Source organism: Acinetobacter amyesii (assembly GCF_002018365.1).
In the GTDB taxonomy this organism is placed as follows: domain Bacteria; phylum Pseudomonadota; class Gammaproteobacteria; order Pseudomonadales; family Moraxellaceae; genus Acinetobacter; species Acinetobacter amyesii.
Window position 1 is genome coordinate 1 of sequence record NZ_MVKX01000007.1, and the last position, 57,671, is coordinate 57,671.

General features: G+C 39.3%; 51 protein-coding genes and 1 pseudogene (1 of these 52 running past the window's edge). 31 read left to right on the plus strand and 21 right to left on the minus strand.

Annotated elements, in window-relative coordinates; genetic code table 11:
• The first annotated feature begins 38 nt into the window (after window positions 1–38).
• Genes B1202_RS11155 through B1202_RS11165 form a run of 3 tightly spaced genes read left to right on the plus strand, consistent with a single transcriptional unit; the run spans window position 39 to window position 5,746 of the window.
• Window positions 39–1,361, plus strand: a complete 1,323-nt coding sequence (locus tag B1202_RS11155; RefSeq protein ID WP_078190677.1) for a TolC family protein — start codon at window positions 39–41, stop codon at window positions 1,359–1,361.
• A gap of 13 nt (window positions 1,362–1,374) precedes the next feature.
• On the plus strand, window positions 1,375–2,601 hold the full coding sequence (locus B1202_RS11160; protein ID WP_078190678.1) for an efflux RND transporter periplasmic adaptor subunit: 1,227 nt from the start codon (window positions 1,375–1,377) through the stop codon (window positions 2,599–2,601).
• Entirely contained in the window at window positions 2,591–5,746 is a 3,156-nt protein-coding gene (locus B1202_RS11165) for an efflux RND transporter permease subunit (RefSeq protein WP_078190679.1), read from the plus strand. Before B1202_RS11160 ends, B1202_RS11165 begins: the two co-directional genes overlap by 11 nt.
• Before the next feature lie 104 nt (window positions 5,747–5,850).
• Here B1202_RS11165 and B1202_RS11170 read toward each other — a convergent pair whose 3' ends face one another.
• From B1202_RS11170 to B1202_RS11185, 4 genes are all read right to left on the minus strand, one after another.
• Window positions 5,851–6,549 carry a DUF1826 domain-containing protein gene (locus B1202_RS11170; protein WP_078190680.1) on the minus strand — a complete coding sequence of 233 codons (699 nt, stop codon included), beginning with the start codon at window positions 6,547–6,549 and terminating at the stop codon, window positions 5,851–5,853.
• A 128-nt stretch (window positions 6,550–6,677) separates the two neighbouring features.
• The gene (locus B1202_RS11175) at window positions 6,678–6,914 is read right to left on the minus strand and encodes a VF530 family DNA-binding protein (protein ID WP_078190681.1); all 237 of its coding nucleotides are present in this window, start codon (window positions 6,912–6,914) and stop codon (window positions 6,678–6,680) included.
• Between the two features lie 318 nt (window positions 6,915–7,232).
• Entirely contained in the window at window positions 7,233–8,123 is an 891-nt protein-coding gene (locus B1202_RS11180; RefSeq protein WP_078190682.1) for a bile acid:sodium symporter family protein, read from the minus strand.
• 39 nt (window positions 8,124–8,162) lie between these two features.
• Window positions 8,163–9,008, minus strand: a complete 846-nt coding sequence (locus tag B1202_RS11185; RefSeq protein WP_171262644.1) for an SDR family NAD(P)-dependent oxidoreductase — start codon at window positions 9,006–9,008, stop codon at window positions 8,163–8,165.
• A 190-nt stretch (window positions 9,009–9,198) separates the two neighbouring features.
• Between B1202_RS11185 and B1202_RS11190 the strand changes: the two genes are divergently transcribed.
• Window positions 9,199–10,239, plus strand: a complete 1,041-nt coding sequence (locus B1202_RS11190) for an AraC family transcriptional regulator (protein WP_078190684.1) — start codon at window positions 9,199–9,201, stop codon at window positions 10,237–10,239.
• Window positions 10,240–10,349: 110 nt separating this feature from the next.
• Here B1202_RS11190 and B1202_RS11195 read toward each other — a convergent pair whose 3' ends face one another.
• The 5 genes from B1202_RS11195 to B1202_RS11215 form a co-directional block, all read right to left on the minus strand.
• Complete coding sequence (locus B1202_RS11195) at window positions 10,350–11,555, minus strand: OmpP1/FadL family transporter (protein WP_078190685.1); 1,206 nt, start codon at window positions 11,553–11,555, stop codon at window positions 10,350–10,352.
• A 345-nt stretch (window positions 11,556–11,900) separates the two neighbouring features.
• Complete coding sequence (locus B1202_RS11200; RefSeq protein ID WP_078190686.1) at window positions 11,901–12,617, minus strand: MBL fold metallo-hydrolase; 717 nt, start codon at window positions 12,615–12,617, stop codon at window positions 11,901–11,903.
• Window positions 12,618–12,710: 93 nt separating this feature from the next.
• Complete coding sequence (locus B1202_RS11205; RefSeq protein WP_078190687.1) at window positions 12,711–13,679, minus strand: quinone oxidoreductase family protein; 969 nt, start codon at window positions 13,677–13,679, stop codon at window positions 12,711–12,713.
• An 11-nt stretch (window positions 13,680–13,690) separates the two neighbouring features.
• A complete protein-coding gene (locus B1202_RS11210) occupies window positions 13,691–14,212 on the minus strand; it encodes a VOC family protein (protein WP_078190688.1) in 522 nt (173 codons plus the stop codon).
• 94 nt (window positions 14,213–14,306) lie between these two features.
• Entirely contained in the window at window positions 14,307–14,627 is a 321-nt protein-coding gene (locus B1202_RS11215; RefSeq protein ID WP_078190689.1) for an SCP2 sterol-binding domain-containing protein, read from the minus strand.
• A gap of 172 nt (window positions 14,628–14,799) precedes the next feature.
• Between B1202_RS11215 and B1202_RS11220 the strand changes: the two genes are divergently transcribed.
• A complete protein-coding gene (locus B1202_RS11220; protein ID WP_078190690.1) occupies window positions 14,800–15,843 on the plus strand; it encodes an AraC family transcriptional regulator in 1,044 nt (347 codons plus the stop codon).
• 63 nt (window positions 15,844–15,906) lie between these two features.
• Here the strand turns inward: B1202_RS11220 and B1202_RS11225 are convergent, their stop codons facing one another.
• Together B1202_RS11225 and B1202_RS11230 are read right to left on the minus strand one after the other, a co-directional pair.
• The gene (locus tag B1202_RS11225; RefSeq protein WP_213033258.1) at window positions 15,907–16,980 is read right to left on the minus strand and encodes a hypothetical protein; all 1,074 of its coding nucleotides are present in this window, start codon (window positions 16,978–16,980) and stop codon (window positions 15,907–15,909) included.
• 12 nt (window positions 16,981–16,992) lie between these two features.
• A complete protein-coding gene (locus B1202_RS11230) occupies window positions 16,993–17,514 on the minus strand; it encodes an ester cyclase (RefSeq protein WP_078190692.1) in 522 nt (173 codons plus the stop codon).
• A gap of 437 nt (window positions 17,515–17,951) precedes the next feature.
• Between B1202_RS11230 and B1202_RS11235 the strand changes: the two genes are divergently transcribed.
• The 19 genes and pseudogenes from B1202_RS11235 to B1202_RS11325 all read left to right on the plus strand — a co-directional run bounded on the left by B1202_RS11235 (window position 17,952) and on the right by B1202_RS11325 (window position 41,680).
• On the plus strand, window positions 17,952–18,692 hold the full coding sequence (locus tag B1202_RS11235) for a GntR family transcriptional regulator (RefSeq protein ID WP_078190693.1): 741 nt from the start codon (window positions 17,952–17,954) through the stop codon (window positions 18,690–18,692).
• 19 nt (window positions 18,693–18,711) lie between these two features.
• Window positions 18,712–20,448: a fumarate reductase/succinate dehydrogenase flavoprotein subunit gene (locus B1202_RS11240; protein ID WP_078190694.1), complete on the plus strand. Its 1,737-nt coding sequence runs from the start codon at window positions 18,712–18,714 to the stop codon at window positions 20,446–20,448.
• 33 nt (window positions 20,449–20,481) lie between these two features.
• Window positions 20,482–20,727: a 4Fe-4S dicluster domain-containing protein gene (locus B1202_RS11245; RefSeq protein ID WP_078190695.1), complete on the plus strand. Its 246-nt coding sequence runs from the start codon at window positions 20,482–20,484 to the stop codon at window positions 20,725–20,727.
• A gap of 13 nt (window positions 20,728–20,740) precedes the next feature.
• A complete protein-coding gene (locus B1202_RS11250; protein ID WP_078190696.1) occupies window positions 20,741–22,204 on the plus strand; it encodes an ABC transporter substrate-binding protein in 1,464 nt (487 codons plus the stop codon).
• A gap of 47 nt (window positions 22,205–22,251) precedes the next feature.
• On the plus strand, window positions 22,252–23,100 hold the full coding sequence (locus B1202_RS11255) for an ABC transporter permease (protein WP_078190697.1): 849 nt from the start codon (window positions 22,252–22,254) through the stop codon (window positions 23,098–23,100).
• Complete coding sequence (locus B1202_RS11260; RefSeq protein WP_078190698.1) at window positions 23,100–23,951, plus strand: ABC transporter ATP-binding protein; 852 nt, start codon at window positions 23,100–23,102, stop codon at window positions 23,949–23,951. The genes B1202_RS11255 and B1202_RS11260 overlap by 1 nt, the downstream gene beginning before the upstream one ends.
• 5 nt (window positions 23,952–23,956) lie before the next feature.
• A complete protein-coding gene (locus B1202_RS11265) occupies window positions 23,957–24,949 on the plus strand; it encodes a HEAT repeat domain-containing protein (RefSeq protein ID WP_078190699.1) in 993 nt (330 codons plus the stop codon).
• Between the two features lies 1 nt (window position 24,950).
• Window positions 24,951–25,232 carry a DUF971 domain-containing protein gene (locus tag B1202_RS11270; protein WP_078190861.1) on the plus strand — a complete coding sequence of 94 codons (282 nt, stop codon included), beginning with the start codon at window positions 24,951–24,953 and terminating at the stop codon, window positions 25,230–25,232.
• A 704-nt stretch (window positions 25,233–25,936) separates the two neighbouring features.
• Window positions 25,937–27,658, plus strand: a complete 1,722-nt coding sequence (locus B1202_RS11275; RefSeq protein WP_078190700.1) for an electron transfer flavoprotein-ubiquinone oxidoreductase — start codon at window positions 25,937–25,939, stop codon at window positions 27,656–27,658.
• A gap of 275 nt (window positions 27,659–27,933) precedes the next feature.
• Window positions 27,934–28,812 (plus strand): LysR substrate-binding domain-containing protein, encoded by an 879-nt coding sequence (locus tag B1202_RS11280; RefSeq protein ID WP_078190701.1) that lies wholly within the window; start codon window positions 27,934–27,936, stop codon window positions 28,810–28,812.
• Between the two features lie 17 nt (window positions 28,813–28,829).
• The gene (locus B1202_RS11285; RefSeq protein ID WP_078190702.1) at window positions 28,830–30,182 is read left to right on the plus strand and encodes an MmgE/PrpD family protein; all 1,353 of its coding nucleotides are present in this window, start codon (window positions 28,830–28,832) and stop codon (window positions 30,180–30,182) included.
• A gap of 240 nt (window positions 30,183–30,422) precedes the next feature.
• Window positions 30,423–31,571, plus strand: coding sequence for an acyl-CoA dehydrogenase family protein (locus tag B1202_RS11290; RefSeq protein WP_078190703.1), 1,149 nt, complete (start codon window positions 30,423–30,425; stop codon window positions 31,569–31,571).
• A gap of 56 nt (window positions 31,572–31,627) precedes the next feature.
• Window positions 31,628–32,869 (plus strand): annotated as a pseudogene (locus B1202_RS11295) (MFS transporter); the annotation flags it as partial.
• Between the two features lie 220 nt (window positions 32,870–33,089).
• Window positions 33,090–34,238: an acyl-CoA dehydrogenase family protein gene (locus B1202_RS11300; protein WP_078190705.1), complete on the plus strand. Its 1,149-nt coding sequence runs from the start codon at window positions 33,090–33,092 to the stop codon at window positions 34,236–34,238.
• Window positions 34,239–34,259: 21 nt separating this feature from the next.
• On the plus strand, window positions 34,260–36,359 hold the full coding sequence (locus B1202_RS11305; RefSeq protein ID WP_078190706.1) for an acetate--CoA ligase family protein: 2,100 nt from the start codon (window positions 34,260–34,262) through the stop codon (window positions 36,357–36,359).
• A gap of 3 nt (window positions 36,360–36,362) precedes the next feature.
• On the plus strand, window positions 36,363–38,411 hold the full coding sequence (locus B1202_RS11310; protein ID WP_078190707.1) for a 3-hydroxyacyl-CoA dehydrogenase NAD-binding domain-containing protein: 2,049 nt from the start codon (window positions 36,363–36,365) through the stop codon (window positions 38,409–38,411).
• Window positions 38,412–38,567: 156 nt separating this feature from the next.
• Window positions 38,568–39,017, plus strand: a complete 450-nt coding sequence (locus B1202_RS11315; protein WP_078190708.1) for an acyl-CoA thioesterase — start codon at window positions 38,568–38,570, stop codon at window positions 39,015–39,017.
• Between the two features lie 38 nt (window positions 39,018–39,055).
• Window positions 39,056–40,261: a 3-oxoadipyl-CoA thiolase gene (gene pcaF, locus B1202_RS11320; protein WP_078190709.1), complete on the plus strand. Its 1,206-nt coding sequence runs from the start codon at window positions 39,056–39,058 to the stop codon at window positions 40,259–40,261.
• Window positions 40,262–40,426: 165 nt separating this feature from the next.
• Entirely contained in the window at window positions 40,427–41,680 is a 1,254-nt protein-coding gene (locus tag B1202_RS11325) for a DcaP family trimeric outer membrane transporter (RefSeq protein WP_143221604.1), read from the plus strand.
• A 230-nt stretch (window positions 41,681–41,910) separates the two neighbouring features.
• Here the strand turns inward: B1202_RS11325 and B1202_RS11330 are convergent, their stop codons facing one another.
• Together B1202_RS11330 and B1202_RS11335 are read right to left on the minus strand one after the other, a co-directional pair.
• Window positions 41,911–42,354 carry a hypothetical protein gene (locus B1202_RS11330; RefSeq protein WP_078190710.1) on the minus strand — a complete coding sequence of 148 codons (444 nt, stop codon included), beginning with the start codon at window positions 42,352–42,354 and terminating at the stop codon, window positions 41,911–41,913.
• On the minus strand, window positions 42,354–42,548 hold the full coding sequence (locus B1202_RS11335) for a hypothetical protein (RefSeq protein WP_078190711.1): 195 nt from the start codon (window positions 42,546–42,548) through the stop codon (window positions 42,354–42,356). Before B1202_RS11335 ends, B1202_RS11330 begins: the two co-directional genes overlap by 1 nt.
• 114 nt (window positions 42,549–42,662) lie before the next feature.
• Between B1202_RS11335 and B1202_RS11340 the strand changes: the two genes are divergently transcribed.
• The 3 genes from B1202_RS11340 (at window position 42,663) to B1202_RS11345 (ending at window position 43,604) form a co-directional block, all read left to right on the plus strand.
• A complete protein-coding gene (locus B1202_RS11340; RefSeq protein WP_078190712.1) occupies window positions 42,663–42,914 on the plus strand; it encodes a hypothetical protein in 252 nt (83 codons plus the stop codon).
• A gap of 229 nt (window positions 42,915–43,143) precedes the next feature.
• Entirely contained in the window at window positions 43,144–43,290 is a 147-nt protein-coding gene (locus B1202_RS16385) for a hypothetical protein (RefSeq protein WP_228145160.1), read from the plus strand.
• A gap of 23 nt (window positions 43,291–43,313) precedes the next feature.
• Window positions 43,314–43,604 carry a hypothetical protein gene (locus tag B1202_RS11345; RefSeq protein WP_078190713.1) on the plus strand — a complete coding sequence of 97 codons (291 nt, stop codon included), beginning with the start codon at window positions 43,314–43,316 and terminating at the stop codon, window positions 43,602–43,604.
• 372 nt (window positions 43,605–43,976) lie between these two features.
• Here B1202_RS11345 and B1202_RS11350 read toward each other — a convergent pair whose 3' ends face one another.
• The 7 genes from B1202_RS11350 to B1202_RS11380 form a co-directional block, all read right to left on the minus strand.
• Window positions 43,977–45,314, minus strand: coding sequence for an MFS transporter (locus B1202_RS11350; RefSeq protein WP_078190714.1), 1,338 nt, complete (start codon window positions 45,312–45,314; stop codon window positions 43,977–43,979).
• 200 nt (window positions 45,315–45,514) lie between these two features.
• A complete protein-coding gene (locus B1202_RS11355) occupies window positions 45,515–46,540 on the minus strand; it encodes an enoyl-CoA hydratase/isomerase family protein (protein ID WP_078190715.1) in 1,026 nt (341 codons plus the stop codon).
• A gap of 23 nt (window positions 46,541–46,563) precedes the next feature.
• Window positions 46,564–47,337: an enoyl-CoA hydratase gene (locus B1202_RS11360; RefSeq protein WP_078190716.1), complete on the minus strand. Its 774-nt coding sequence runs from the start codon at window positions 47,335–47,337 to the stop codon at window positions 46,564–46,566.
• A gap of 81 nt (window positions 47,338–47,418) precedes the next feature.
• Window positions 47,419–48,546 carry an acyl-CoA dehydrogenase family protein gene (locus B1202_RS11365; RefSeq protein ID WP_078190717.1) on the minus strand — a complete coding sequence of 376 codons (1,128 nt, stop codon included), beginning with the start codon at window positions 48,544–48,546 and terminating at the stop codon, window positions 47,419–47,421.
• 120 nt (window positions 48,547–48,666) lie between these two features.
• Complete coding sequence (locus B1202_RS11370) at window positions 48,667–50,322, minus strand: AMP-binding protein (RefSeq protein WP_078190718.1); 1,656 nt, start codon at window positions 50,320–50,322, stop codon at window positions 48,667–48,669.
• Window positions 50,323–50,402: 80 nt separating this feature from the next.
• The gene (gene mmsB / locus B1202_RS11375) at window positions 50,403–51,302 is read right to left on the minus strand and encodes a 3-hydroxyisobutyrate dehydrogenase (protein WP_078190719.1); all 900 of its coding nucleotides are present in this window, start codon (window positions 51,300–51,302) and stop codon (window positions 50,403–50,405) included.
• Between the two features lie 15 nt (window positions 51,303–51,317).
• Window positions 51,318–52,835: a CoA-acylating methylmalonate-semialdehyde dehydrogenase gene (locus tag B1202_RS11380; RefSeq protein ID WP_078190720.1), complete on the minus strand. Its 1,518-nt coding sequence runs from the start codon at window positions 52,833–52,835 to the stop codon at window positions 51,318–51,320.
• A 163-nt stretch (window positions 52,836–52,998) separates the two neighbouring features.
• Between B1202_RS11380 and B1202_RS11385 the strand changes: the two genes are divergently transcribed.
• Both B1202_RS11385 and B1202_RS16465 read left to right on the plus strand, forming a co-directional pair.
• Window positions 52,999–53,880: a LysR family transcriptional regulator gene (locus tag B1202_RS11385; protein ID WP_078190721.1), complete on the plus strand. Its 882-nt coding sequence runs from the start codon at window positions 52,999–53,001 to the stop codon at window positions 53,878–53,880.
• A gap of 121 nt (window positions 53,881–54,001) precedes the next feature.
• On the plus strand, window positions 54,002–54,160 hold the full coding sequence (locus B1202_RS16465; protein ID WP_168379604.1) for a hypothetical protein: 159 nt from the start codon (window positions 54,002–54,004) through the stop codon (window positions 54,158–54,160).
• A 214-nt stretch (window positions 54,161–54,374) separates the two neighbouring features.
• Here the strand turns inward: B1202_RS16465 and B1202_RS11390 are convergent, their stop codons facing one another.
• Window positions 54,375–55,190 carry a hypothetical protein gene (locus B1202_RS11390; protein WP_078190722.1) on the minus strand — a complete coding sequence of 272 codons (816 nt, stop codon included), beginning with the start codon at window positions 55,188–55,190 and terminating at the stop codon, window positions 54,375–54,377.
• A 197-nt stretch (window positions 55,191–55,387) separates the two neighbouring features.
• Here B1202_RS11390 and B1202_RS11395 point away from each other — a divergent pair, with 197 nt between their 5' ends.
• Window positions 55,388–56,812 carry a PLP-dependent aminotransferase family protein gene (locus B1202_RS11395; protein ID WP_078190723.1) on the plus strand — a complete coding sequence of 475 codons (1,425 nt, stop codon included), beginning with the start codon at window positions 55,388–55,390 and terminating at the stop codon, window positions 56,810–56,812.
• A 120-nt stretch (window positions 56,813–56,932) separates the two neighbouring features.
• On the plus strand, window positions 56,933–57,671 hold the 5' portion of the coding sequence (locus tag B1202_RS11400) for an amidase (protein ID WP_078190724.1). Its footprint extends 698 nt past the window's final position; the window shows 739 of its 1,437 coding nt (coding positions 1–739); its start codon is at window positions 56,933–56,935; its stop codon lies beyond the right edge, outside the window.

A 57,671-nucleotide genomic window follows, 5' to 3' on the forward strand; every position in this document is an offset into this window, starting at 1 on the left:
TTCCCGCCACTTTTTTTAATAAATAAGTGGGAAAAATCATGTCTTTATATTTTACGGCGTTTATACGTCTAGGCTTAGCTGTCGGTATTTCGACGGCCTTACAAAGTACGTTTGCCGAAAATGTCAGTAGTTTTGAATCTGCATTTGCCAAAGTACAAAACTACCAAGCCCAAACTGATATTTGGCAACAACAACAGCAAATCTCAGATTTTAATGTGCGCCAAAGCAAGCTCTGGCAGAACCCAAGTCTATCGATTGAACAAAATGGTTTTGGTAACAATCAAGATCAAGAGCTCAGTATCGCAATCAGCCAACCACTGGATGTATTCGGTCAACGTAAAATCAATCAAGCACTCGCGAGTACCTCTGCACAGCAAATTCAGTTGCAACAGCAGATTTGGAATGCGCAAAGTCAACTGATTGTGAAGTTTGCATGGTCACAGCTAGCCATCGCTCAAAATGAGCAATCGATTTACGCTACACAGCTCAAACTCAGTAAATCTAATTTGGACAGTGCACAAAAACGTTATCAAGCAGGCAGTATCGCTTTGGTCGATGTGGAGCGCGCTCAAATTGAAGCTTTGGAAATACAACGTCTATACCAACAGGCGCTTTTAAAACAGCAAACTGCGGCGCGTCAGCTTTCTAACTTATGGGGTGAAACTACGTCGCAAATCGCGTTGAATAACAGCGTTACGCCTTGGCCTGAACAGAGCCAAAATTTAGTTGAGCGTAATTTATCGGAAGGTTGGCTACAGAAATTGTATGCCTTGAATATTCAGCAGGCAAATCAGCAAATTGAACATTTAAAAGCGCAAGCACGTCCAAACCCAACCCTAAATATGGGCATGTCACGTACCAAGTCTCCAACTGACACCAATGATACGGCTTTGGTACTTGGTGTGGATATTCCGCTGAATATTTTTAACCGCCAGCAATATGCCATTCCAATGGCGCAAAAACAGCAAATTTTATTAAATCATCAGCAACAGCGTGAGTTAAAACAGCAAGTTTTGGATATTGCCAACAGCATTCACCAGCTTAAAGGTCTGCGTACGCAGTTTGATGCCACAGGCAGTCAGATTGGCTTGGCTGAAAAGGTTCAAAACCGAACTTTGCAAGGTTTTCAGGCAGGTAAATTTGCTATTACAGACGTACAGCAAACCACAAAACAACTCCAAGACCTTCGACTTAGCCAAATGCAAATTTTGGCGCAGGCTTGGCAAAGTGCACTCAGTGCTGAAGCCTTAAGTATTGGCACTAGTTATGAAGAAATCAGCCGTTCAGATGCTTATAGCCAACTCAATAAAAAAGCCATTGAAGCATCCCAAACCCTCATCAACAGCGCATCAGCACAATAAGGCAGTTAATCACATGAAAATTAAACAAGATGGAAAAATTTCACAACCTTTGATGATTGCAGTTTTGATTGGCCTAACTCTGATGCTCTGTACTGCTATTTGGTTAAGTACAAATAAATCCGATGCGGATAAAACTGAGCATGAAGGAGAGCATCAGGAGGCTAATAATAGTGATGCTGAAGCAGAACATGCGGAAGAAGGCGAACTTCAGCTCACCGCGCAACAAATGGTGGAACAAGGAATTAAAATTGCGACTGTAGAAAATGGTCTGGTCGAAAATATTATTCAATTGCCGGGTAAATTGGCCGTTAATACTGATCAGCAGGCGCATATTTCTCCAAATTTCAGTGGGCATGTCGAGCAAGTCAATGTAGCACTCGGTCAAACCGTACAAAAAGGGCAAACTTTAGCTGTGCTGTCAGTGCCTGAATTGATTGATCAGCAAGCCAATTTGCGCATGGCTGAAGCCAATTTAGATTTAGCCCGTCAAGATTATCAGCGTGAGCAAAAGCTATGGTCTCAAGGGATTTCCGCTAAACAGGACTTTCAGCGTGCTGAAAATGCCTATCGTCAGGCTCAAATTAGCGTACAGTCAGCAAAATCGCGCTTGCAAGCTTTGGGCGCGAATAGCGGTCAAAACGGACGATTTATTATTCGTGCGCCAATCGCTGGCGTGATTAGTCAAAAAGATATTGTGGTGGGTGAAAATGTGCAATTGGCAGACCAATTATTCACCATCGAACAGTTCAAAGATTTGTGGCTTGAATTTAACTTAGCTCATCAATATTCCGCACAATTACAAAAGGGTCAAAACGTCTCTTTCAAAATCAATGGTTCAGATCAACGCTATAGCGCAGAGGTACAAAGCCTGACGTCACAGGCAGATGTACAAACTGGACGCTTGGTAGTACGCGCCAAATTAAAACAACAATCTGCTGAGCTTCGCCCAAATGTGATGGTTAACGTGCTATTGGCAGATTCAGGTACTAAGAATGCATTACGAGTGCAAAAGTCCGCCGTACAGAGCATTGAGGGTAAAGACAGTATTTTTATTGTTGAATCTGAACAAAAAGGCCAAGTGCATTTAAAAGCGCAAGTGCTAAAACTTGGACAAGTATCCAGTGATGGTCAATGGCTAGAAGTGATTTCAGGTCTTGAGGCTGGGCAAAAGTATATTTCCCAAGGCAGTTTTTTACTGAAATCTGAACTGGAAAAAGACGAGGCTGGCCATGAACACTAATTCAGAGAATACCAACACAAATTTGCCAAAGCCAGAAGGTCTATTCGAACGCATTATTCAGTTTTCAATTCAAAATGCAATTTGGGTGATGCTGTTTGTTTGTACATGGATTGCTGTCGGGATTTACAGTTATCAAAAACTGCCGATTGATGCCGTCCCAGATATTACCAACACCCAAGTGCAAATTAATACGCAGGCCAATGGCTTTACAGCGCTTGAAGTGGAACAGCGGATTACTTATCCGATTGAAAATGCGATGGCAGGTATTCCAGATTTGGAGTTGACGCGTTCTATTTCTCGTTATGGCCTGTCACAAGTCACGATTGTCTTTAATGACGGTACGGATCTTTACTGGGCGCGTCAGCAAATTAATCAGCGGGTACAAGAAGTTCAGTCGACATTGCCTGCCCAAGTTTCTCCGACGATGTCGCCCGTTTCAACAGGTTTGGGTGAAATTTATCAATGGGTGCTGAAAGCTGAACCCAATGCAAAAAAAGCAGATGGCACGGCATATAGCGCGATGGATTTGCGTGAAATTCAAGATTGGATTGTGCGTCCGCAATTACAGCGTGTACAAGGTGTTGCCGAGGTCAACAGTATTGGCGGTTTTAATAAAACCTACGTGGTTTCACCTGATTTAAATCGCATGCAACAGCTGAATCTGTCATTAGAACAATTACAGCAAGCGCTTACGGAAAATAATGAAAACCGCGGTGCAGGTTTTATTGAGGAAAATGGTCAGCAGTTAACAGTTCGAGTGCCGGGAACCTTAAACACCATTTCAGATATTGAAAACACCATGATTGACAGCCCCAACGGCAGCCCAATTCGGGTGGGTGATATTGCGCAAGTATCGATAGGGCATGATTTGCGCACAGGTGGTGCAACCTATAACGGCGAAGAAACCGTTTTAGGTATTGCTATGATGGCCATGGGACAAAATAGCCGAACTGTCTCGAAAGCTGTAGATGCCAAAATTAAAGACATTCAAACCAGCTTACCCAAAGGGGTAAAAATTGAAACAGTGTATGACCGTACCACATTGGTGGAGAAAGCCATTGAAACCGTTCAAAAGAATTTGGTTGAAGGCGCAATTCTAGTCATTATCATTTTATTTATCTTTTTAGGTAATATCCGTGCCGCTTTAATTACTGCCTGCGTTATTCCACTATCGATGCTGTTTACCTTAACCGGCATGGCACAAAAGAATATCAGCGCGAACCTAATGAGCTTAGGCGCATTGGATTTCGGGATTATTGTTGATGGTGCAGTGGTGATTGTTGAAAACTGTATACGACGTTTAGCCCATGCACAGCAAATGTTGAAACGCCAATTAACACAAAATGAACGCTTTAAAGAAGTCTTTTTGGCTGCACGTCAGGCACGTCGTCCGCTGATATTCGGTCAGTTAATTATTTTAGTGGTGTATTTGCCAATTTTTGCTTTAAGTGGTGTAGAAGCAAAAATGTTCCATCCGATGGCATTAACTGTGGTATTGGCACTTGTGGCGGCGATCATTCTGTCTATTACATTTGTACCTGCAGCTGTAGCGCTTTGGGTAAAAGGTGAAATTAAAGAAACAGAAAGCCGTTGGATGACTTGGCTGAAAAAACAGTATCTTCGAATATTAAATACAGCTTTTCATTACAAGGCTGTAGTGATGACTTTTGCACTGTGTTTACTGCTCATTACTGGGCTTTTAAGCACTAAAATTGGCAGTGAGTTTGCACCACAGCTGAGTGAAGGTGATTTTGCAGTTCAACTGATGCGCTCTCCTAGCACTGGTTTAGAAGAATCATTAAGAATGCAGGAAAACGCTGAGAAACTGCTGTTGAAAAAATTTCCAGAGATTCAGGCTGTATTTGCTCGTACAGGTACGGCAGAAGTGGCAACCGATGTAATGCCTCCGAACATTTCCGATGGTTATATTATGCTTAAACCACGAAATGAATGGCCGAATCCTAAAGAAAGTGTGGATGAGCTGCGTGGCCGTATGGTAGCTTATGTGGCTACGATTCCTGGCAATAACAGTGAGTTTTCCCAACCGATTGAACTGCGCTTTAATGAGCTGATCTCAGGTGTGCGTAGCGATGTGGGCGTTAAAATATTTGGCGATGATATGCAAGTGCTCAATACAGAAGCCACTAAGATCGCCAAAATTATGCAGCAAGTTGCAGGGAGTAGCGCCGTAAAAGTTGAACAAACCGCAGGTTTACCTTTATTAAATATTGAAATAGATAAGGCTTTGGCTGCGCAATATGGTTTAAGCGTTAAATCTATACAGGATACTGTGGCAGCCAGTGTCGGTGGACAAAGTATCGGAGAGATTTTAGAAGGCGATCGCCGTTTTGATTTTGTTATTCGTTTAAATGATCAAGATCGTAATGTAAGCACGATTTCACAACTCCCGTTAAAGTTGCCAAATGGTGGCAGTATTGTACTCTCCAATGTTGCCACAGTGTCTAATGTAGATGGGATCAATCAAGTCAGCCGTGAGAATGGTAAACGCCGTATTGTAGTGACTGCCAATGTTGAAGGCCGTGATTTAGGTTCTTTTGTGGCGGATATGCAGACTCAGCTGAAACAATATGCATTACCAAGCGGTTATTGGATTGAATATGGCGGTCAATTTGAAAACCTTGCATCTGCCAAAGCAAGAATGCAAATTGTTATTCCTTTAGCATTACTGACCATCTTTATCTTATTAATGGCAGTATTTCATAATGTGAAAGAAAGTCTGCTGGTCTTTACTGGCGTACCATTTGCCTTAACGGGCGGTGTACTGTTTCTTTGGTTTAGGGATATCCCTCTTTCTATGTCGGCGGGTATTGGCTTTATTGCGCTCTCAGGCGTTGCTGTGCTAAATGGTCTAGTCATGCTGACCTTTATTAAAGAACTGAGGGACAAATATCCATTACATGAAGCCGTATGGCAGGGTGCTGTACTTCGATTACGCCCAGTACTGATGACCGCCTGTGTTGCCTCTTTAGGTTTTGTGCCAATGGCTTTAGCAACAGGTACAGGTGCGGAAGTACAACGGCCTTTAGCGACTGTGGTGATTGGCGGTATTCTTTCTTCCACCTTGCTGACCTTGGTGCTATTACCCGTGCTTTACCGCTGGCTTAACACATCTCGATCTAAATAACCTAGACTAATCAATCTAGATCAAAACAATATTGCATTAACCCATACGGTTCATTCATTAGACAGAATGGATCGTATGGACTCAGGATCCATCAATATTTAAAATCAGCAAATCAGCATGAGGCGATATTCACCTGCATTTTCTACAGGTGCGCGGTGTACACAAGGCAAAACGTGCTGTGTAGGATGATCCACCGCTAAACGCCATAGATGACCATTGCCTAAATTAACAGGCACAGCATTTTCTTTGAGCTGATAATGTAAATCGAAAAAATATTCCGCTAAAAAGTCATCAAATTCTGAGGCAGGACCATCGTATAAAGCTTTGAGTTGCTCTCGTATTTCAGGAATTAAGATTTTTTGTGTGACGTGATCATTTGGCACAATATCACTGGAAGCACCATAATATGTACATAAAAAGGTATCGGTAGCGATAGGAGATCGATCGACATGAAAAGAATAAACATCGGTTGAGATGTAATCGAATTCATCATCGCGTTCATAACATTTGAGCAAATTCAGCGAGGGTGATGCACCAAATGCTGTTAATTGTTGCATGTCATTTAAAATGATTTCTCTGGCTAAATGACCTTGCGCTGAAAGCGTTAATTCCTTCAGATCATCTATAGAAACTTCAGTAATATTTTCAATCAGTTCTAGTTTTTCGACTATTTCTTTAAAGTCGCCTTGTAAGTTGCGTTGCCAGCAAAGCGCATTCATTTGACCTGCAAAATGACTATGAATCAATTCAGAAAATGTAGTGACTACACCAATTTGAGGGTGCTGGGAAAAAGGATTGCTCATAATAGGGATCAAATTAAATCTGAGACGAAGATACTGCGTACAAGGAAGTGCTAGAAGGATTCAGCAGTTTTATTTTATCTTAAAACATAAACTGCTATACAAGATTACTTGAGCATAGATATTAATCGTTACGCTTTCTGTTTGGCATTTTGGCGTAAGACATACAAATATAAACTTTCTACTTTTTCACGTGCCCAAGGTGTAGTACGTAAGAATCGTAGTGATGATTTAACGCTTGGATCTATGCAAAAACATCTAATTTCAATTTTGCGGCTTAAGCCTTCAAAACCACCGTAGTAATCCAATAATTCATCCAAGATGTCAGCAAGTTTTTTGCCGTGTAAAGGGTCATTGGAGGTGCTCATATTAGATCAATCATATTTTGGGAGATAATTATTATATCCTGAGCGAGTTGAAAAATGAGAGGGTTTGAAATTAAACCTTTTAACATAGGAAATTGCAGTTTATTGATGAGTTAAATTTTTATAAATATTAATGAATCAATTTCAAATCCTTAAAGTGTCATTGTAAATAACATGTGATTAGACAACTTACTTATATTTTATTTAACGTTAGTTTACCTGAAGCCAAGCAAACAATCTGATGATACTATTTCTTCGTAAACTAGAAATGATAAAACCAGCTCTATAAATAAAACTTATAGAGCGATCATAGAATGAGGACTATTCTGCAGATGCAGCGTAGCTGAGCGTTTTCTGACGTTTATCTTTGTATTTAAAAATAAAACCAACTGCAAATGCAAAGAAAATCATAATAACCGAGTAGACAGCTGCGGGAATGGCAATTGTTACACTGCCTAAAACAGAAATCGCTATGGTGAGAGCAACTGAACTATTATGAATACCAATTTCAAATGCACACGCACGGGATTCCGCTTCATTCATTTTAAATAATTTTGGAATAAAATAACCTATAGATAAGCTGATCGCACAGAACAATGCGCAGACTAATCCAACAGATGAGAAATATTCAGCAATTCTGTCGCCTTCTTTAATTAAAGCGCCTGCACAAATTACAATCAGAAAAATGACTGAGAAATATTTGATAAATCCTTCCATTTTTTTTGCGAAATTTGGTATTTTTGCTCTGATTATCATGCCGATAATAAGCGGCAATAAAATCAATAAAAACACTTGAACAAGCTTATCTAACTGTATGCCAACAGTTGTATTGTCTTGCATAAAATAAGTAAGAGAAAGTGTAGCGACTAATGGCAAAGTGAAAGCAGCTATTACAGAATTAAATGCTGTGAGTGTAATATTCAGGGCAATATCACCCTTAAATAGATAACTAAACAAATTTGCAGTGCTTCCGCCAGGGGATGCAGCTAAAACCATTAAACCTACTGCAAGTAAAGGCTCTAGTTTAAATAATTTAGCCAAACAAAAAGCGACCGTGATCAACAAAACCAATTGGCAAAACAATGCAATAATTACATTTTTAGGATTTTCTTTAACACGCTTAAAATCATTAAGCGTCACCTCAAAGCCAAGCCCCATCATAATAATGACAAGTGCAATAGGCATACCTATAGTGATAAATGCTGAATCCATAGCAATTCTCCTGAGTTCATTTTATATTTTTAATCTCAATTAAAGCTTGAGCATTTTCTTGAGCAATATCTTCTGCAGTGTGACTGGCATTTTTCGAAATATAATCGCATCGCGGATATAGTCACTGTGTATTTCATATCTGCTTTTAGCATTTGTTGCAGTAAATGCCGTGTAGATCGTGTTGACGATTTTTTCCATCGGAATACCTTTAGAAAAAGAATTTTTCGTCCGTTCGGAAAAGATTTTCATCGGTTCTGCATAAACTGGATGACTCGGTTTAGCTTGTACATTTTCTATAATTTTATTCGCCATTGGCGTTTGAATTTGGCCTGGTTCGATTAAGCATATATCAATACCAAAAACCGAATATTCATACCGCATTGCATTTGAAAGCGCCTCTAATGCAAATTTGCTTGCTGAATAAATGCCTGTGAATGGAAGGGTACGTAAACCGCTCTGAGAGCTGATATTAATCACTTTATTGCGGACTTGATCTTGAGTTTCCAGCAAAGGAAGAAATGTCCTTGTCATGACATGCACTGCAATGGTATTCACAGCAAGAATATGTTCAAACTGTTGCTTGCTTACATCCATAAGCGGGCCATTGTAAATCACACCTGCAATATTAATCAGTCCTCTAAACTTCATGTGACTGCTTTGCTTTTTTACAAGCTCGAATGCATTTTGAATATCTTTTTCTTGTGTAATATCCATAACAATCGGCATAAAATCATGGCTAAACTGTTGGTTGATGGCATCTAATTCTTTCTGATTAATCACAGAACCAAACACAAAAAAGCCTTTGTCTATAAATAAATTTGTACATGCGAGACCGATACCGGAACCTGCGCCGGTGATAAAAATTGCTTGTTTTTGTTCAGACACAAGTATCATCCTTAATTTTTAAATTACAGCTTCACTATCAATCAAGAGAGAAAAATATTTTGGTAAAATCGTGCCAAACAAATGTACAAAGGTGACATTTTTGTTAGAATAAAAAACAGCCTATTAAGTCGTAATTTATTCAATAGATAGATGAGAAAATATTGAAAAAATAAGTATATAGGAGATAAAAATGGATTTTGACGATAAGAGCATGATCGCTCCGATTATTCCTGTGCATTTGCCTGCGGCATTTGTCAGGATGTGTGCAGCACGCGGGTATGAAATATCGAATATATTAGAAGACTCAGGGGTTAAAGCCGAAGATTTAGACTCTATTGATACCTATTTTAGCCTCAATCAAATTGCAAAATTTGTGCAAAATGCCTTAATTTTGACAAAAGATCCTTCAATTTCTATTTCCTTCAGTCAATATATTCGTTTATCGCATTTTGGAGCTTTCGGTATTGCGCTGATGTCCGCGCCAACTTTGAGCGATGTTTTTACTGTCTGCAATAAGTACAGTTCTTTAATTGATCCGACGATCAGTTTTGATAGCACAATTAAAGATAAAACCGTCTGCATTCGTTTTGGCAAACAGATTCCATTAGGTCTGAACTATTATTACACCCAAGAAGCTTTATGCCTTTCGATTATTCGTATTTTAGGGGATTTATTAGAGCAGGAATTGCCGCAGCTTAAGATTGAGTTAGATTATGAAAAGCCCCTATATGCTGAAAAATTTAATTATTTAAATGCGCCAATCCGTTGGAATCAAAAGCATTGCGCTATTTCTTTTCATACGAAAGTACTTGATCAAAAATTACCAGGTGCAGACATTCCAGCATTTCAAAAAGCGCTAAAAATGTGTGAAGCAGAATCGAGTCTTTTTACCCAGCAAGGTGAAAATTGGCTGATTAAACTTAAATTGTTGATTTTACAAAATCTTCAAAGACCGTTAACGGCTGAAGAGATGGCTGAGCGTTTACATTTGTCCAGACGAACTTTTTTTAGAAAATTAGCGGAATATGATACGAGCTATGACGCACTTTTATCAACTTCACGTGCAGAGGTTGCAAAAGATTATTTATTGTATAAAAAAACATCACTCATCGAGTTGGCAGATCATCTTGGTTATAATGATGTCTCCAACTTCACAAAAGCATTTAAACGCTGGTATGGTTTACCGCCGAAACAATGGCAGCAATCTCAGTTTTTAGGCTCTATCGATTAGTCGAAACTTAAACATAGAAATTAATACATAGACCTTAAAAAAGGCGATCTCGTGATCGCCTTAATGATAAAGTTATGAATTATAAAACCTTAATGGATTAATAACGGCCTTTAGAAACGGTAACCGATTTTTAGACCATAGCCCACGGCGTGATTATCCTGATATACAGCATCATATTTTTCTGTACCAAAATCAAAACCAGACTGTGCTTTAGCATCACCGAGCCAGAAGTATTTGACCCCGCCTGAAATAAAATAATTTTTGGCAGGGCTAAATTGTGCGCCGAGCCCTACATTCCAATACCCTTTAGAAGGCCCTAATGTTGATACCAGATCACCTGCGCCGCTGTCCCAGCCGACAGAGAAGGTCCCTGATAGTTTTTCGTTGAGTTTACGGCCAATCCCTATATTTGCAGAGATCTGGTCATCATAATAAGCGGCTAAATGTACACCGGCGCCCGTCGATTGCTCTGTAAATTGATACAGCATTTTGGGTGAAATTTTAAATTCTGACCAATCTACCCACCTGATATTTGCAAATGCCACAGTGTCTTTCATAATCCCTGTTTGCAGATCGACATTGATTGACTGCGGGGTGCTAATGTTTGATTTTTCAGTTGATGTGCCTAAATCAATACGTCCATAAACTGGATGTAAAATATTCAGCGACTCTGTCATATCCATATCATGATTAATTTCTGAACGGTATGTGATTGAAGCTTTCAAAGCAATGTCGGGAACCATATACGCAGCACCAGCCAACCAGCCCACACCTGTTGTTTCCGGTGCATCAAGGTCATAACGTGACCAAGAATAACCAGCGCCTCTTAATCGGCTTTTTCCTTTGACAGTTTGCAATGCAGGGCCAGCATAAAAATTCCAATTCTCGTTCGGCTGATAACCCACAATAGTGCTCAAATTTTGTGATACAACTTCGGATTCAGATTTTTCAGTACCTTCTGTATAGGCTTGAAATTCTTTAATCGGATATCCTGCATCTGCCCCAAAGGGATGATCGTATAAGAAACCTAGAGAAAAATGATCTGTAAGCTGAAATTTTAAGGCCGCAGAAGGAGAGTAGTAGCTATTTGCAATGTCTCCTGTATGCATATTTGCTGCACTGCTCAATCCACCTTTATTAAAATTGTCATTCATGGTTCCGCTCAAACTAGCATCGAGCACTGATATGCCAGCCTCAAAATAATTATTGGGCTGTAAAAATGCTAAGATAGATTGCCCAGAACGGTCAAGCCCAGCGGCATGCAAGGGAACTGTGTAAATACAACTTAAAGCAGCAATGATAGTAATTTTTTTCATATTGAATTCCTTCCTAGAATTATTATCAACAACAAGATGAGTGCTTCTTTTGTATTATTAACGTGCATTTATATTCAAAGTTGGTTCTTTAGTGCCACAGTTATGGTTAAAAGGTGTCAATTAAATTTCTTTTTTTGCACAATGTCACCAGCAACATTTTTTTAATTAGCTATAAAAAATAAAACTTAATATCCAAATTATCTATTAATAATTAAAAGTATATAATTTTATTAACGATTAGAATGATTGAAGTCGTTCAAATTCAAAAGGATCATGAGCGCAAATAAAATCGATGTCATTGCCATCATGTGCTTTGAGTTGTTTTAATTTTTTGAGGCTTTTAATTCATTCTCGGCGAATAGACTGCACACTTTTTTCAAAAATATTCAAACCCAATGGCATGCGTGATACAACCTCTAATTGGCTATGGTGGTAATACGCATCGCCACAATGTAATAACCATTTCCCATGATCTTGTTGAATCGCGATTCCGACATGACCTTTAGTATGACCGATTAATGGAATCATCCAAATATTCAGGTTGTTTTCTAAAGGAATAGAAAAAGCAGACAAGCCATACCATTGCTCTGTAGGCTGTTGATAGATTTTCCATTTTGGCTTTGGGTTAAATTGATTTAATCGAAATCTAAGTTTTTCTTTTAATCTAGGGTTTAATATTTGTTCAAGTTCAGGCTGATAAATGTGTACAGTTACCTGAGGAAAATCAGTTAAACCACCTATATGATCTAAGTCCAAATGCGTAGGAAAAATATCAGTTACATCAGCTGGAGAGTAGCCTAATCCTTGGAGTTGGTGATGTGCTGTTTCGTTGATATCCAGTTTAGGTTTAAAGGTTTTCTGAAAGCTTTTACCTAAACGATGATCTGCCTGTTGAATGTCAGCCAAACCTAAGCCTGTATCAACTAAAATAAGTTTGTTGTCCTGTTCGATCAGCAGGCAATGACAAATCAGCTTTCCAGCCTCAGTCCATGTTCCCTTACCATTGATCAGACGGGCACATAGAGGGCAGAGCGTGCCGCAATTTAAATGATGAATTTTCATTGAACTGGTCCAAAATTATGAATATGGGCGAGAATGACTCGTAATAAAAAAGACAAGTTCTATCTCAATGGATCAAACTTGTCTTTTGGCGGATTAGAGGGATAAAACAATTTTGCCAAAATGCTGATTGGCTTTCATTTTGTCAAAAGCATCATTGAATTGTTCAAAGGGAAATATTGAATCAATGGGCAGATGAATTTTTCCTTCAGCCAAAGCTGAAATTAGTTCCATCTTGGCTTTTTGAATGACTTCAGCAATTTCAACTGGGCTACGGGTGCGGAAACTCACACCTTTATAAGTGATACGGCGCATCGAGTGCTGATCAAAATCAATAGTTCCTGTTTCACCAGCCATTCTGCCCACATTGACAATCGTTCCTGCAATCTTAGTCACAGACATTGTCTGGTTAAACAAAGGGCCTGCCAGAAAATCGATGACAAGATCAGCACCTTTACGTTTGGTTAATTTTAAGATCTGTTTGTCCCAGTCTTCGTCCTTGGTATTGACCACATTGTCCGCGCCGTATTCGTGTAAAAGCGCTAATTTTTCAGCACTTGTTGATGTTCCAATGACTTGTTTTGCACCTAGAAATTTAGCCACTTGCATTGCCATTAGACCAACAGCAGAGCTTGCCCCAACAACTAGAACAGTTTGATCTGCCTGTAAATTTCCGTTTGAAACAATTGCATCATGTGTCGTTTGAAGGGCAACAGGTAAGGTAGATGCTTGTTCATAACTTAAAATATCAGGAATTGGGTAAATCCATGCTTCATTTCCTAAGGTATATTCTGAAAATGCCCCTGGACCTGCACCCATTACACGGTCACTAATTTTCCATTGCGTTACACCTTCACCGAGTTCGACAATTTCTCCAGCCCATTCCATACCGACTGGAAAGCCTAATCCGCCCACAAATCCATGTGTTGCTCCAGTGAGCATATTTAAATCCGCACGATTTAAAGCACAGGCTTTGACTTTAACCAATACGTGATTAGGCATGAGTTGAGGTTTTTCCAATTCACCTAAAACAGCGCCTTGTTTACCTGATAGAATACTTTTCATAGGAATAACTCTTAAAGTTTACGAATCGCTTTTGAGCCATTCCAGCCTATCGATGCTTTTTTAATATAATCAAAAATCTGCTTTTTACTGCCCGCCAACTCTGAAATCTCTAGGGCGATACCAATTGCGTGTTCAGAGTCGAAATACGCCATACGACCTTGTGGTCCACCGATTTGTCCTTCATGGACGACTTCATAGCCTTTATTTTGCAGATATTCATATGTGGCATCATAATCTTCAGTCCAATACGCAACATGCTGAAAACCTTCTCGGCCTGAGTTTAAAAAGTCTTGATACATCGAAGGCACATCATTGGTTTGCTGAATCAATTCAATTTGAACATCACCTGAATTAGCTAAGGCAACTTTCATTTCAATATTGTGGGGCTGACCTTTATATTTAAAATTGTCTAAGATTGCATTTTCAACATAAAACCAAGGACCTACGCCTAGTGCAATCCATTCATTCATGGCTTTTTCGATATCTTTAACAATATAGCCGTTTTGACAAATTGGGCCTAAATCTTTACTCATCATAAATTCCTTTTTCAAATATTTCTTAAAATGGGGGAAATCATGTTTCCCCGCTATATTGCTTGTATTTTTTGGCTTTTAAGGCATGTGGCTTTTATACAAGCTTAGACGCATCAAAATATTCACTAATTTCTTTGGCTAACATGATGTCGCCATCGATTTTTAATTTGCCGCCCATAAACGCCATGGCGCCTGCTAATTTTCCAGTAATAATTTCGACAAATACATCGTCAGTGGTTGTCAGAACCACATCCGCTTCAGCATGTTCACCCTTTTGGATATCACATGTTCTGTCATTGATTTGGATGGTAAAGGGTTCAGATAAGTTCAGTTGCAAAACACATTCAACACCATCTGTTGCATCTTCATTTAAAGCAGTCGGTAATTTATTTAAAATAAAATCATTGATATTCATGGCTTATTCCGTTAATTAATAGAGTCACTAGATAGATGAGATTTGCACTTAAGATTGAGTGCTCAAGTGACTATAAGACAGGTGAAATAAATGATATTGACCCAAGTTGATATTCATTGACATCAGTTACTCATGTCTAAAACTTAGATCAAGTTAGGGATATAAACAGGTCATGCATGACTCTAGTAATACATCGAAAAAACATACAGTTGCTGTACATTACATGCGAATTATTTTTGATTATTTGCAAAGAAAAGATTATTCAATAGATCGATTTTTATCTGAAATACATTTAAATAAATCTATATTTGATGAGCCAAATGAGCGAATTGATTTTCAAATTTTTAATCAGGCATGTCACTTATTACAAGACAAATTCCAGCACCCCAATTTAGGAATCTATTTAGGACAATTGGTGACGACAGGGCATTTAGGACCGCATGGATTTGCCTTAATGACCTGTTCAAATGCTAGAGAACTGATGCAGCAAAATATGCGTTACTCAGCTTTAACGATTGATGCTGGGAGCAATGTCTTTGAGCGTAAAGGGCATGAGTATATTCGTTATTGGAAAAGTAATTTAGGAACAAACCATCCATTAGGAAAATTGCAGGATGAATTACATCAGGCTTCTTATGTAAACCTATCTCGGTCTTTGTTTAATCAGCATGATCTAAGCCCATTGTGGGTTTCTTTTCAACATGAACAACCCGATGATATTTCAGAATATGAAGCACTGTTTCGTTGTCCAATTTATTTTAATGCAGAACAAACTGCGATTGGATTTCATGAGAGATTTTTAGATTATCCATTACCGAGTTCAAATGAGTCGGTACATGTGGTGATGAGTGATTTACGCAACCAACTGCTTAAACAACTTGGAAATCATTTAGAGCCGTCTTGGCTTGCTATTGTTCGTAAAACAATTATGGAATCTTTTCAAATCGGTGGCGTAAGTTTTGAAGAGTTGGCACACATTACAGGCTTTACTACGGAAGAGCTGAGAACTGAGATGAATCGTTATCAGCTAAATTTTAGAACGCTTGTCGATGATATTCGCCAAAGTTTGGCAATTGGATATGTGCGAAATCCAAAATTAAGCTTAGTCGAAATTGCATTTTTATTAGGATTTTCTGAACAAAGCGCTTTTCAGCGTGCATTTAAACGATGGACTGGAAAAACACCAAAAGAATATAAGAACTTGGATTATAAATAAACGATGTAAAAAAAATCGCTTGAAACCCAAGAATATTCAAGCGATGTAAAAAGAACTTAGGTGCTAAACCGTCAACTGGCCAAATTTTAATGCGCCCAACAATGTTGTTTGTTTAAGTCCAGGAAATAGCCAATAAGGGGTAGTTTCACTACTGCAAGCACATGATGGGAAAGCAGGATTATTTTTTAATGGTCCTGCAATGGTTTTTTCCATGACCATAGAGATGTACTGATCATTGCTTCCTTCCTGAGTATTGCCATTTAAAATAACTTCAACACCGGTTTTTTCAGCATAATCACGTATCGCTTTAATTTTTGAACTTTTTGGTTCATAGGCATCTAAACTAATACCATTTTCAGAAGTCACAAAAATTTGATTATCTGCTTTTACCACCAAAGAATGATTACCTTCAGTATGTCCTGGACTATGAATCAGTGCCAAACCTGAACCTAAGGCTAAACTTTTCTTAAAAGTAATAATTTTATTGGGATCTATGCCATTTGCACCATTTGGACAATACCAGTCGGACTGAACGGGTAATAATCCTTGCACACAATTCCATTCCTTTTCATGCACAATTAATTTTGCATTTGGAAAATATGCCGGCTGATCTGCCGTACCTAGCCATTTACGAAGTTCTTGAGTGTGTAAATGGTCATAACTAATATAGTCTACTTGCTCAGGTGTAATGCTGAGTTCTTTTAAGGTGTCTTCGACAGAGGTATATTGCGGTGCAAAAATATTAAAAGCAAAATCTGGAAAAGACTCAGCTAAACGATCAAAAAATGGAGTTTTTCGATTATTAATTACGTCTGTTGGTGAAAATAGTAAAACCCTGGTTTGATCATTAAAATCTTGGTATTGAATGATAAAAAGTCGATTGAGTAGATGCAGAAAAGGGAAGGTGAGAGACTTTTGCGCAAATACACCTGTATAGCCATACCACGTTGGATATGGCGCACGGACCAGATCAACCGATTGATAATAGCTAACGTTGGCTTGTTGCATGAGCTTTGTACGAAATTTAGCAGAAGCAATACGCACATTTTCAAGGCGATCAACGGGAGACATTGCATCACGTGTCCCATCAAAATCTAAAATTTCTTGCATACCTAAAGTTTTAAATGATTTATTCATTCTATTTTCCATCTATGGCTGAGCTTTAGTAATTTTGCTAAGATCTTTCATATCTCTTAATAAACCTGATGTGGCTTTGTAAAACTGAATAATTGCTTTTGGCGATTTAAGATTAAACCCTTTAAATAACTGTTTTATTAGACTTAATGTATCAAAGTAAATCCGTTCACAAACTAATTCTTCGCCTTCAAAAATAAAAAATGCACACATTCGAACACGAAAAGAATTGCCTGTAGGCGGTACTGAACCAAGATATCCTTTATGTGTGCCTAATAGCCAAAACTCACAAATAACAGCATCATCTGAGTGACGTAAAGCGATCAGTTCATGCCGCTGATCTGGAAACGCCTTACGTGAAGTACGGTGATAAGTCAAAACGTCTTCACGGCCATCATGTACAGCGCCAGTTGCAATCAGCTCATAATGAGGGTGTGGGAACGTACTTAAAACAGCATCAAAATCTTGCTTAACTTCATCTGCAAAATGGTCTAGCACCAATTTTTCACGAAACTCTTTTAGTTTGTTATCTAACATTTTGACATCCTTAGTCTGAGTCAGTATTTGTTAGATTTAATGTAATCTTTGAAGTGTTTTAGAGTTGGTGTTTAAGTGACAGTTTGATGGTGAATGAGTGCCAGATTAATTTATTATCTATTTAACTTATGTTCACCAAAAGTCAGATTCATAAGATAAATTTCAATATTTATATTTATATATCAGTGAATTATATATTTTTACTCACGGGTTTTAATATCAATAATTCATGAACCATTATTTAGATTGTCTATCTTATATTTTTTTAATAAAAATAAATTCTTTTTAAGAATAATAGCTTACTGAGCTTACTGAGCTTACTGAGCTTACTGAGCTTATTCAGCTTTATTTTTCATAAATAAATCAAATCTTAATATTTCAATTTCTAGATCTAATTAATTATTGTTTGCTCAAGTTGTTATAACAAGTTGAATGCGATGTCGGAACCAACAAGCAAAACGAGCCAGTTGCCTTTGTATGAACAAGTCAAAGGGCAGTTACAGCAAAAAATTCACTCAGGTGAATACTCGGCATTGAGTCAATTGCCATCGGAAAATGAGCTTTCAGAGTTGTTTTCTGTGAGCCGTATTACCATTCGTCAGGCGCTGCATAAGCTTTCACAGGATGGGTTGATTTTTAAAGTGCATGGCAAAGGTACTTTTGTCAGTAAGCCGAAAGCCTATCAAAACATCACACAGCTTCAAGGCTTCGCAGAAGCCATGTCATCGAGTGGGCATCACATTTTAAATGAAGTGTTGTCGATCGAATTCATTGAAGCACCGCTCAAAGTCGCCTCCAAATTGAAATTGGCTGTGCGTAGTCAAGTGGCTGAAATTAAACGGGTACGTTTGCTGAATAACGAACCTGTGTCTTATGAGTTGACTTATTTACCTGCAGAAATTGGCTTACAACTTCAAAACAAACAGGTGGATTTACGTGTTAGCGATATTTTCACCGCCATTGAACAAGACTTATCTATACCACTGGGTTATGCCGACTTAAACATTGATGCCATACAGGCAGATGATGAATTAGCACAGCTACTTTCAGTGGACATTCATACACCTATTTTACGTGTGGAACGACTCACACACGATGCTAATGAATATCCGATTGACTACGAATATTTGTACTTCTCAGGCGAAAGCTTCCAGTACCAATTACGCATTTTTCGTTAATAAGGATCAAGGAAATATCATGGAAACCAAACATTTAGAATATGACATTGTAGTCATCGGCGGTGGAACCGCAGGGCCAATGGCTGCGATCAAAGCCAAACAAGCCAATCCTGATTTAAAGGTATTACTGATTGAAAAAGCCAATGTAAAGCGCAGTGGTGCAATTTCAATGGGGATGGACGGTTTAAATAATGCGGTGATTCCAGGTTATGCCACGCCTGAGCAATATACCAAGGAAATTACCATCGCCAATGATGGTGTGGTCAATCAAACGGCCATTTATGCCTATGCACAAAATAGTTTTAAAACCATTCAACAGTTGGATCAATGGGGCATCAAATTTGAAAAAGATGAAACAGGTGAATTTGCTGTAAAAAAAGTTCATCACATGGGTGCTTATGTGTTGCCGATGCCTGAAGGACATGATGTTAAAAAAGTCCTGTACCGTCAAATGAAGCGTGCGCAGGTCAAAATTAATAACCGTATCGTGACCACCAAACTGCTTAAAAACGAACAAGGTGCAATCAATGGTGTACTTGGTTTTGACTGTCGTAGCGGTGATTTTTATGTCATTAAAACCAAAGCTGCCATTTTATGTTGTGGTGCTGCGGGACGTTTAGGTTTGCCATCTTCAGGTTATTTGATGGGAACCTATGAAAATCCAACCAATGCTGGTGATGGCTATGCCATGGCTTACCATGCAGGTGCTGAACTTGCCAATTTGGAATGTTTTCAGATTAACCCACTGATTAAGGATTATAACGGACCTGCTTGTGCCTATGTGACAGGACCACTAGGTGGTTATACCGCAAACAGTAAAGGTGAGCGTTTCATTGAATGTGACTACTGGAGTGGTCAGATGATGTGGGAGTTTTACCAGGAACTTGAAAGCGGTAATGGCCCCGTATTCTTAAAAGTTGATCATTTAGCAGAAGAAACCATTCAAACTATTGAAGAAATTTTACATACCAATGAGCGACCAAGCCGTGGCCGTTTTCATGAAGGGCGTGGCACCAATTATCGTTCTGACATGGTGGAAATGCATATTTCTGAAATTGGTTTCTGTAGTGGTCACAGTGCTTCAGGTGTATGGGTCAATGAAAAAGCAGAAACTTCGGTGAAAGGTCTATACAGCGCTGGTGATATGGCGGCAGTACCACACAACTATATGTTGGGTGCATTTACTTATGGCTGGTTTGCAGGTGAAAATTCTGCGCAATATGTCCTAGATGTTGAAGAGTCAGAATTCAATCAAGCGGAAATTGATGCAGAGCGTGAACGGATTTTTGCACCATTAAACCGTAAACAAGGCTTACCTTCAGACCAAGTGGAATACAAGTTACGCCGCTTTGTAAATGACTATTTGCAACCGCCAAAAACACGTCAAAAAATGGAAATTGGTTTACGTCGTTTTGAAGAAATTAAGCAGGACATTGCTCAAATTTCTGCTTCAAACCCACATGAACTCATGCGTGCTGCCGAAGTGTCTGTGATTCGAGACTGCGCAGAAATGGCGGCTCGAGCTTCACTCTATCGTACGGAAAGCCGTTGGGGACTGTATCACTACCGTGCCGATTTCCCAGAAAAAAATAATGACGATTGGTTCTGTCATGCCCATTTGAAAAAAGATGCACAGGGCAATATGACGAGCTTCAAAAAGCCGATTGAACCCTATGTGGTCGCAATTGAAAAAGCAGAACAAAACTCATATGACCAACTGCGTATCCAAAAACAGCAATTGGCGCTTGCAGACTAAATTTTAAAATATTCAAGATACGGAAATATAAAAATGGCACTGATATTTAAAGAAGTTTCACATCGAACTATAGCTCCAGTCTTGGTCGATGAAGATAAATGTATTGCAGATAAAGGTTGTACAGTCTGTGTAGATGTTTGCCCGATGGATTTGTTGGCGATAGATCCTGAAACCAATAAAGCTTTTATGCAATTTGATGAATGTTGGTACTGCATGCCTTGTGAAAAGGACTGCCCAACCGATGCGATACACGTCAACATCCCATATTTATTAAAATAAAAGAGACTCATCCATGGCTAAATTAACTACAAAAAAAGTGCTACTCAGCAGCATAATCAGCCTAGTTTTTACAGGGGGATTAAGCGCTTGTGACAGTAAAAATACTGATAAAACCAATACAAATAGCACATCAGCGAAAGCTGAAACAGTTCGCATCGCCATTGGTACACAAGATACAACCATTAACTGTGCAACCGGTGGTTTACTGATCCGTGAACTGGATTTACTCGATAAATATTTGCCCAAAGATGGTGAATATAAGAATGTGAAATATGACATTCAATGGAAAAACTTTACTTCAGGTGCTCCATTAACCAGTGAAATGGTGGCAGACCGATTGGATATTGGCGCAATGGCAGATTTTCCTGCGGTCAATAATTTGGTGGCTTTTCAAAAGGCAGGTAAACAAAGTCTATTTTTAAATCCTCTATCAGGGAGTACTACAGGCAGTGGTAACGCCATCGTTGTGCCAACCGAATCTAAGGTGAATTCGATTGCAGAACTGAAAGGGCAAACGATTTCTGTACCTTTTGCTTCGACCGCACATGGCTTATTGCTACGAGTCGCCAAAGAACAAGGCTGGGAGCTGGATAAAGACATTAAAATTATCGCGCAAGCACCTGAAGTTGCTGGTCCTGCATTAAAGAGCAATAAGATTGCCGCACATGCAGACTTTGTGCCTTTTGGTGAATTGTTTGCATATCAAGGTATTGCTCGAAAAATTTATGATGGTTCACAGGCCAATGCACCGACTTTTCATGGTTCGATTGTTACTAAAGACTATGCAGAAAAACATCCTGAAGTGATTAAAGCCTATCTGCAAGCGACCATTGAGGCAGATCAATTGCTACAAAAAGAACCTGAAAAATATAGTCAGCTCATTGCGGATAAAACCGGTATTCCTGCCGAAGTTGTATATTTATTTCATGGACCATTGGGGTTACAAACCCGAGATTTAACATGGAAACCTGAATATCGCCAGGCGACGCAAACCGCAGTCGATACCTTAAAAATATTAGGTAAGAATGACGGAAAAATTGATGTCAATCAATTTATTTCAGAGCAATACATTAAAGATGCATTTTCAGCATCTAAGTTCGATTATACCAAGTCATTAGCCAATTATGGCAAATCACCTTTGATTGCCAAGGATGCCTTAACAGGTGAGCCAATTCAAACCTTTAAGCATGTGACGCAAATTTGGGTCAAAGGTGAAAAACAAGTGCGTAGTTATGAAACGGCTGAACATGCATTCCAAGATTTAAAGAAAATTCAACAAGCGGGTCAGCAAACCCGTGTTGTGTATAGCCAAGATTTCCAAAGCGACATCAAGCTACTGTCAAATTTAGCGTGGTTCGCAACCAATCAAACTGGACAGATTCAGGCCTTTTTGCTCAAAGATGATGCCACTAAGTTTGCGCAAACCCACAGCGGCAAAGTCTATGATTTTAAAGCTGTTCAACAACTTGTGAAATAAGGCAATCACATTGTCTAGCCTAATCGCCAACAATGAGGAAACGCATTATGGGAAGTTTAGTTGAAAATCAGGAAAAGGCGTTGCATCCAGCCATTTCCGTAAAATGGGATGCACTTAAAAATCCAAAATTGAGTCAATTTATATGGGGGACTGTTTCGCTTTTGCTGTGCTTATTGCTTTGGCAAGCGTTGGCTCAATTTAAAATTAATCTGGGTATTGTGAATTTTAGCAATGTACCGACACCGGTTGAAGTCGTTCAAGCCATTATTCAATTTTTTCAACTACCGACGGCTTTGGCGCATTTAAAAGCCAGTATGTTACGGGTACTGATTGGTTTTGCTTTAGCGGGTGTGATTGGCGTGGCTTTGGGCTTGCTGATTGGTCAATATAAGAAAATGGCCGCTTTTTTTCTAACACCGCTTGAGGTCTTGCGTCCAATTCCTGCGGTGGCTTGGATTCCATTGGCAATTTTAATTTTTCCATCGTCAGAAGCTTCCATGATTTACATCACATTTATTGGGGCACTCTTTCCAATTTTATTGAATACCATTCATGGAGTGGAAGCAGTAGATCCTCGATTGATTGCATCTGCAAAAAGTCTCGGTGCATCTGAATTTGCCATTGTAAGAGAAGTGGTGATTCCGGGTGCTTTACCAAATATCACTACAGGTCTATCCATTGGTATGGGGACATGCTGGTTTTGTTTAGTTACGGCTGAAATGATTTCAGGTCAGTTAGGCATTGGTTATTTCACTTGGGAGTCTTTCACGCTACAAAATTACAGCAGCATCGTAGTTGGAATGTTACTCATTGGTGCCTTAGGCATGTTGAGTAGTGCCTTAGTACGTTGGATTGGGAAAAAATTTACTCCCTGGTATCAATTAAGGAAAGCCTAATGACTGAACATGTGAATCAATCTCTGAAAAAACTTGGTGAAATTGACATTCGTAAGTTGTCCTTACACTTAGGACAAGGTCAGCAGCGTTTTCAAGCTTTAAATCAGGTCGATATACATATTCAAGCAGGTGAGTTTGTGTGCTTACTAGGACCTTCGGGTTGTGGCAAATCGACATTACTTGGTGCATTGGCAGGGCACTTGCCCTATAGCGCTGGTGAATTGCTAGTCGATTCTGAAACAGTGTCTAAACCGCATCCTGATCGGGGCTTGGTATTTCAGCATCACACTTTATTTCCTTGGAAAAGCATCATTGAAAATGTGGCTTTTGGCTTAAAAATGAAAGGTATTTCAGCAACGGAACGCCAAAAACAAGCACAGCACATGATCGACTTAGTTGGACTAACAGGTTTTGAACAGAAATTTCCTGCGGAACTCTCAGGGGGGATGCAGCAACGGGTTGAAATTGCTCGTGTATTGATTAATCAGCCCAAAGTTTTATTGATGGATGAACCCTTTGGTGCATTAGATGCGCAAACACGTATTCGTATGCAGCAACTCTTGCTTGATATTTGGCAGGATATTCAAACCACAGTGCTGTTTATTACTCATGACATAGATGAAGCACTTTTTTTAGCAGATCGTGTGCTGATCATGAGCCATCGTCCAGGGCGAATTATTGAGGAAATTCCACTGAATTTTTCTCGTCCTAGAGACATTGACATTGTTACTTCACCAGAATTTACCGAATTAAAGAAACATTGTATGCATGCTTTAAAGCGTGAAATTTTAGAAGATATGAATCGATTAAATCCTTTGGGGATTCCCAAAAAAGCAGTTGTAGAAGGATAAACCCCATGCAGTTCCAATACCCAGAATTAAACAATATAGATGAAGATGATTTAGATTTTCTTGAGCAACTCAATCAAGAGGATGAAAAAAGACGGTTTATCGCATTAATGAATATTGCTGATGAAGAGCGGGAAGATTTATTACCTTGGTTGCATTATGCATTGGCACATGATCCAGCGTCTTTAGTACGTTTAGAAGCGGCAAAACGACTTGAAGGTTGGGAAGATCCATACAGTTTAAATGCTTTGGCAGGAGCATTATTAGATCTAGATGCTGAAGTGGTTGCAGCAGCGACGCAAAGTTTAAGTGAAGTTAAACAAGCTCAATCTGCAGAGGTTTTAGTAGGCTATTTGGCTAAAGAAGAAACTGCGGTCAAAGTTGCCATTTTAAGAGCCTTAAAACCTTTACGTGATCTTAGTTTTTATCAAGAAATTGAAAAACATATTCATCACACAGATGTATTAGTACGCCGTGAAGCGGTGAGTACATTGAGTTGGTTACAGCAAGAACAAGCCGTTAGTAGTTTAAGTCAAATTGCACGCAACGACCCAGATTTAGAGACTCGTCGTATTGCAACAGGTGGGTTAGGTTATGTAAAACAGGCACATCCTGAAGTTATAGATGCTTTAGCCTATGGTTTAGCCTCACAAGATTGGCAATTGCGCGTTGAATCTGCATTAACCATTGGAAAATTAAAATTAGCCTCACTTGAAGAAAATTTGGTTGAATTGTTGTATGACACCTATTGGCAAGTGCGTATTGCAGTGGTGCGTAGTTTAGGACTCATTAAATCCAAGCAAGCTTTGGATGGCTTAGCACATAATTTTGATTTTGAAATTAGTAACCTCCGCAAAGAGGTTGCTTTGGCTTTGGGTGAAATAGGTGGCAACCAAGCTAAACAACTTTTACAAAATCACGCCGATGATCCAGACCCTGAAGTGCGTAAAGCGATTCGTATTGGTTTAGGGTTAATTTTGGAGCAAGCCAGTGCAGAATAATTTGCAAACAAAACCAACAGATATTCAGTTTGATGTTGAGCGAAATCTTATACATTTTATTTGGTCGGAAGAAAAGATCGTCACTTTAAGTCATGATCAACTGCGAAATGCATGTCCTTGTGCATTTTGTCGTTATAACAAGATTAAGAAGTTACCGGTTTCATTGGTCGAACATGTACAGGTTACCGAATTAAATAGTCAAGGTTATGGTGTACAGATCTGTTTCAGTGATGGTCACAATCAAGGTATTTTTCCTTGGGAATATTTAAAAAATATTTTATAAAACAATTTAAGATGAATATTTATTAAATATTCATCTTTTTATCCGTAATAAATCATTAAGTAACTTAAAAAACAATAATTAAAAGAATATTTAATAAATGCATTAGATGTAAGAAGAACAACAACAACAACAACAACAACAACAACAACAAATACATGAAAGTGTTAATGCAGCAAAACTACATGGTCAAACCAATGTAATAGCTGACGTAATAGTGTATTAGAAATTCAATCTAAAGAAAAAATATGCGATTAACTTCATAGTGGTGTTGAGTTATACCTCTATAAAAATGAGCTTTTGATACTATAAGGCAATAAAGCTAAAGCTGATTTTATTTTTAGCTTTAATTTACATTGAAAATTTAAAAATTAACTTTTATGGACAAAAGAAGTTTATTCCTCAGAATTAAATAATATTCTATTTAACTTATGTTCACCTAAAATCTAGTTCATAAATATAATTATGCTTATTTTTTAATTAATTTAATAGCTTATAACAATAAAAAAATAAATTTAGAAATTATTAGTTCATGAACTTAGCTTAGAATACTTTTTTTCTACTAAAAATATCTTAAATGCAGAATTAATTAGATGGCTTCATTGTTCCTTTAAGTTCTACTTAGATGAGTTTTCCGAAATTTCATGAATCGGCGTCTCTCTATACTTATCAATATTGGTAATTGATTGGTTGTAGGTAGCTAGCGGATGTTTCCAGAAGCAGAAATTGATAGAGAGGCAATGGAGTTTGACGTAGTCATCGTTGGTGCAGGCCCTGCGGGTCTTTCTGCTGCGATTAAAATCCGTCAACTTGCAATTGAAAATAACCTGAACGATTTGTCCGTTTGTGTCGTGGAAAAGGGCTCCGAAGTAGGTGCACACATTCTTTCTGGCGCTGTGCTTGAACCACGTGCAATCAATGAATTGTTCCCTGACTGGAAAGAACAAGGCGCGCCTTTAAATGTGCCTGTTACTGAAGACAAAACCTATTTCTTATTGTCTGATGAAAAGTCTCAGGAAATGCCACATTGGATGGTGCCAAAAACCATGCACAATGACGGCAACTATGTCATTTCATTGGGCAACGTGGTTCGCTGGTTAGGTACGAAAGCAGAAGAACTTGAAGTATCAATCTTCCCAGGCTTTGCTGCTTCTGAAATTCTGTATCATGAAGATGGTACGGTAAAAGGCATCCAAACTGGCGACATGGGCATTGGTAAAGATGGCGAACCGACGCACAACTTTACCCCAGGCTATGAACTTCACGCAAAATACACGTTATTTGCTGAAGGTTGCCGCGGTCATCTAGGCAAACGCCTCATTTCTAAATTTGATTTAGATAAAGATGCTGATCCGCAGCACTACGGTATTGGTATTAAAGAGCTTTGGGAAATCGACCCTGTAAAACATAAAGCAGGTACGGTCATGCACGGTGCTGGCTGGCCTTTAGCTGAAACAGGTTCTTCAGGTGGCTGGTGGTTATACCATGCAGAAAATAACCAAGTTACTTTGGGTATGATTGTAGACTTGTCATACACCAATCCACACATCTACCCATTTATGGAAATGCAGCGCTGGAAAACACATCCACTCATCAAGCAATTCCTTGAAGGTGGCAAGCGTATTTCTTATGGCGCACGTGCAGTTGTGAAAGGCGGTTTCAACTCGCTGCCTAAATTTACCTTCCCAGGCGGCAGCTTGATTGGTGATGACGCAGGCTTCTTGAACTTTGCAAAAATCAAAGGCTCTCACACTGCCATGAAATCAGGCATGCTGTGCGGTGAAGCTGTATTTGAAGCAATTGCTGCCGGTGTGAAAAAAGGCGGTGACCTTGCTATTGCCCGTGTGACTGAAGGTGAAGACTTCTTCGCAAAAGAAGTGACTGCGTACACAGAGAAATATAACAGCAGCTGGTTAAAAGAAGAATTATATAACGCTCGTAACTTTGGTCCTGCAATGCATAAGTTCGGTCAATGGATGGGTGGTGTGTTCAACTTTGTTGATCAAAACATCTTTAAAGTGCCATTTACACTACATGACTTACAGCCAGACTTCAGTGCTTTAAAAACTGTCGATGCTGCGAACTTCAAACCGAATTATCCAAAACCAGACGGTAAAATTACATTTGACCGTTTATCTTCTGTATTCGTATCGAATACCGTACATGAAGAAAACCAGCCTGCTCATTTGAAACTGACTGATGCGTCGATTCCAGTAAACGTCAACTTACCAAAATGGGATGAGCCTGCTCAGCGCTACTGTCCGGCGGGTGTATATGAAATCATGGAAAATGATGACGGTGATAAGCGTTTCCAAATCAATGCGGCAAACTGTATTCACTGTAAGACGTGTGACATCAAAGATCCATCTCAGAATATCACCTGGGTAACGCCTGAAGGCGGTGGTGGTCCGAATTACCCAAACATGTAGTTTGGTGTATTTCTACGTTTCTACGTATACCCAAATATGACGAAGTTATTTTATAGCTCTTCACTTTTCTTTTTAGGTAAAAGCAGTCTTTTCGGAGGCTGCTTTTTTATAACTCATACTATGATGAGTTTTCTGCAAATAACCTTATCAATAAAACGGTAAGCTGTTGAATATACTTTGTAGCGGTCATGTTAAACATGATCATACGACTTATTGATAGGCAAGTAAGCTTGAAGTGAAGATTTATAATGTGCTTCTTTAAATAGGAGGTTGATATGCGCGATATTCCACCATTAAATGCCCTACGCACTTTTGAATGTGTAGCAAGACATAAAAGTTTTACGAAGGCGGCTGATGAGTTATATGTGAGTCAATCTGCTGTGAGTAGACAAATAACCTTGATCGAAGAATATCTTGGAATTGAATTCTTTAAGCGCGAACGTTCTGGAATCAGTCTGACAGATGCTGGTGAAAAATATTATGCAGAGATTGGGCCAGCATTTAATAAAATTGCTATTGCTACACGTGGCATGAGCTCTTATAGAAAAAACAATGATATAGCCTTACGTGTTTATTCAACGTTTGCAGCAAAATGGTTGGTTAGACGACTACAGAAACTTCATGCTGAAAATCCTAAATTACGGGTGAATATAAAGACTGCTGTCGCTCCAGTAGATTTTGCAACCGAAAATGTGGATGCTTCTATTCAATTTGGAGATGGTAATTGGCCTGATGTAGAGAGCTATTTTTTATGTAGCGATGAAATCAGACCTGTATGCAGTCCCGCTTTAATTCGCCATTTAACTCGACCACCGGCTCCACAAGATGTAAATAAATATAAACTTATACATTCTAACTATAGGAAATTAGATTGGACGGACTGGTTAGTAGCTCAAGACATTGAAAGCTCTGAAACAGATCAATTTATTCTTCCGAACTCACTTTTAGCTTATCAGGCCGCCATTGATGGTATTGGAATTGCGATGGCACAGACAAAGCTTGTTGAACAAGAAATTGAAACTAGAAGTTTGGTTTATTTTTCAAATTACGTACTTAAACGTGATCTAGGCTATTACCTTGTAGTGCCACAAAACTCACCGAAATTAGAAAAGATTATTGAATTACGTGATTGGTTGATTGAAGAACTTAATTAAAGGGATGTAAAGAATATATGACTACGCTCATTCAAAAATATGCAGAGTATGCTGCATTAGAAGCACAACGAGACCTAAACACAGAAACACTGCATCATGCAAAACGTGTGGTACTTGACTGGTTTTCTGCTTTGTACCCAGGCTTTGTATCTGAAGTTGGGGAAAATATTGTTGCAACCTTTGAAGAAGAGTGTGGAATTGGCAAAAGTCGTATACCTAGTTTAAATAAAAATGCGTTCTCTTCTACTGCAGCATGGGTCATGGGGACTACTTCACATGCTGTAGAATTCGATGATATTTTCCGGGATGCTGTATATCATCCAGGAGTACCAGTCATTAGTGCTGCTTTAGCAGTTGCAGATGAATATCAGCGTTCTGGTTTAGAGTTTTTAAAAGCGGTAGTAGTTGGTTATGAAGTCTCTACTCGCTTAGGTGCAGCTGTTCAACCATCTCATTATAAGTATTTCCATACTACAGGTACTGTAGGCGCAATCGGAAGTGCAGCGGCAGCGGCATTCTTAATTAACCCAAATGATAAAAATATTTTTTCACACGCTGTTGCAACAGCTACAACTTTTGCTTCAGGTTTACAGCAAGCATTCCGTTCAGATGCAATGACCAAAGCCCTCCATGGTGGACATGCTGCCTCAATTGGTGTTACAGCAGCCAAAGCTGCTGCTAAAGGTATCACTGGTGCTTTAGATATTTTAGAAGGCGAGGTTGGTTTTGGTGCTGCCTTATCAAAAGATCCAAAATGGGAAAAGGCAACTCTGAATTTAGGTACAGATTATAATGTCTGTAAAATGACCCAAAAAAATCATGGTTGTTGTGGTCATACTTTCGCGGCTATCGATGGTGTTTTAGAAATTCGTAGCCAAATTCTGAATCAAAATCTTAATCTTGAAGATGTTGAAAATATTACTGTAAGAACCTACCAAACTGCACTTGATGTAACAGGTAATTTTAATCCTGAATCGGCTTTCCAATGCCGCTTTAGTCTACCTTATGTTGTTTCACATGGCTTTTTACACGGAAGTGTTCGTCTGAATGCATTTATAGATGAGCAAATGGCATCAATAGAAACACGTGAATTAATGAAGAAACTTATCTTAGAAAGTGATGATGAATTAACTTCTAAGTTCCCTAATCAACGCGCAGCAAAAGTTAAACTTACACTCAAAAATGGTCAATCATTCGAGCATTTTTCTCCATGTCGAAAAGGTGATCCTGAGGCGCCTCTTTCAGATGAAGAATTAGACAATAAATTCTATGAATTAGTTGAAGGAGTTTTAACGACTTCCCACGCCAAAGAATTAAGAGATCAAATTTGGAATCTTGAAAATATAAGAGTTGCTGACTTAACTTTATAAGTCATTCAATCAAATCTATATAAAGCAGTGAGTTGAATTAACTCACTGCTTTTTTTATTAGAAAAATTTAAATTTTATTAAGATTTTGTTTTATATGGTTTTAAATTATTTTATATAAAAATTTTATCATCAAAAATTTCTGTATTTTAAATAAGTCATACCATGATGATTAATGCGAAAACATGATGCAATTATATCCAATATTCTAACTTTACAGGATTAATTAATAGAGTTAGACACATGGATTTTAATTTAACTGAAGAACAAAACGCATTTGCAGACTCAGTACGTAAATTTGCCCAAAAGGAACTGGCTGATGGGGCATTGGAACGTGCACATTCACATGACTACCCTTGGGAAATTGCGGCCAAATTAGCTGAGATGGGATTAATTGGTATCACTGTGAAAGAAGAAGACGGTGGTATTGGTGGCTCTCTTATGGATGCTGTGATTGCAATTCAAGAACTCGCATTAGTTTGTCCCAAAAGTGCCGATGTGGTTCAGGCGGGTAACTTTGGTGCAATCCGTACCTTCGCAGAATATGCTTCACCATACCTGAAAGAGAAATATCTTCCAGATCTACTCGCAGGTAAAAAACTGCTTGCATTAGGTATGAGTGAACCAGGTGCAGGTTCGTCAGTGACTGAACTGAAAACTTCAGCAGTAGAAGATGGTGATCATTACATCATTAATGGTTCTAAAGTGTTTTCTACACACAGTCCACATGCGGATACTTTCCTGATCTATGTACGTTTTGGTGAAGGTCTAGATGGTATTGGTTCAGTGATGGTGGATCGTGGCACAGCAGGTTTTGAAGTTGGACAACCATCAGCATTTATGAGCGGCGAAGAATGGTGTCAGCTTTACTTTGATAACTGCCGTATTCCAAAAGAGAACGTTTTACTCGGTCCAGGCGGATTCAAAAAACAGATTTCAGGTTTCAACGTTGAACGAATTGGCAATGCCTCACGTGCATTGGCACTAGGTCGTCACGCCTTCAATGTGGCACGTCAACACTGCCTAGACCGTGAACAGTTTGGTAAAGCGTTATGTGAATTTCAAGGCTTGCAATGGAAATTCGCTGAAATGGCATTAAAGCTGGAAGCTTCTCAATTACTACTTTATCGCGCTGCAATTAATGCCGATGGTGGTTTGCCATCCGCGTATGAAACAAGCATTGCAAAATTATCATGCAACCTGACGGGGTGGGAAGTATCCAATGAAGCACTGCAGGCGATGGGTGGCTATGGTTATTCAACAGAATCGCTGGTTGAGTACTGTGTAAAACGTACCCGTGGTTGGATGATTGCAGGTGGGTCAATTGAAATATTGAAGAACCGTATAGCAGAAGATGTATTTGGCCGCCGTTTTAATCAGCGCGCAAAGTAAATTCACAGGAAAAGTTAATAGTTTAACTATAAGATATATTGCAAAGGAAATTTATTATGCATGTAGATACTGTTGCCAATAACGGAAGTGGCAATAAAAAATGGAAACTCGCTTTTATATTTGCATTTCTGACACTTATTGTGGATGGTGCGGATGTCATGTTTTTGGCATTTAGTTTAGCAAGTATTAAAGCAGATTTTGGCTTATCTGCAGTTGAAGCTGGCATGCTAGGTAGTGTAACACTTGTCGGGATGGCACTTGGCGGTGTAACAGGTGGCTGGTCTAGTGATCGCTTTGGCCGTGTAAAGACAATTACGTTCTGTGTATTTGTTTTTTCAATTCTTACATCGTTTTTGTCTTTTGCTGAAAATGTCACTCAATTCGCAATTTTAAGGTTCATTTCAGCATTATTCTTAGGGTCTGTTTATATGGTCTGTAGTACCTTAATAGCTGAATCAGTCCCTACTCATAAAAGAACTACGATTGTAGCCACATTACAAACTGGTATTACAGTTGGTTATATCGTTGCAAGTATTTTGGCTGGAACGATTATTCCTGAGTTTGGCTGGCGACCAATGTTTATGTTGGCGAGTGTCGGTGTAATATTAGCAATTGCTATGTATATTATGGTTCCGGAATCAGATGCTTGGTTATCCGCAAAAGATAGCATTCGTAAACAACTCGCGACTAAATCAAAAGCACCAAAAGGAGCATTTGCAACCTTATTTAAAGAACCATCAGTACGAAAGATTTTGGTACTTTGGATCTTAGCAAGTGGCTTTATGCATTTTGGTTATTACGGTGTAAACAACTGGATGCCATTGTATCTAGAACAAGAGCTTGGCATGCAAATCAAAAAACTGACCATGTTTATGGTGGGTAGTTATACGGCCATGATTCTAGGTAAAGTCATTGCTGGTATTTTAGGTGATAAAATTGGTCGTCGTGCAACGTTTGCCCTAGGTACAGTAAGTACTGCAGCTTTCCTAATTATCATTGTAATGTTTAATTCGCCATCAAATATTTTGTGGCTATTGATTGCTTTTGGCTTCTTATACGGCCTACCTTTTGGAGTTTATGGCACATACATGGCAGAAAGCTTCCCAACACGTATTCGTGGTACATCTTTAGGTGTAGCACATAATATGGGGCGTATCGGTTCTTCGATTGGCCCAATTGCAATCGGTTTTGTTGCTACCAATGCTTCAGTAGGTTACGGATTCTTGATGATGGGTGCCGCATATTTAGTATGTGTACTGCCAGTATTCTTTATTAAAGAGCATCTCTATGATCCTCAAGGAAATGAAGAAATTCCTGCAGATAGTGCAGAACAAAAAATCGAGTCTAAAACATCTAGACAAGCGGTATAAATGACAGTTTAAAAAACGCCCTAACAGGGCGTTTTTTTTATTTTACATTTTCTCAAATAAGTCATAGCGTGATGATTTTTGTGAAAACATAGATACAGCAAAACACTTATTCTAATTCTATAAAGTTATAGTAAATAGAGTTAATCACATGGATTTCAATTTAACCGAAGAACAGAACGCATTCGCAGAATCGGTACGAAAATTTGCCCAAAAGGAACTAGCAGATGGTGCTTTAGAACGTGCGCATTCACATGACTATCCTTGGGAAATTGCTGCCAAATTAGCTGAAATGGGTTTGCTGGGTATTACTCTGAAAGAAGAAGATGGTGGTATTGGTGGCACGCTGATGGATGCTGTAATTGCCATTCAGGAACTCGCTTTGGTTTGCCCGAAAAGCGCTGATGTGGTTCAAGCTGGTAACTTTGGCGCAATCCGGACATTTGCCGAATATGCATCGTCATATTTGAAAGAAAAATTTCTACCTGATCTTTTAGCAGGAAAAACTTTATTAGCATTAGGTATGAGTGAGCCGGGCGCTGGTTCGTCAGTAACTGAACTGAAAACTTCAGCAGTTGAAGATGGCGATCACTACATTATCAATGGTTCAAAAGTCTTTTCTACACATAGCCCGCATGCAGACACCTTTTTAATTTATGTACGTTTCGGTGCAGGTTTGGATGGCATTGGATCTGTGATTGTGGAACGCGGTACACCAGGCTTTGATGTGGGTCAGCCGTCTGCATTTATGAGCGGAGAAGAGTGGTGTCAGCTGTATTTTGAAAACTGCCGTATCCCTAAAGAAAATGTGCTGCTAGGCCCAGGCGGATTTAAAAAGCAAATCTCAGGCTTTAATGTCGAACGTATTGGTAATGCTTCACGTGCCTTGGCTTTGGGCCGTCATGCGTTTAATGTTGCACGTCAGCACTGCTTAGATCGTGAACAATTTGGTAAAGCATTATGCGAATTCCAAGGTTTGCAATGGAAGTTCTCTGAAATGGCTTTGAAACTAGAAAGTTCACAACTACTACTTTATCGTGCTGCGATTAATGCCGATGGCGGTCTGCCATCAGCCTATGAGACGAGTATTGCGAAGCTGTCATGTAACTTAACTGGTTGGGACGTATCTAACGAAGCACTACAAGCGATGGGTGGTTATGGTTATTCGACAGAATCACTAGTTGAGTACTGTGTTAAACGTACACGTGGTTGGATGATTGCAGGTGGATCAATTGAAGTATTGAAAAACCGTATTGCAGAAGATGTATTTGGTCGTCGCTTTAATCAGCGCGCGAAGTAAAATTTAAAAGGATTTAGAGAAATGAATTCAATGCTGAAAGAAGACGTGAAATTATCTGATGCTTTACTGAAGCCTAAAACAGTTGCTTTAGTGGGCATCTCTGATGATCAAAGCAAAACTGCAGGGCGGCCTTTACATTTTTTAAGAAATGCAGGTTATAAAGGTACAATTTATTGTATTAACCCGCGCAGAGAAACTGTACAGGGTGAAAAAGCGTATACCTCACTTACAGATTTGCCAGAGGTTCCAGATCATGTCTATGTACTTACAGGTGCAGAATTAGCCTTAGATGCTGTAGAGGAATGTGGAAAATTAGGTGTTCCTGTAGTGACACTCATTGCGAGTGGTTTTAGTGAAGCTGGACAGGAAGGCATTGTGCGAGAAAATAAATTGCGCGAATTGCAGGCTAAGTATCGAACACGCATTCTTGGCCCTTCAAGCTTGGGTATTGTAAACCTTTATGAGGATTTATTCCTAACCGCAAATGCTGCATTTGCAGAACCAGGACTGCCAAAAGGCAATATTTTCTGTGCGTCGCACAGTGGCAGTATGATTGGGTCTCTGACTTCACGTGGACGTAATCATCACACGGGCTTTTACGGTTTAGTATCTGTAGGTGGTGAGGTTGATTTAAGTGTTGGTGAGATTTGCTTAGTAACTTTAGACAACCCCGATATTCATGGCTATATGTTGTTTTTAGAGTCCATGCGCCATGCAGATAAATTGCGTGAATTTGCTGTAAAAGCGGCTGAATTGAATCGTCCTGTGGTGGTATTCAAACTAGGGCGTTCACAAGTTGCCGCAGATCTGGCAGTTTCTCACACAGGGTCTATGGCTGGTGAAGATGCCGTAGCTGAAGCATTCTTTAAAGATTGCGGTATTGCACGTGTAGAAACTCTAGATGGCTTCTTGAATGCGATTCCGCTGCTCAGCAAAGTGCCATCACAAACTGCCAATAAAAAACAAATTAATGTGGGTGTTTTGACGACTACTGGCGGTGGAGCTGCAATGGTCGTTGATCAGCTCGGTATACGTAATGTTTCAGTTGTATCACCTACTGACGAGACGATTGCCAAACTCAATGCACGTGGGGTAGAGGTTCATGCAGGCGGTATCATCGATTTAACACTAGCTGGTACCAAGTATGAAGTGATGAAAGCTGCGCTAGAAGTGCTTGAGGAAGCACCTGAATTTGATCTGATACTGGTCGCTTCAGGTTCTTCAGCCCGTTATCACCCAGATCTTGCAGTCAAACCGATTGTTGACAGTATTTCGACCTACAAGAAGCCATTAGTGAGTTTCTTGGTTCCTGATGCGCCAGAAGCGTTAAAGCAATTAAAACAGGCGGGCGTGCCGGCATTCCAATCACCAGAAGCGTGTGCTGATGTAATTAATGCAGCATTTTCTCGTCGTCAACCAATGCCAATCCCTGCGCAAGTTTCTCAGCCTAATGAATCGACTACGGTCACTTTAGATGAAGATTCTGCTTATCAATTGCTAAGACCATTAGGCATTCAAAATGCTCCATATCAAGTGTTGAATGTTTCACAACCTAAAGCGTTGGACATCTCGTATCCAGTGGTTGTGAAAGTTTTGCATGATCAAATCAGTCATAAAACTGAAGTTGGGGGAGTTATTTTGCACGTACAAAATGACTCAGAGCTTCAAGCAGCGATTAATCAAATTAAGTCCAACGTTGAGAAACACTGCCCAAATCTGACTGTTGAAAAAGTTTTAGTCCAGTCGATGGTGAAAGGTCTTGGTGAAGTTTTAGTTGGTTTTAAACGTGACAAAGACGTGGGTCCGATTGTTATGCTGGCTGCAGGTGGCGTGCTAACTGAACTTTATAAAGACAGTTCAATGCGTTTAGCGCCTGTTACGCTTGATTCAGCTTATGAAATGATTGCTGAAGTAAAAGGTCTCAAAGCTCTCGATGGTTTCCGTGGTAAGCAGAAAGGCGATTTAAAAGCGATTGCCGAAACTGTAGTGGCTTTCTCTCAGCTAGCAGTATCTAAGGAATACTACATTGAAGAAGCTGAAATGAATCCACTTATCGTAAACCCACAAGGACAAGGCGTTACAGCTGTGGATGCACTCGTACATATTGCCAAGGAAGGTTAAGTCATGACAGAAACGATTCATTATGAAATAGACGGTTCAATTGCGGTTATTGTGATCGATAATCCGCCAGTAAATACAGGGTCTTGGTCAGTACGTAAGGGGCTGCTTGATGCCGTTGAAAAATTTACTCAAGATGACACACTAACAGCCGCTGTCATTATTGGTAAAGACAAAAACTTTATCTCTGGTTCAGACCTTAAGGAGTTTGGCAAACCAATTACTCCGCCAGAGTTGCCTCAAGTGATCAAGGCAATTGAGGAATGCCCCAAACCAGTGATTGCAGCCATTAGCGGTGCAACCTTGGGCGGTGGATATGAACTGGCTTTGGGCTGTGATGCACGCTTAGCGTCAGAAAATACAATTGTTGGTTTGCCTGAAGTGACTTTAGGTATGCTGCCGGGTGCAGGTGGAACACAGCGCTTACCACGTTTAATTGGAATGGCTAAAAGCATTCAAGTCATCTGTTCAGGGAAGCGCTATAAATCACAAGAAGCATTAAAGCTAGGGATGATAGATGTAATTGCAGAAGGTGAATTACGCCAATTTGCAGTAGAGTTTGCGAAAACAGCGCAAAAAAATCCATTATCAAATAAAACTGTTGAAAAAGATGAATCTGCTGAATTTGATGCCATTGTAAAAAAAGCATTGAGGGCTGGAAAACATCGACCGCCTGTTCAAGAATCAATCCGTTTGATTAAGGCAACTGCTGATGTTGATTTCTATGAAAGTTTGGCTGAAGAACGACGCGTTTTCCAGCAATTGCGTATAGGTGAAGAGGCTTTTGCGCGCAGGCATTTATTCTTTGCTGAAACAAATGCTAAAAAAGTCATTAATTTGAAAGAAGCACCGCTTAAACCGCTGAAAAATATTGTTGTGGTGGGTGCAGGCACTATGGGAACTGGCATAGCTGTATCAGCTTTAAAAGCAGGGTTTCATGTCACTATTTATGACCAATCAAAATCAATATTAGTTCAATGCAAATCGCGGATTGATTCCATTTATGAAGCAGATATAACATCCGCACGTATTAAAACCGGACTAAGAGATGTTCAGCTTGCACAGCTTGAACTTAGCGATCATGAATCCGCATTTGAACATGCGGACTTAGTGATTGAAGCCGTTTTTGAAAATTTAGCGGTAAAACAAGATTTAATTCGAAAAATTGAAAGTATTGCATCTGCAAACACCATTATTGCTAGCAATACCTCATATATTGATTTGGATGAAATTGCAGAAGTCAGCCTTCGACCAGAAAACATTGTGGGGATTCATTTCTTTAACCCAGCGCATATCATGCGTTTAGTTGAAGTGATCCACGGAAATAATACGTCTCAAGAAGTCATCGCTACAGCATTTGCATTAGTTCAAAAATTAGGAAAACTCCCGATTATTTGTAAAAATTCCTTTGGATTTATTGGAAATCGTATATATGCGGCTTATCGATATCAATGTGAATTAATGCTGGAAGAGGGTGCTTTACCACACCAAATTGATGAAGCAATTGAACGTTATGGCTTTAATATGGGGCCGTTTGCGGTAGGTGATTTATCTGGCTTGGATATCGCATGGAATATGCGAAAAGCCAATGCGCATAAACGTAATCCTGAGGCGCGTTATGTTTCAATTCCAGATCAAATATGTGAATTAGGCCGTTTTGGTGTAAAAACTCAAGCAGGTTATTACAGCTATGCTGATGGAAAAAAGCAGATAGATCCCGTTATAACAGAGCTAATTATGTATGCCTCTGAACAGAAAAAAATTGTACGTAAAGAATTTAGTTCTGAGCAGATTATAGAACGTGTATTACTCACTATGGCCAATGAAGCGGCCTTGCTTTTGGCGGAGGGTGTTACAGCAAGAATGAATGATATTGATCTAGTGATGATCAATGGCTTTGGATTTCCTAAATGGGAAGGTGGACCTGCATATTGGGCGTCAAGACAGAATCTAGATGAACTCTATGAAAAACAAAAAGCTTTGGCTGAAGTTTCAGGCTCTGGTTTTATTGCTGGAGATATTTCAATTTTTCAAAAACTTGCTAAAACAGCTTAATCGGTTCTGTTTTAAGTAAGAGTTGCCTATTCGCCTGACTTCGCTCAGGCTTTTTTTTACTTGAAAGAAAGACATGAGGTCGTGATTTTTTGGAAATTTTTATTAATTTCAATTCAATATAATCCAAATCAACAAATACTGACTTACAGATTGAACATGAGTGATCAAAGCAGTTTAACGATGAGTGTATTGATGACACCGGATATGGCTAATTTTTCTGGCAATGTTCATGGGGGAACAATACTGAAGTTACTCGATCAAGTTGCTTATGCATGTGCCAGTCGTTATTCAGGAACCTACGTCGTTACTTTATCGGTCGATCAGGTTTTATTTAAGGAACCTATTAAAGTAGGAGAAATGGTTTCATTTCTGGCAAATGTAAATTATGTCGGGCGAAGTTCTATGGAAATAGGAATTCGTGTTGAAGCTCAAAATATCCAAAGTCGCCAAATACGGCATACCAACAGTTGCTATTTCACAATGGTGGCAGTTGATAATAATGGTAAACCGTCTGAGATCGCTCCCTTAAATGTTGATTCAGAACTTAAGAAATGCCGTTATGAAGCAGCTTTAAGACGTAAAAAAATACGCCTACAAAATAATTGAATTTAATCAACGACACATATCTATAAAAAGGATTTATGATGAAAAACGCATACATCATCGATGCCATCCGTACACCTTTCGGCCGCTATGCAGGCGGACTTGCACCAGTGCGTGCAGACGACTTAGGTGCATTGCCAATTAAAGCACTGATGGAACGTAATCCATCTGTAAATTGGCAACAAGTTGATGACGTAATTTACGGCTGCGCCAATCAAGCCGGCGAAGACAACCGTAATGTGGGCCGTATGTCAGCACTACTTGCAGGCTTGCCTTACCAAGTCCCTGCAACGACAGTGAACCGCTTGTGCGGATCATCCCTTGATGCGATTGCTATGGCTGCTCGAGCGATTAAAGCTAATGAAGCTGATTTGATCATTGCAGGTGGTGTAGAAAGCATGTCACGTGCGCCTTTTGTAATGGGCAAATCAGACAGTGCATATGGCCGCAGTCAAAAGATTGAAGATACCACCATGGGATGGCGCTTTATTAATCCAAAACTGAAAGAACTGTATGGCGTAGAAACCATGCCGCAAACCGCTGAAAATGTTGCTGAACAGTTCAATATTAACCGTATAGATCAAGATAAGTTTGCTTTAGAAAGCCAACAGCGTACGGCAGCCGCACAAGCCAAAGGCTTCTTTAAAAACGAAATTATCCCTGTCAGTATCCCACAGCGTAAAGGTGAAACGATTGTGTTGGATACCGATGAACATCCACGTTCGTCAACCACAGCAGAAGGCTTAGCCAAGCTTAAACCTGTAGTAAAAGCCGATGGGACTGTGACAGCAGGCAATGCATCAGGAATCAATGACGGTGCAGCAGCAATTCTGATTGCATCAGATGAAGCTGTAGAAAAATATGGTTTAAAACCACGTGCCAAAATTATTGCTTCAACTGTCGTAGGTGTAGAGCCACGCATCATGGGCTTTGGTCCAGCTCCAGCAATCAAAAAGCTTCTTGATCAAACAGGTCTAACTCTAGATCAGATGGATGTCATTGAACTGAATGAAGCCTTTGCTGCTCAAGCATTGGCATGTACTCGCGATTTAGGCTTGGCGGATGATGAAGCTCGCGTTAATCCAAATGGCGGGGCCATCGCTATTGGTCATCCACTGGGTGCTTCAGGTGCACGTCTGGTAGCGACAGCCCTAAACCAGCTTGAAGCTATAGATGGAAATTATGCACTTTGCTCAATGTGTATTGGTGTGGGGCAAGGAATTGCCTTGATCATCAGCAGAAAGTAAAAACTCTTTAGAAGATTTCTAGGATCTCTAAAAATCTTCTAATTCATTATGATTTTTAATTCAGATAATTAATAAATTATTGATATTGATTTAAAAATATAAAATAAAATTTTTGAAAAATCAAAAAGTCATGGACGAACCTTATTTAAAATATTGGAGATCTTTATGCGCTTGGTTGTAAATACCCTTGCATTCACGGTAATGACTTTCATGTTCAGCAATGCATATGCAGGTGAAGCTGAACAACAACAAATACAAGAGTTACGTAGTGAACTTGAAGCAGTAAAAGCCTGGATTCAGCAACAAAACTTAAATACCCCTTGGTCAACAAATGCGAAAGTTGAATCATCAACCACCCCAGTACATTTAACATCAGATCATTCCCCAAAAACTGCGGACGCTTCTACACTGAAAAGGAAATCGAAGGGCGGAGCAGAGGTGAACCTTTATGGTTTTGTGCGTGCTGATGCTGCCTATCAAATTGAAGGTGCAAAAGGCATGTTTAACAGCATCAATAGCGTGACGCTAGAAGGAGATGCAAATAAAAAATCGACTGAAGATCGTTTAGATGCAACGCTTACAACTACGCGAATAGGTTTAGATTTTAAAGCTCCCAATCAAGAAGCAGATGTAAGCGGTAAAATTGAAATCGATTTCCGGGGTGGTCCAGATAAGGATACCGTCCGATTACGCCATGTTTATATGACTTATAACAACTGGTTAATTGGTCAAACTACCTCTAATTTTCTGTCTACTGAAACAATACCAGAAATGATTGATTTTAATGGTGCATTAGGTTCTGGTACCTACCGTACACCAATGGTTCGATTTACTGATAATTTAAGTAAAAATACAAAATATTTTTTAGGTCTAGAAAAGGGTAATGAACAAAATCGCTTACCTACAGCCACAGCAAAAATTATTCATAAATTTGCTGAAGGAGCTGGAATTATTACAGTTCGAGGGATGGTTCAAGAGGTACGTGCACGTGATTTAAATGATGAGACTGCATTAGGTTGGGGGATAGGAGTCGGAACTAAATATGACATTGATAATATTATTTTAAGTTTTAATTATTCTCATGCATCCGGCGACAATAAATACCTATTATATAATGCAAATAATTATTTTGTAAAAAATGATGATTTGGATCTTGTAGAGTTTGATACGTTCAATATCGGCACAACATATAAATTTAGTCCTAACTTACGCGGTACTTTAGCTTATAGTGCAATGCATTATAAAGAAAACATGGTTGGTGGAAATGATCATCTTCAGCAAGGCTGGCTCAATGTCATGTATAACCCAATCAAACCCATTACACTCGGTATGGAATATGTCTATGGCGAGCGTCAAACAGTTGAAGGGATAACAGGTAACGACAACCGTATAGAAATCATGGCGAAATATGATTTCTAAGATAAATTAGCTTAAGGAATAGAGAAATTTCTCTATTCCTTTTTATATGTTCAATTTAATTACTTTGAGAGAAAAATATTTTTAAATTGACAACTATTTATGGGGAATTATTAAAGCCTCAGAATAGTTTTAGCAATAGAAAACTTGACATTTCAAGGAGGTAATCGTTAGTTTATATCAACATTAATGAACAAAATTTCAGATGATATCTATTTAACATAATAATTACGTTATGCGACATTCGATTTGAGCGCTTGCTTATCTTCTGCAATTGCATCACTGGAGATAATTGCCTTGTATAGAAATACAGGAATTCCATCTTCAACATCTTTTACTTTTAGTTCTTTTGTTCCATCTCGATATTCAAATATTGCAATCGGGTAGTTATCTTGATCGGCAATATAAAAGCGTCTGTCTTTTACAATAAGCCTTTGATCTTCAAATTGATGTTGTAGTAGTCGCATAAATTTACTTTCATTGGGGGAAAGTAGATTTAGCTGTCTGATTCTATCTGCATCATTGTAATAGCGAATTTTTTCTCGCTGTCTTTCGTTATAGCTGAGATATACATTCCTTGTTTTTTGAGTTTTGGGCTTTTCATTTTCAGGGCGTGAATCTCTCCAGAGGTATCCGAATATAAATCCGACAATGATGCAAATTATTCCAATAAACATTATTCGTCTTTTCCTAGAACATCTTGTCTATATTTAAGTACTTCATCTGCTTTTAAATTTTGTAGATGATATTTAATAAGTGCATGTATTACATCACTTTCTGCCATTAGACTTTTTTTCTGTACAACAAATTTCATTAAGGTTTCTTTGATAGCTTCGACCTCATCTGTTCTCAGCTTATAGACTTTACTCATTTTCTCGATCTTCGTTTAACAGTTACTAAGTTAATTTTAACTCTATTTATTAGTTTACAAGTTACCTATAAACTTTGTTTAATTCGTTAAACCAAGTTACTAGGTAACTTTTATATGATTAACTACAATTTTCCTGATTTACAGTCTTTCACCCAAGCGGCATTTAACAGGGTAGCTGAGCTTGTTTCTCAGAATGGTCAATGTGCAATTGATAACTTTGTTCCTGCTTTCTCCACAGAGCAGTGTTTAGAGCATTTGGCATTGGTTGCTTCTGAAATGGCTTATGACTATTCGCTGATTGATGCTCATGCAGATATCTATAAAAAAACAAATGCTGAATTAAAAGAAGAAATGGGGGATTGCTGATGCTTATTCATTCGGTTCACCAGATCGACACAGTTGAATTTCCTCGCTGTTATTCAATCATGCATAAATCAGTTATTTCATTTCATTTAACTCGTTGTTTGGGGTGATTCATGGATCATTTTTGCAGTGGATGTGGCCAGTATTTTATTAATGATGAAGATTTAGCATTTCATGAATGTTTTGAATTTGTTAGATCGCCAATAAATTTTATTGTTTGGGGTGGTTTCTAATGTCTAAAAAGATTGATCAAAAAACCATCATTACCCGTAAAAACACGGGGGAAAGCACCCCAGAACTGCAATTCCATAGCCCTGAATCTAGTCTCCTGACTGATTTTTCTACCCCCATTTATAACATGCGGGTTACGATTGACTAGAAAACATTCAAATAGGGTATTTTATGAAAATTTTAATTACAGGTCGTCCAGCTTCAGGCAAGTCTATTTTTGCTAGATATTTAAAAGATCAGTATCCGGATTTCAAAATTATTGAATTTGATGAATGTGATTCAATTAAAGAAAATGAAAATTGTATTGTAGTTATTCAGCATCAGAAATTTTTACCAGCACCAATAAAATTTGATAAGTTTTATCAATGTACAAGGGTAGAAAATGAATCTTTTCAGGTTGATGATGGTTCAACAGTTCAGCAGTTTGCTTTTTTAGATTTAGAACAATATTTTGTTAACTAAAGCTCACGGATTTCGGCATAACGTATATTATGTTCATTAGGATACTCGGCATCGTGAATGAATTTTGCATATTCACGATGTCGAGCTGTGGCAACAGATGGTTTGTGCAGGCCACAGTCTTGGATATGCTATTTAACATAATATACATTATACGAAATGTTTTAACTTTATTTACTAAGATGATGATTCACAGCTCTTGCACATCACCGTATTCAAATTGCTAATTTCCTAAGCTTCGCTAAAATAAATTTGTCCTACTACAATCCTTAGACAAGAAAAAGCCATAACAACTGTTGCTATGGCTTTTTCACATGTATTTCTATATTGAAATTCTATATTTTAAATCAATCTATTGTTTTCCTGATTATTGATTTAGGATGATTTGATTTCCTCACTGCTAAATGCTTTTGCCTTTCGCTCTATTTGATCCGGCTTTAAAAATGACGACGCAATAATCGCAATCACTGCAAAGCCTGAAATATAGGCAATAATTAAATTAGGGCTTCCATCACCAATACTTAGTAATTTCGTCGCGATTAATGGTGCTAAACCGCCACCTAGCACGCCTGCAAATTGAACTGAGATTGAAATACCGCTATAACGTATTTCTGCTGGAAATTGGCGTGAAAATAACTGTGACTGCGGCGCATACATCAAAGGAAAAACCACGCCAATACCAATCACAATGGCCGTCCAAACCAATACAGGATCCTTGGTATTTAACATCGCAAAAAATGGATAGCTGTATAAAGCCAGTACGCATAAACCAAATCTAAACATGTTTTTTTGCCCAACTTTATCAGACAAATGCCCAAAAATTGGCGTAATAACCATGATGACTGCAGCACCACAAATTGTTGCAAACAAGATATCTTGTCTAGGAATATTTAGCTGTGTGGTTGTATAAGCTAAAGCAAATGTCGATGCCAAATAGAACCAAGCATTTTCAGCAGCACGAGATAAAATAATCGTAATCAACTGCTTAGGATGATTTTTAAACACTTGTTTTGCTGGAACTTTAATTGTTTCGGTTTGAGCTTTAACTTTTTCAAAGTCTGGAGACTCAGGCACCTTTACGCGAATATACCAACCTACAGCCAGTAAAATAATGCTGGCTAAAAATGGTAGACGCCAACCCCAGCTAAAAAGTGCTTCTTCAGGCAACATTGAGACTAGACCTAAAGCCACCGAAGCGAGCAATAAACCACCACCTGTACTGGCTTGCGGTAAACTTCCCCAAAAGCCTTTTTTTCCCGCTGGCGCATGTTCTACCGCCATGAGGACTGCTCCGCCCCATTCGCCACCCATGGCCATGCCTTGTATAAATCTTAAAATAATTAAACAAACAGTTGCCCAATAACCAATGGTTTCGAAAGTCGGTAACAACCCAATCATCACCGTGGGAATACCCATCAACATTAATGTAACCAATAACATTGATTTACGACCAATTTTATCGCCAAAATGACCAAAAACAATTCCACCAAGTGGTCGACCAATAAAGCCTACAGCATAGGTTGCAAATGCAGCCAACACGCCAGTTAAGGGATCAAGATTTGGGAAAAAAAGTCGATTGAAAATGAGTGCTGCGGCAGCACCATAGATAAAAAAGTCATACCATTCGATGGTTGTACCCACCATGCTGGAAATACCCGCTAAACGATGCGAGGACTTAGCTGGTGGAGCTGTGTTTCCCTGTACATTTTGCATTGTTATCTTCCTTATTCTGCAAGATATTTCTATGTTGCATTTTCACGATGCTTGGTTTATGTGATGATTTTCTTCTTGAAAATCAATATTTTTAGATCTTATATGTTCAATTTACGCTGAGTCACTTGTTCATATCGAACATGAAATCAAATAGGAATATTGACCAAGTTTTTGAACCGTTAAATATATAAACCTACTGATTAAATAGATATTTCCTCCATTATTTTGTCTAAAGTCGGACTAGACTGTTGCCACTTTGGCTGTTTGTCTTTATCCACAATTAATGCACGCACACCTTCGACAATATCGCCATGTTGAAACCAAACGTCTTGCAAATGTCGTTCAATTTGCATGCATTGCGTTAGTGAAAGACCACGACCTAAATGCTGGAGTTGTAAACTGATTCTTTTCGCGATTGGAGATCGTTGTTCCAAGGTATTGCGTATTTTTAACGCCCACGGCTGAGCATCATTATGCTGTTCATTTTCAAGACTATTTTCAATGGCATCAATGCTCTCAAAACCAAAATGCTTACGAATTAAATCTGCATTTTGACTAAGTTCACTTTCCGCTGGTCGAGTAATATATTTCGCAATCAATTGTTCAATATTTTCCTTGCTTAGTTGCTTGGAATTTTTTAATTCTTCTTCTAATTGAACAAGTTGCTCACTCGGAACATGGTAGTCAATTAAATCTAGATATAACGCATCGCTGGCACTGATTTGATCGCCCGTAGTTGCCATGTACACACCAATATCATCCAAACGTGATAAAAAGTGTGTCGCAGCCACATCTGGGAAAAATCCAATGGCAGTTTCAGGCATGGCAAATCTAGATTTTTCGCTACTCACAAGCACATGACATGCTTGCGCTAAGCCAAATCCACCGCCAAGTACATAGCCATCAAGTATGACAATAATGGGTTTTTCATAGGCACGAATGCTATTCAGCATTTCATACTCAGCTTGAAAATAAGCTTGATGATCTTCTTTACCATTCATATAACTATCATAAAGATAGCGAATATCTCCACCTGCACAAAATGCTTTGGGACTATTTGAGCGAATAAGTACGGCATGAATATTAGTTTGATCAGCCCAAAGTGCTAATTGCTGTTGAATCCCTTGGATCATTTCCAAAGACAAGGCATTTAAACTTGCCACGCGATCTAAACTGATTTGGCCTAAATGTCCATGTTCTTCAATCATTAAGTTATTTGTACTCATATCCGTATCATCCTTTTTTCTTTTTAATTGTTTTTAAAATTGGCTTGGCGCTTTTCAACAAATGCTTGCATGCCTTCTTTTTGGTCTTGAGTTGCAAAAATCGAATGGAATGTTCTACGTTCAAAACGTAAACCTTCTTGCAAACTGACTTCAAATGCACGGTTAATTGACTCTTTGATCATCATGGTTGCCACTACAGATTTTTCGGCTATTTTTTCAGCAGCTTTTAAGGTCTTTTCGACCAACTCCTCTTTAGGAAAGACTTGAGCAACTAAACCACTCTGCTCTGCTTCTACTGCGCCCATTTGTCTGGCAGTCAGACACATTTCCATGGCTTTGGCCTTACCTATAGCAAGCGTTAAGCGCTGTGTACCACCTATTCCGGGAATTACTCCCAATGTCACTTCTGGTAAACCGAATTTTGCATTGTCGGCACAGTAAATAAAGTCACACATGAGCGCTAACTCACAGCCTCCACCTAACGCATAACCACTGACAGCTGCGATTAAAGGTTTACGGCGCTGTGCAATTCGATCTGCCAGATGAAAAAAATCATCCAAATAAATATTTGGGAAACTCAGTTCAGCCATTTCTTTAATATCTGCACCAGCGGCAAAGGCTTTTTCTGAACCTGTAATAACCATACAGCCAATGGAAGAATCTCTGTCTAAATCATCCAAGGCCAAATTAAGATCTTGAATTAATGTGCTATTCAACGCATTTAAGGCCTGAGGACGATTTAAAGTAATGAGTCCAACACCATTGTTTTTTTCGAGCAGAATCGTTTCAAATTGCATGTGAGATCCCTATATATGTTCAATATTTATGAGTAGGCTTTATATCTGAAGCCTTTTCGTTTAAATGTCTTAAAGACCACGTTATAAGCTGCGGGCAATTACTAGACGTTGGATATCACTTGTGCCTTCATAGATTTGGCAAATACGTGCATCACGATAAATACGCTCTATAGGGAAATCTTTGAGATAGCCATAACCTCCAAAGACTTGTAATGCTGCGGAGCAAACACGTTCAGCCATTTCAGATGAAAAAAGCTTGGCCATAGACGCTTCATTTAAGCAAGGCTGTCCTGCTTCTTTTAAACGTGCCGCGTGATAGACCAATTGGCGTGCGGCTTCTATTTCTGTCGCCATACTTGCCAATCGGAACGCAACTGCCTGATGTTCAAAAATTGGTTTACCAAAGGTAATACGCTCTTTGGCATATCGGGTTGCTTCTTCTAATGCTGCTCGTGCAAGACCTACCGCTTGCGCCGCTATACCAATACGACCGCCTTCTAGATTTGATAAGGCGATTTTCAAACCTTCACCTTCTTTTCCTAACATTAGGCTTTCATGCACACGCACATCTGTGAGTGCAATTTGGCAGGTATCTGAGGCATGTAATCCAAGCTTTTCTTCAGTACGAATCACTTCATAGCCGGGAGTTTCTCTTGGGACAATAAAAGCACTCAGGCCTTTTTTCCCTGCACTTGGATCAGTCACAGCAAAGACAATGATTACCCCTGCATTATGACCAGAGGTAATAAACTGCTTAGCACCATTAATCACCCATTCATTACCATCTTTGACTGCACGAGTTTTAATGGCAGCAGCATCTGAACCTGTATGCGGCTCAGTTAATGCAAATGCACCGATCATTTTGCCTTGTGCTAAAGGCACTAAATATTTCTGCTTTTGTTCTTCTGTGCCAAATTTAGCAATAGGAACACAGCCTACTGAGTTATGTACACTCATAATGGTTGAGGTTGCCCCATCGGCCGCTGCAATCTCTTCTAAAGCCATAACATAGGCAAGATTACCTGTATCTGAACCACCCCATTCATCTGATACCAGCATGCCCAATAAACCCAGTTCTCCCATCTGCGCTAAAGCCGCTTTGGGAAAGGTACCGTGTTTATCCCATTCGGCCGCTTGAGGTTTAATTTGTTCCTGCGCGAAACTGCGTGCCATGTCCTGAATTAATAATTGTTCTTCGGTAAATTGCATCTTATCTTCCTGTACATCAATCAATTGCTTTCATCCACTTTGAAAATGACTAAAACTGAATGAAAGCTTGATTTTGATCCTGATTGTTCGGCATTAATTTAGAGTTAATCGTTACGTCATTTAACTTGCATGCTGCGTGGATTGTTTCGCAATCTCTTGATTTCTTAATAAGAAACGCTGAATTTTTCCACTTGGAGTTTTAGGCAGTTCTTGAACAAACTCCACCAATCGTGGATAAGCATGTGCAGATAGGCGCTTTTTCACAAATTGCCCTAGCTGCTCCGCTAATTCTTCTGACGCTGTGACATGCTCAGCTAAAATTACAAAAGCTTTTACGATTTCTGTCCGATCTGGATCAGGTACACCAATTACCGCTGCTTCAATCACTGCATCATGCTCAAGTAAAGCGCTTTCTACATCGAATGGCCCGATACGATAACCTGATGTTGTAATCACATCATCATTACGACCAACGAAGCTCATACTGCCATCTGCGTGTAATTCCGCGGTATCACCAGTGAGGTAATAATGCTTTACAAAGGGTGACTTACGACTTTCTTTATAGCCACCGAACCACATCATCGGTGATTGACTAATATCGACAGCAAGCACTCCCGGCGTTCCTGCAGCTAGCTCTTGCCCTTGTTCATCAACAACCGCCACGCGATATCCTGGACTGGCATAACCTGCGACACCTGCGCGAATATCATGTTGTAAACCATGGTGATTACACACCACCATACCAACTTCAGTCTGACCATAATGGTCAAAGATGGGTGCATCTAGGACTTGTTTAAACCAACGGAACACTTCAGGGTTAAGCGGCTCTCCAGCGCTACTGACCACACGGAATTTTCCTTTGAGTTTTACCATTTGTTCAGGATCAGCCGCCATCATCATCCGATACGCTGTCGGTGCGCCTGCAAGGTTCGTCACTTTGTAGTCATCTACGATCTGACAGAGACTATCAATGCTAAAACCGCCTTCGTAAAAGAGCGTTGCATGTCCAAGTAAAAGTGGCCCAGTGATGCCATAATACAAACCATAAGCCCAACCCGGATCGGCAATATTCCAAAATGAATCATCTTCACGCAGCCCTACCGCATTTTTCATATATTGACCAAATGCGATTAAGGCTTTGAGCGGGACTTCTAATGGTTTTGCAGGACCTGTGGTACCTGAGGTAAACATTAGAAGAAATGGATCATTGATGCTCTGTAAGACGAAGTCGCACGCTGTAGACTGTGCTTTGACTTCATCCCAAAAGTTTAAATCCCCCTGCTGAATCCCTTGACCCGCTCGATCTGCAACAGTAACGATTTGGGGACAATGTGCAACTTCATCTAATTTACTACGATTACCCACATCACTGATCACCAATTTGCTTTGTGCAAGGTGTAAACGATGTTCAATGGCTTTGGGGCCAAAGGCGGTAAATAGCGGTTGATATACAGCACCTATTCGCCAAGCCCCTAAAATCACCACAAGTAATTCAACTGTACGGGGTAATAAACCCGATACACGATCACCCTTTTGCACACCCTGTGACTTTAAAAAATTGGCAAATTGGCTCGACCACTGTTGCAGCTCTGCAAAGGTATATTGTTCTTTCCGCCCATCTTTACCTTGCCAATATAGTGCGACCTTATTTTGATCAATCGCATGACGGTCGCAGCATTCATAACATGCATTTAATTGCTCTAAAGAGCCTGATAACATTTCTTTGGCAGCATGATTTAAGTCAAATGCCTTTGCAACATCTTGATAATTCGACATCTTCTCTACCTCAGTCTCAATTTATTGTTGTTCCGACACGAGTGTTTATATTGTTAGCCATCCCTAGGCTAGATTGGTGTTCAATGCGATTCAGCGTCCTTAGGTAAGTATTGCTGCACGATACTTGAAAAATCTAAGTGTGCATTACCTTGTAAACACAGCTGTTGATACATTTGCTGAACTAGTCCGCCTAAAATAATTGGCTGTTTGACTTGTCCTGCGGCTTCTACAGCCAATCCTAGATCTTTCAACATCAACTGCGTTGCAAAACCATCGGTATAACCACGTCCCGCAGGTGCATTCGCTGAGATACCCGGCCATGGATTACATACATCCGAACTCCAACAACGTCCGCTCGAACTATTCACAACACCTGCTAGGGCTTGAGGATCAATCCCCAGACGCGCACCGAGCGCCATACCTTCAGCAACGGCTGCCATGGAAATACCAAGAATCAAGTTATTGCAAATTTTTGCAATTTGACCTGCACCCACATCACCACAATGCACAATGTTTTTACCCATGTGGCCCAATACAGCTTTGGTTCTTTCAAAGGTTTGATCATCTGAACCGACCATAAAGGTTAAAGTACCTGCCTGAGCACCAATAGTGCCGCCTGAAACAGGTGCGTCACAGATTTTTATCTGATGTGCAGCACCGGCTTCGGCTATATCCTTAATGGTTTGCGGATCAATGGTACTGCTATCGATACATAAGCTTCCTGCTTTCATTACCGCTAATACACCATTTTCTCCCAAGTACACCTCTTTGACATGCTTGGCAGCAGGCAACATGCTAATCACGACATCTGCTTGTTTCGCGGCATCTTGTGGGCTTTGGCAAACAATGCCACCTGCTTCAGTAAAATGCTGAATCGCAATTTCGCTTAAGTCAAAACCGTAAACCGTAAAACCTGCTTTGAGTAGGTTTTGGGCCATTTTTCCGCCCATGTTTCCTAAACCGATAAAGGCAATATTCATCCTTGAACTCCTAAATTAACGTAGGTTAATGGTGGTATTCACTTCACCTTTTTCTTGTGTATCTTCAAACCAACGACTGGTGATAGTTTTAGTTTGTGTATAGAACTGAACTGCTTGCTTACCATATGGACCTAAGTCACCCAGTTTTGAACCACGCGATCCTGTAAAGCTAAAGAAAGGAACAGGTACAGGAATTGGAATATTGATACCCACTTGACCAATATCGATATCGCTTTGGAATGTACGTGCGACTGCACCGCTTTGTGTAAACAGTCCTACACCGTTGCCAAATGGATTGGCATTAATCAATTCAATCGCCTGCTCCAGAGTATCAACATGAATAATGGCTAACACGGGTCCAAAGATTTCTTCGGTATAGATACGCATATCGGTTGAAACTTGATTAAAAATCGTCGCTCCGACAAAGTTTCCTTGCTCATAGCCGATGACCTCAACATCACGACCATCCAGCAACAGTTCTGCGCCTTGCTCTACACCGCTTTGAATTAAATCCAGTACACGTGCTTTTGCGCGAGGTGAAATGACTGGGCCAATATCGGTATTCGGCTCATGCCCTGCATTAACCTTCAGCGTTTTGGCTTTTTCAACCAGCTCATTGACCCATTCTTTACTTTCACCAACCATGACAGCAACTGACAAAGCCATACAACGCTGACCTGCTGCACCAAATGCTGCACCAACGAGAGCATTTAAGGTTTGTTCTTTATTGGCATCTGGCATCACCACCACATGGTTTTTAGCCCCCATCATTGACTGCACACGTTTTCCATGCTGTCCTGCAAGGTTATATACATGTGTACCAACAGCCGTAGAGCCTACAAATGAAATGGCCTTAATAGCTTGATGTGTGCATAAACGATCAACGACGTCTTTACCACCATGCACTACGTTCAACACGCCTGCTGGAATACCAGCTTCAATTGCAAGTTCTACAAGCATCATGGTCGATAATGGATCTTGTTCTGATGGCTTTAAAACAAAGGTATTTCCACTGACAATGGCCATGGGGAACATCCACAGTGGAATCATCGCAGGAAAGTTAAATGGCGTAATTCCTGCACATACACCCAAAGGTTGCTGCAAGGTATAGGTATCCACACCACGTGCCACACCTTCTATATATTCGCCCATTTGAAGTGTGCCAACCGAACACGCATGCTCTACGACTTCTAAACCACGTTGAATATCACCTTCAGCATCTGCTAGCGTCTTTCCTTGCTCAGCAGTCAGTACACGGGCAATGTCTTTCATATTGCTACGGATCAAATCTTGTAGCTTCAGCATAATGCGCATACGTGCTTGAACAGGTGTTAAGCGCCAAGTCTTAAACGCCTCTTGCGCTGAAGCAATCGCTGCATCCACTTCTTCCATAGTCGCCATTGGAACACGACCCAAAACTTCTTGAGTTGCAGGATTTAGAATGTCTTGCCACTCTGTAGTGTTTGACTCTACGAATTTACCGTTAATTAATAATTTAGCCGTCGCTGACTGAATATTTGACATTGTGTTCATGACCTCTCCATAGGCACTTATTGTTTTGTACTGACTTAGAAAATATCCAAAAGCCTTATATTTATATTTTCCAATTCACTTCAAACTAGCAAAGAAAATTTTGACTACCAATAGAGATTCACGCACGATTGATGTGCAAATATGCACAGGGATGACAATAACAATGAAAGTAGACTGGGATCATTTACAGTATTTTTTGGTTTTGGCTCGTGCGAAAACCCTAACCAATACCGCACGTATTATCGGTGTGGAGCACAGTACGGTTTCTCGACGTATACATGCACTAGAACTGGCTTTAGGCACACCATTATTTAAACGTGAAGCCACAGGTTATGAGCTCACTTTAGACGGTTTGGCACTGGTTCCTCGGGTAGAACAAATGGAACAGGCTTTTTTACAAATCGAAAAACCTAACCAACCTATGCAAGGTCGTGTGCGAATTGGCACACCCGAAGGGTTTGGAACAGCATTTTTGACACAGCTCTTGGCAGAATTGTCCAAAAAATACCCCTTGCTGACAATCGACCTTATTCCAGTGCCGAAAATGATCAAGCTTTCACATCGTGAAGCAGATATTGTTATTTCCATTGATCGACCGAAATCTGGACCTTATATCATTACTCGACTGGCAGACTATTGTTTAAAGATTTATGGCAGTAAGGAATACTTAAAAAACACGCAACCCATTCATACATTAGAAGATTTAAAATCACATACCTTTGTGAATTATATAGATGATCTTGTCTATAGCCCCGAACTGTATTGTTTAGAACGTTTACCTATTCAGCTCAATGCAAACTTTAGAAGTAGTAGTATTTTGGCTCAACAAATTGCCGTGAGTGCGGGTGCAGGATTGGCAATATTGCCCAAGTTTTTGGCTGAGGAAAAACCCGAATTAGAACAAGTCTTGGCGCAAGATGTTCGTTTTGTGCATACCTTTTGGATGTTGACCTTAGTCGATTTACAACATGAGCCACGTATTAAACTAGTCTGGGACTTTTTGAGAAAAAGAACCGACCAATATCATAGTTTATTAATGGATTAAGAGATGAAGCTTCCTTCTAAACTATAACTGTTATAGAAATTTAGATGAATGTTGTATCTATGCTTTCAAGTGATATACCCCAATAATCACCTATAACCACTAGGGATTTAGAGTACATCTTATGAGCAATCAAGAGCCTAAAAAACCGCAAAAATATGCAGACAGTGAAATTTCAGATAAGGCCTTTAAACGTGCCATTATTTGGTTCTCGATCTATGTGCTTTTATTCTGTATTGGTGTAGCGTTTGTCGTTGGTGCAGATAATTCCTATCTACCTTAAACGATAATCTATTCGCTTATTGCAACTCGCTATTGCATGTATATCTTACATTTCATATCCGCTCATGATCAGTTCATAATGAATTGATCATTAGGCCAAATAAGTTGGTTTAAATTTGAATTTTAAAAAAGCTTGTAAGTCTAGATTTGCAAGTTTTTTGCATTTTTAAAGTGATCAAATCACAGCTATAAAATTACTTTCCCATCTGAGTCGCTTATGCAGGACTCTGCTTTTTCACTTGGTGCTGTAGATGCGTTTGAATATATTCACCGTAGACCGACATTTTTTCAAAGATGTGTTCTGAATAAAACATGTCTTCTACCAAGACTTGCGCACGGTCAAATTCATATAAACCTAATCGTTGTAAAATTTTCGCATTGATAAACGAAAACTTTTGGCATAAATCGATATATTGCTGATCTTTGTCTTTAAATAGCAGCTTTAACATATTGATTTTACTTAAATCAAAATCAATCGGTTCAGCTTTATCCGCCAAGACATGGATTTCAACATCTAAATATTCAGCAAGTTGATTTAATTTTTCTAAGTCGATATGTAGATGTGTAATATAAATAATTTTGGAAACTTTAGGATTACATAAGCTATTGATCAAACTAAAATAGAAGTATTCTGCTGGCGATAGCTGTTCATTATTTAGCTCAATGTAGACATTGAGTCCCGATAAAACATCATCAACTTTAAATGCGCTAAGTTTAGCCTCCGCTTGATAATAACGATTCAATATCGCAACATTTTCAGGGCTTTGCGGTGTAGCGTAGATCACCTTCTGATTCAAATTCGCTAAGATAAAAGGTGCAAATAAAAAAGCCGCATTTTCAGCCTTGGCATTCATAAGCTCCTGACAAATACTGACATAGCCCACTTGCTGTACTTGGCGCAAAATTCGACTGCGTAAAAGTACTGCTTCTAAATTAGTATGCTGTTGTTGCAACAGATGCAGCGTTGAATCTGTCAATGGAACACCCACCAGTAAATGTTGTAACAGTTCTAATTCACTGGCTTTAAACATAGTCAACTCCCTAACTTCCATACCATTTGACACCACAAGTGTTGTGGTTAATGCACCTTATAAAAAATTCAAGCTTAAAACTAGATACAGTGAATTTGAAAAAACATATAACAGTACAGACTCATCTGTTATAAAAATATAATGCTGGGTTACTTTTACTGATATATTTATAACAGAATCTTGACTTGTTGATGACTATGTATAAATCGGAACAGCTCGCACAGCACCTACGTCAACTGATTGAAAATGGCACTTTAAAAGCGCACGAAAAACTCCCGTCTTTACGTGAACAAGTGCAGTTGTCCGGCTTTAGTTTAATCACGGTCATGAATGCTTATCAGGAGTTAGAATCGCGTGGCTTAATCTATGCACGTGAAAAATCAGGCTACTATATAGCGCAAGGCTTGCTCGAAATAGAAGCTGAACACGCTCAAATCGTGTCCTTAAACACTCCCGTTGAAATTAACTCTCTGGTCTTTAAGTATTTAAAATCGATACAAGATGAAAAAATCGTTCCATTGGGTTCAGCCTTTCCAGCTCAAGATATTGTTTTTTCTAAAAAGTTAACCCAAATCATGGGGCAAATTTCCAGAAATCCCAAAAGTTACGATGCCATTGATAATCTTCCACCCGGTAATTTAGCCCTACGTAAGTTAATTGCACAGCGTTATTGCATGCAAGGCATTGCCACAGATCCAGAGGATATTGTGATTACCTCAGGTTGCATGGATGCATTGAATCTTTCCTTACAGGCCATAGCTTCACTGGGTGATTATATTGTGTTACAGCAAAATATTTTCTATGGCGCCTTGCAAGCTGCAGAGCGCTTAGGCCTTAAAGTGGTGACCTTACCTGAACATCCACAAGACGGTTTTGATTTAACCGCATTTGAACATATTTTAAAAACTTATCCCGTCAAGATCTGTTGGCTGATGCTGAATTCGCATAATCCTGTGGGCTTCACAGTCAGTGATGAAATCAAGCATAAAATTGCCGTGTTATTACACCAATATCATGTGCATTTAATTGAGGACGATGTGTATGAGGAAATGCATTATGCGTCCAAGAAACCTGTTTCAATGAAATATTTTGACCAAAATAATATGGTCTTACATTGCTCATCTTTTTCTAAAACGTTGGGCGCTGCATTTCGGGTCGGTTGGGTGCATGCGGGTAAATATTCTCAAGCGATTCAACACTTACAGCTTATGAGCACGATTTCCGTCAATACCTTATTGCAAAATGCCTTGGTGGAATTTATTTCAAATTATCATTATGAAAAACATTTACGGGTTCTAAGAAAAAGTCTACAGCAACACAAATTACAGTTTTACCGTTATTTGGAAAGCCGCCTACCGACTGGATGCAAATTACAATATCATCCAAGTGGTTATTTTCTTTGGTTAAAATTACCAGAAAACATTGAAAGCATGGCAGTCTATGAAGCCTTAATTCAACAGCAGATCGGCGTTGCACCAGGCCGTTTATTTAATGTTGCGGAAGCCAAAACTCAATATATCCGTTTAAATTGTTCCTTTGCATGGAAGGATGATATTCAACAGGCTTTAGATGCCCTCCTTAGTACAATCTCTGCACTTTCCTCAGATCAGACGAATATTTGACAATTTTTATTGTCATTATTATGCTCAAACAGATATTGTTCAAATACATATATTTGTTGTTGAGATAACAACGAATTCATTCAATATTTACCAAAATTCAAAAAACAAATAGGTTAGTTCATGGAAGATCAAAAACACAGTCAACGCATACATGCCTTTAGTTCGGATGTACTCACAGATCTAGATGCTGTGGGGATTGCACAGCTCATCAAATCTAAAGAAGCCTCTGTACAGGAAATAACACAAGCGGCCATTGCACGTGCGGAACAAGTCAATCCGCATCTAAATGCCATTGAACTGGACTGTTTTCAACGTGCTTTAGAGCAAAATCAATATGTTGATCATGGTCTTTTTGCAGGCGTCCCTTTTTTCTTTAAAGATAATCTAGATTATCAAGGATTGCCCTCACGCCATGGTTCAAAGGCCATCGGTTCAAAACCAGCCGATCGTAATCCTCAAATTAGCCAACAAATCTTAGATCAAGGGTTTGTCGTATTAGGAAAATCCAAGCTCCCTGAATTTGGTCTAAATGCCAGCACCGAATATAAAGATGGATCAGCCACCTATAACCCTTGGCATTTAAGTTATTCCTGCGGTGCATCTTCAGGGGGTTCCGCAGCTCTCGTTGCAGCCGGTGTAGTGCCGATTGCCCATGCCAATGATGGCGGTGGTTCGATTCGAATCCCTGCTGCATGCTGCGGTCTGATTGGATTAAAGCCTAGCCGTGGCCGTACTTATGACAGTGAAGCAGCAGCTTCTCTTCCGATTAATATCATCAGTGAAGGTGTCCTAACCCGTAGCATACGCGATACAGCGCATTTCTATGCAGGAATGGAGTCAAGTTACTACAATAAAAAGC

Excerpts from the sequence above, each read along its gene's own strand:
- B1202_RS11385 (WP_078190721.1), top strand. The coding sequence starts at position 52,999 with ATGAAAGTAGACTGGGATCATTTACAGTATTTTTTGGTTTTGGCTCGT.
- B1202_RS11265 (WP_078190699.1), top strand. The coding sequence starts at position 23,957 with ATGCAGTTCCAATACCCAGAATTAAACAATATAGATGAAGATGATTTA.
- mmsB (WP_078190719.1), bottom strand. The coding sequence starts at position 51,302 with ATGAATATTGCCTTTATCGGTTTAGGAAACATGGGCGGAAAAATGGCC.
- B1202_RS11310 (WP_078190707.1), top strand. The coding sequence starts at position 36,363 with ATGACAGAAACGATTCATTATGAAATAGACGGTTCAATTGCGGTTATT.
- B1202_RS11175 (WP_078190681.1), bottom strand. The coding sequence starts at position 6,914 with ATGAGCACCTCCAATGACCCTTTACACGGCAAAAAACTTGCTGACATC.
- B1202_RS11230 (WP_078190692.1), bottom strand. The coding sequence starts at position 17,514 with ATGTTAGATAACAAACTAAAAGAGTTTCGTGAAAAATTGGTGCTAGAC.
- pcaF (WP_078190709.1), top strand. The coding sequence starts at position 39,056 with ATGAAAAACGCATACATCATCGATGCCATCCGTACACCTTTCGGCCGC.
- B1202_RS11370 (WP_078190718.1), bottom strand. The coding sequence starts at position 50,322 with ATGTCGAATTATCAAGATGTTGCAAAGGCATTTGACTTAAATCATGCT.
- B1202_RS11355 (WP_078190715.1), bottom strand. The coding sequence starts at position 46,540 with ATGAGTACAAATAACTTAATGATTGAAGAACATGGACATTTAGGCCAA.
- B1202_RS11190 (WP_078190684.1), top strand. The coding sequence starts at position 9,199 with ATGGATTTTGACGATAAGAGCATGATCGCTCCGATTATTCCTGTGCAT.
- B1202_RS11305 (WP_078190706.1), top strand. The coding sequence starts at position 34,260 with ATGAATTCAATGCTGAAAGAAGACGTGAAATTATCTGATGCTTTACTG.
- B1202_RS11165 (WP_078190679.1), top strand. The coding sequence starts at position 2,591 with ATGAACACTAATTCAGAGAATACCAACACAAATTTGCCAAAGCCAGAA.
- B1202_RS11340 (WP_078190712.1), top strand. The coding sequence starts at position 42,663 with ATGATTAACTACAATTTTCCTGATTTACAGTCTTTCACCCAAGCGGCA.
- B1202_RS11330 (WP_078190710.1), bottom strand. The coding sequence starts at position 42,354 with ATGTTTATTGGAATAATTTGCATCATTGTCGGATTTATATTCGGATAC.
- B1202_RS11205 (WP_078190687.1), bottom strand. The coding sequence starts at position 13,679 with ATGAAAAGTATTCTATCAGGTAAACAAGGCGCTGTTTTAGGTGAATTG.
- B1202_RS16385 (WP_228145160.1), top strand. The coding sequence starts at position 43,144 with ATGTCTAAAAAGATTGATCAAAAAACCATCATTACCCGTAAAAACACG.
- B1202_RS11325 (WP_143221604.1), top strand. The coding sequence starts at position 40,427 with ATGCGCTTGGTTGTAAATACCCTTGCATTCACGGTAATGACTTTCATG.
- B1202_RS11160 (WP_078190678.1), top strand. The coding sequence starts at position 1,375 with ATGAAAATTAAACAAGATGGAAAAATTTCACAACCTTTGATGATTGCA.
- B1202_RS11365 (WP_078190717.1), bottom strand. The coding sequence starts at position 48,546 with ATGCAATTTACCGAAGAACAATTATTAATTCAGGACATGGCACGCAGT.
- B1202_RS11240 (WP_078190694.1), top strand. The coding sequence starts at position 18,712 with ATGGAAACCAAACATTTAGAATATGACATTGTAGTCATCGGCGGTGGA.
- B1202_RS11210 (WP_078190688.1), bottom strand. The coding sequence starts at position 14,212 with ATGAGTAAAGATTTAGGCCCAATTTGTCAAAACGGCTATATTGTTAAA.
- B1202_RS11285 (WP_078190702.1), top strand. The coding sequence starts at position 28,830 with ATGACTACGCTCATTCAAAAATATGCAGAGTATGCTGCATTAGAAGCA.
- B1202_RS11200 (WP_078190686.1), bottom strand. The coding sequence starts at position 12,617 with ATGAAAATTCATCATTTAAATTGCGGCACGCTCTGCCCTCTATGTGCC.
- B1202_RS11345 (WP_078190713.1), top strand. The coding sequence starts at position 43,314 with ATGAAAATTTTAATTACAGGTCGTCCAGCTTCAGGCAAGTCTATTTTT.
- B1202_RS11255 (WP_078190697.1), top strand. The coding sequence starts at position 22,252 with ATGGGAAGTTTAGTTGAAAATCAGGAAAAGGCGTTGCATCCAGCCATT.
- B1202_RS11215 (WP_078190689.1), bottom strand. The coding sequence starts at position 14,627 with ATGAATATCAATGATTTTATTTTAAATAAATTACCGACTGCTTTAAAT.
- B1202_RS11235 (WP_078190693.1), top strand. The coding sequence starts at position 17,952 with ATGTCGGAACCAACAAGCAAAACGAGCCAGTTGCCTTTGTATGAACAA.
- B1202_RS11395 (WP_078190723.1), top strand. The coding sequence starts at position 55,388 with ATGTATAAATCGGAACAGCTCGCACAGCACCTACGTCAACTGATTGAA.
- B1202_RS11290 (WP_078190703.1), top strand. The coding sequence starts at position 30,423 with ATGGATTTTAATTTAACTGAAGAACAAAACGCATTTGCAGACTCAGTA.
- B1202_RS11225 (WP_213033258.1), bottom strand. The coding sequence starts at position 16,980 with ATGAATAAATCATTTAAAACTTTAGGTATGCAAGAAATTTTAGATTTT.
- B1202_RS16465 (WP_168379604.1), top strand. The coding sequence starts at position 54,002 with ATGAGCAATCAAGAGCCTAAAAAACCGCAAAAATATGCAGACAGTGAA.
- B1202_RS11350 (WP_078190714.1), bottom strand. The coding sequence starts at position 45,314 with ATGCAAAATGTACAGGGAAACACAGCTCCACCAGCTAAGTCCTCGCAT.
- B1202_RS11155 (WP_078190677.1), top strand. The coding sequence starts at position 39 with ATGTCTTTATATTTTACGGCGTTTATACGTCTAGGCTTAGCTGTCGGT.
- B1202_RS11390 (WP_078190722.1), bottom strand. The coding sequence starts at position 55,190 with ATGTTTAAAGCCAGTGAATTAGAACTGTTACAACATTTACTGGTGGGT.
- B1202_RS11250 (WP_078190696.1), top strand. The coding sequence starts at position 20,741 with ATGGCTAAATTAACTACAAAAAAAGTGCTACTCAGCAGCATAATCAGC.
- B1202_RS11180 (WP_078190682.1), bottom strand. The coding sequence starts at position 8,123 with ATGGATTCAGCATTTATCACTATAGGTATGCCTATTGCACTTGTCATT.
- B1202_RS11245 (WP_078190695.1), top strand. The coding sequence starts at position 20,482 with ATGGCACTGATATTTAAAGAAGTTTCACATCGAACTATAGCTCCAGTC.
- B1202_RS11195 (WP_078190685.1), bottom strand. The coding sequence starts at position 11,555 with ATGAAAAAAATTACTATCATTGCTGCTTTAAGTTGTATTTACACAGTT.
- B1202_RS11380 (WP_078190720.1), bottom strand. The coding sequence starts at position 52,835 with ATGAACACAATGTCAAATATTCAGTCAGCGACGGCTAAATTATTAATT.
- B1202_RS11360 (WP_078190716.1), bottom strand. The coding sequence starts at position 47,337 with ATGCAATTTGAAACGATTCTGCTCGAAAAAAACAATGGTGTTGGACTC.
- B1202_RS11300 (WP_078190705.1), top strand. The coding sequence starts at position 33,090 with ATGGATTTCAATTTAACCGAAGAACAGAACGCATTCGCAGAATCGGTA.
- B1202_RS11260 (WP_078190698.1), top strand. The coding sequence starts at position 23,100 with ATGACTGAACATGTGAATCAATCTCTGAAAAAACTTGGTGAAATTGAC.
- B1202_RS11280 (WP_078190701.1), top strand. The coding sequence starts at position 27,934 with ATGCGCGATATTCCACCATTAAATGCCCTACGCACTTTTGAATGTGTA.
- B1202_RS11275 (WP_078190700.1), top strand. The coding sequence starts at position 25,937 with ATGTTTCCAGAAGCAGAAATTGATAGAGAGGCAATGGAGTTTGACGTA.
- B1202_RS11170 (WP_078190680.1), bottom strand. The coding sequence starts at position 6,549 with ATGAGCAATCCTTTTTCCCAGCACCCTCAAATTGGTGTAGTCACTACA.
- B1202_RS11220 (WP_078190690.1), top strand. The coding sequence starts at position 14,800 with ATGCATGACTCTAGTAATACATCGAAAAAACATACAGTTGCTGTACAT.
- B1202_RS11335 (WP_078190711.1), bottom strand. The coding sequence starts at position 42,548 with ATGAGTAAAGTCTATAAGCTGAGAACAGATGAGGTCGAAGCTATCAAA.
- B1202_RS11315 (WP_078190708.1), top strand. The coding sequence starts at position 38,568 with ATGAGTGATCAAAGCAGTTTAACGATGAGTGTATTGATGACACCGGAT.